Origin of the sequence: Shewanella sp. 5S214 (assembly GCF_041439795.1) — a bacterium.
GTDB lineage: Bacteria > Pseudomonadota > Gammaproteobacteria > Enterobacterales > Shewanellaceae > Shewanella > Shewanella vesiculosa.
In genome coordinates, this window is record NZ_JBGOOV010000017.1 from 57,672 (window position 1) to 106,812 (window position 49,141).

Below are 49,141 nucleotides of genomic sequence, written 5' to 3' on the forward strand. Positions count from 1 at the left end.
GCTGCATATAGATATAATTTAAGGGAAAAGTTTCGGTTCTCATTCCCGCGGGATAAACACGTAAAATACGCCCTTCACGCTTAACTTCATAACCGTAAATATCTTCAACGACTTGAATAACCTCTGCCAAGGTGACTGCTTTTAATGATAATGAAATGTTGCCTTGCACATCCGGATGAACCGCCACACTTAATGGGGTGTCTTTGACTAAGCTGGGAAAAAATACTCTGGCATCAACTTCGTTTGCTGATACGTCAAAACGACGCTCAGCGGGAAGGGCTCTTGCCGCTTGGCCCAGTGTATTATCGCCATTAAGCTCACGCTGAACATCTTCAGGCATTGCCGCTGGGGGTGGCATAATAGTTTGACCCGCTTCAGCTTGTTGTCTTGACTCATTCAAGGCTGCTTTTGCGGTTTGTGGATCAGGTCTATCCGTCGTTTGACAAGCAACTAAGCACAGCGACATCAGAGGAGTAACGTATTTAATCACATTCATTTTTATTCTTATCCTATCGCTCTGTTATCGACTTAAATAGTTGAAGTTTTCGTCCATCTGACAAGGTGACGTAGTCTTTATTAATCTTTGATACTCGTAAGCCACTACCACTAACTGTGTCACCCACCGACAGAATGATGTTATTGATCACCGCATAGGTATTCTGACCGCTGACAATACTGTTTAACACTAAAGATTGATTATCGGTTTTGGTTATCGCAGCAACAACCCCCTGACCCGGTAGGGTCGGATCACGTAATGTTTGTGCATTCGCCGCTGACATTAATAGCATCATTAGGCAGGATGCATACGCCCTGGCATTAATCTTGTTTTGCAACACTGATAAAGTCCTTATTCACACTCAGTGTGTAAAGTTCTAATTCAACTAACGCATCTGGATGAGATTCAACACGATAATCTAAACGCTTCCAGTACAATTTATCCGGCATACTTTCAACGGCTTTAATAAAAGCTAAAATCGCGAAGTAGTCGCCTTGTAACGTCAGCTTAATACCATGGCTGTAAAGGTTAACTTTACTGCCATCGCCCACTTGTAATAAGGCTTTAGGCGCTATGGAAGCAAATGAAATCAGCGATACACCTTTAACATTACCCAGCAGGTTAGCTAATACTGTTGGCATGTAGTCCGCAGGAACCATATCAACCATTTGCTCAGTAAGATCAGCATCAATTAATTGCATTTGTTCAGTAATCAACTTTAGCCGTTGATGATAATCTTGATTAGGGTCAAGTTGTAAACGCTCTTCATAGAGAGCCACTTGTTGTAAGGAAATTGAATTTTCTTGTGCTAATCCTTTAAGCTGAGTTTGCAAGCTTTGCTGCTGCTTCCAAACCGACTCTAATGGCATAAACAACAGCATGCCGACCACAACAAATAAAGCGAACATAATCAATGTACGCTCACGTTGACTTAACTCATTAAATTTTGACGACCATACAAGCCATTGCTGCTTCATTGTGCGAGCTCCTTAGCAATGGGCTGGCTGATTAATTTAAACGCCAGTGGTTGTGCTTCGCCGCGATCCATTGTCATCGCTGAAAACGCATACCCCTTAAGCGTTGAAGTGGTTTTTAGTTTATCTATCCACAGTGGAATGCTCTGTGGATTACGCCCATAACCTTCAAACTCAATGCGCTGAACATCAGTATCTTGTTGTTCAATGGTAATATGGCTCAACCATACATTGGCATCCGCCACTGCTGCCAAGTCGGTTAACATTGGGGAGTAACCTTGACTAATCAGAGTATTGCGCTGACTTAGCTCATCTTTTAATAGTTTTTTAAGATCTAAGCGCTGTTGTTCAAGCTCGACCTTTGCAACTAAGTTCGCATCAGGCTGACGAGCAGCGATTTGCAGTTCTAGCTGAGTCTTTTGATCATTTAAACGATTTCTCTCTCTGCTTACCTGCTCACTTAAGGTTTGCAAATCATGGCTATGCCACAGACCAATTGCATAAAGTAGTGCACAGCATCCTGAGAATAAGCCCAAAGCCAACATCATTCTTGCAAAGGTTAGCTTTTGTTTTTTAGGCAGTAGATCTGTGCTATATAAATTAACTGCGGTTTTTATCACACTTCACCTCGCGTTAATTCCTGTAACGCTAACTGAGCGAGTAAGTTCGATACGCCGTCGTGGGCAACGGCAAGCACTTTTTGATTAAAGTTAGCACCAACGAGATTAGCTAATGATGAATTGTCACCATCTGCCAATATGCTAATGGATCCCACAGGTGCCTGACGTAATTGGCTTTCAAAATAATCCATAGACCGTTGGATCTCCAAACTGAGATTATCGGCTAAGCCATGTTTCAACTCTTCTAAGGTTGCTTTATTCAGATGATTAAAGCCTCTGACGCGACGTTGCATCAATACTTCGCCAGCTTTAACAATTAATAACAACAATTCTTGCTCAGGCAAATGAGCCACCAGCATGTGGGCCATATTGTCGTTAACTAAAACATGGCTTAATGCCAACTCTTCAATGCTAATACCGGCAATGTCTAATCCATTGGCATCACAAGCACTTGCCAATTGAGCTAGAAACTGTCGACTGCTGACCACGACATTCACTTTTGAACTGACAGTAAAACTAGACTCAAAATAATCTAAATGGATATTGGCCACAGGTTCTGACACCATATCTTTCACAGACCAGATCAACGCTTGAGTCACTTCATCTGGCTCAACATTCGGTTTTTCAGCTTGTAACAATTGATAATACTGATGTGACAGCACTAATTGCACTCGAACTCGACCAAACTGGCTTTTTAGTGCTTCAAAGGCTTGAGACCAATTATTTTTTGGTACTAAAAACTGGCTAATAACAGGTGCTAATTGGCCTTGTTGGAGTTTACAAGCCCATAATGAATTATCGGCGATAAATACACCTACACTACCCATCAACTGTGATGTTTGCCAAAAGGCGAGTTTACTCAAAAAACCATTGTTCATTGCGTTGCCCATATTCGCTAACATATTAAGTGTGTAACATCACTCATTCATAGAATTGGTATTAGAGACATGTCATCAAAAAACGACACGATGACTCTACTATTTAAGCATCTAACGTTAAGGCAATCTGCTTAGCCTTGATTGCCAGTGTCACTAGTCACATCGATAAAAAATCAAGCTATAATAACGCAAAAACAACAAATAATTAACAACCAAGCCATATATTAACAAAGTGTATATGTGTTTAAGATAGAGAGTAATCTTTTGATAAACAAGGTATAAGGCCAATCAATTACAGCAAACATAGCATTTTAACACCTAAACTTCAGATCTTTGCTCTAAAAACTCGCCTTGTGCAGCACTTACACCGAGAATTTTTAACGTTTGCCATTCTTCGAAACATTCAACGCCTTCAGCAATCACTTTCACTTCGGCTCGATAAAGGCCGCCAATTAGGCTGCGGATGAATAATTGATTCTCGGAACGTTGATGGACTCGGCGTACAATAGAGCGATGTAATTTCACTAAATCAAAATGGTACTCCTGAATATAGTGAGTCCCGACAACAGATTGACCAACATTATCTACAGCCAATTTAGCGCCCATTTTCCTCAGCATATCCAGAGTCTTAACCAGTGAGATATTTTCCTGATTTTTAACAATAATGTCTTCAGACACCTCAAAAATCAGTCGCGCGGCTAAGGGTCGATGCTCTAATAAAGTCGATTGTAACCAGCGAACAAATGCTCTACTGGTCAAACTATCAAGACTCAAGTTGATACTGTAGCTTGATGTATTGTCAGACATTAGCCTAAAAAGTACTTGTTCCAATACTTGTCGCTCAATCTGCGGCATCAATCCACATTTATTAGCCATTGGAATAAACAGAGTGGCGCGCACATCATTACCCTGTAAATCTCGGGCACGACTAAAAATCTCATAGTGCATAATTTGATTATCACTATCTACAATGGCTTGTTGTAAGGTGAAAAATCGTTTTGATACCAATGCATTTTCAATAAAACTGCGCCATCGAACAGAGCCTTTGGCGATTTGCTCATCGAGTGCACCTTTATCGTACATGAACCAGTTATTAACTCGTTGAAGTTGTGCCGCTCGGAGGGCCATCTCAGCTTCTTCAACAAGCTGTAACTGTAGATCGCCAGCTTTAAAAAAAGCACACCCTAAATGAAAGAAATTATCAGGATTACCAATGCCATAAAAAGGCAATGCGATGCAGGTTTTGAGTATTCGCTGCGCTAACTGATCGGCTTCAAGCAAAGATAACTGTGGTACAACAATGGCTAATTGTGAGTAGCTACGCCGCGCAAAAATACTGTCTTCATATTGCATTAATACCGCTGTAATGGCTTCTGTAGTCAATGAAAGCATGGCCTTAACGCCACCTTCACCGAATTGGTCTTCCACTAAATCAACATCATCAAACTCAATGAGCATCAATACACCATGGGCAACCATTTTTTGGTGGTGACTTAATCCATCAAGACGGTTTTGAAAAAATATAGGATTACCAATTTGGGTTTGTTTGTCTAAAAAAGTATCTTTACGGATAAATTGATCTAAACGGCCGCGTTCTTTATGAGCATCATCGAGTTCAGCAAGTAATTTACTGATGGCACGATTAATCATTCGAGGCTTACCGTTAGTAGGTACATCGGCAGCTTGTTTTAAATGACCATCGAGAATGAGCTTACTGCGCTGGGCGAGTTGCTCTATCCCATCGAGCTCTCTGGAATACCAACCGTAACCAAAGCGGACAAAAAAACCGATGCTAGTAAAACCAATAAGCAGAATAACGAGCTCATGCCAGCCAAAATTACGTAACGAAAATGGTGGCGGTAAAGTCATCGTCATGAGTAACTGCCCTTTACTTAGCGAGCTTTTATAAAGAGTTAAACTGCTTTTAGATGCAGAGGGTTGCTCATGATGAAATTGATAAATTAATTGACTGTTATGCGACAAGGAAAAATCAACCGCCTTGTAAGCAGTCAGTAAAGGGGGTAACCAAGTAGAAAATTGTTTATTGCCATGTTGTTGATAGTCAGCAACTAACATGGTCTCTAATTCAGCCACCTTCTGCTGCTGAAAAGTATAGGTTAACTGAGTAAAACCCATTACCGCGCACAGTAAAAACACAAAGGCCACCGCAGCCAATGAAAGCAGCCAAAAGCTAGTCAGTTTTTTGGTAAGGATCTTGGTAAGCTTCATTTATCCGCTATCCTGCTGGATTTACTTATTTTATTAACAAGTTAATTTTCATCCAGTATAACCATTGTGCCAACAAGTTCACTAATCGTTTTTACTTATACGGGTATGATAGCTAAAAAAAAGGGGCCAAGCCCCTTACGTTAATCATGCGATGAATTCATTCAGACTCAGAGCAGCATCAGATACCCAGTCCCGAGCAGCTTATACCTTATATTCTGTCGGTAATGTGGTGATTTTAGCCACACCAGAATCAATCGCAGCTTGCGATACTGCTCGAGCAACCAGCGGCAATAATCTTGGGTCCATTGGTTTTGGCAGCACATATTGAGCACCAAAGCTCAATGATGACACATTGGGATAAGCAGCCAATACCTCTGCTGGAACCGGCTCTTTCGCGAGGTTTGCGATAGCATAAACAGCCGCTAACTTCATCTCATCGTTAATGACCGCAGCGCGCACATCAAGTGCACCTCTAAAGATAAACGGGAAGCACAATACATTATTGACTTGATTTGGATAGTCACTTCGACCCGTGCCCATAATGAGGTCTTTACGAATGTTATGAGCTAATTCAGGTTTAATTTCAGGATCAGGATTTGAACAGGCAAAAATCACCGGATTAGGTGCCATTAACGCAATATCATCCGCGGTTAATAAATCCGCCCCCGATAACCCCAAAAATACATCGGCATCTTTTATTACATCCTGCAGAGTGCGTTTATCGGTATTATTGGCAAATAAGGCTTTATATTCATTTAAATCTTCACGGCGGGTATGGATAACGCCTTGTCTGTCGAGCATATAAACATTTTCACGTAATGCACCACATTTAACGATCATTGTCATACATGCAATGGCAGCAGCACCGGCACCTAAACAAACAAAGATAGCATCGTCAATTTTTTTGCCCTGAATTTCAAGGGCATTCAACATACCTGCAGCCGTAACAATAGCGGTGCCATGTTGATCATCATGAAACACAGGAATATTACAGCGCTTAATCAGCTCTTGTTCAATTTCAAAACATTCAGGCGCCTTGATGTCTTCTAAATTAATGCCACCAAACGTATCGGCAATCGACTCAACAGTATTGATAAAGTCTTCAGTGGTGCGATGTTTCACTTCAATATCAACCGAATCAATATTCGCAAAACGTTTAAATAGTAATGATTTGCCTTCCATCACAGGTTTTGACGCCAATGGACCTAAATTCCCCAGCCCTAAAATAGCAGTGCCGTTGGTAATAACCGCAACGGTATTACCTTTATTGGTATATCGATAAGCATTTTCAGGATTAGAAGCGATCTCTCTAACAGGCTCTGCAACACCGGGACTGTATGCTAAAGCAAGATCGTGACTTGATTGAGCAGGTTTAGTTAGGCAAATAGCCGTTTTCCCTGGTACTGGAAATTCATGATAATCCAGAGCTTGTTGACGAATATCTGACATTGTATACATCCTGAAATACGCTATATATGAAGGAGAGGATGATGTAAGGAGCCCATCAATTAGCACCTTGCTAACCCTCTAAAATTTTAATAACAATACGCTAATACTGAAACGATATAAATCAAAAACTCAATGATAGGAGGTGTTGTGAGTAAGTATAGAGGCTAGGTTTTATTAATCTAACTAATTGAATATGAATATATATAAATCAATAAGTTAAAAGTGTAGGAAAATAACAAGATTTACGATAATAAACGGATAAAGACGACGATATTTGCAGTTTATTTTGTCTAAATAACAATAAAGCGCTGTTTATGCTTTTTTACATTGTTTACTACTAAAAAATTAGTTTCCGCCTCAGCACAACACTATTTTAGGATAACTCAGGTTAAGAAATGGAATTCTGTTAGTTGTAGAAAATAAAAAAGGCGCCGAAGGCGCCTTATTCAAGTCAATTGCAATGCAATTACTTTTTACCAAGCATACCGAAACGCTTGTTGAACTTGTCAATACGACCACCAGTATCAACAACTTTCTGAGTACCAGTGTAGAATGGGTGACATGCACCACATACGTCCAAGTGTAGGTTTTTACCTGCAGTTGAGTTCACTTTGATGATGTTACCACAAGTACAAGTTGCAGTAATTTCAGCGTAATTTGGGTGTATACCTGTTTTCATTTGGAGTACCTTAAATTGAAGGCCATGTCGCTCTCCCAACCCGAAGTTGAGCACCACATGCAGTTAATAACAATATGTTTTAGGCGCGGAATAATACAGGGTCTCAGGTACACAAACAAGTAGAATTTCTACACAGTACTAGGAAGACTTGTGCGACAACACTAGCTCATCATAAGTAGCTTGGGCATTAGATGAATTTTGATATTGCTGCACAATCTCCTCAGATGGGCACTTTAAACGGCTATCAGACATCAGTAAGTATATTTTCTGATTAGCAAACGCATTGGGGTTGGCATCATAAATCGCCAGCATCGCACCAAATACGCTGATTTGCCATTGTCGGTAATAACGATCAGCAACCCGCCATAAGGTATCTTGAGGCAATTTATCAAGTAAGCAGGACTTATTCAGTGCAGGACTTTGCCGATCGGTTTCGGCTAGTGTCATCTTGGTTTCGACATTAACCAGAATTGGCTGAGGCAGCGTTTGTGTTTCATGAATGGCAGCCAGCAGTTGCTTACTCTCTAATTCTTTACTGTCGGCATTAAGCGAATCATCGATCTGTGTTGCTTGCGGCATCTCCATGGATGCAGTAACAGGCAAATCTGAAGGTGATACTTGTTGAGACTTATCGCCTTGGCTGGCCACTACATTATCAAATGTTACTTTATCTGCAGCAACATTTTGATAGCGCGATAGCATCTCTACTGATGGGCAACGTAATGCGCTCCCGACTTTTAATTGGCTAATTTTATCTTGGTAGAATGCAGATGGATTGGTTTCATAAAGGGCAAGCATTGCGCCGTAGATATTTGAATTCCATTGCTTACGATAGCGCACCGCTATTTTCCATAAGGTATCACTCGCTAACTGATTAATCTGGCAATCACTCAGATTTTTTTGCGTTGTCGCGACTTGAGGTGTAACGCTGGTCTGGTGACTTATTGGCGTAGGTTTTAATGTCGATAATGTCGCAGACGACTTCATCGTTTTAATGGCTACCGGCTGGTGTTTACTCTGGGCAACAGTTTGAGAAAATAAAGCTACAGGGGAATATTGCAGCCATTTAGCATTACGAAATTCCGATACAATTAATGCCGCATCTTGATCGCGAACTTTTTCAGTGCCTGTTAATACAAAAACATCATTATCACGTCGCTCAACATCGAGCTTTTCTAGCACGATATTGTCTTTATAAATTTGGCGTAAGTAAAACGTCAGCCGCGATAAATCATGGTGATCGGTTATAACATTCACGGTTAATTTAGGTGTTTGGCCACTTTCAAATGGAATGGTATCAATACTGATATGACTGACTTCAGCGATCACAGTTGAAATACTGTTAAATGCAAGTAATGCTAATATTGTTAGCATCTTAACGCGTTTCATCAATACAATCCTTTCGATTATAAACCGCTTCCATACAGCATACAGTTACGCTGTAAAAACCATGATACTTTATGCATTTATACACTGATTGTTAATGTGTAAATGCTACGTTTATCACGCTGTAATTTATTATTATTGTTTACTTTTTTAATTTTTAAAATGCCTAACATCACAAATATTAACATGTGCAACTATATAAACTAACATAATCTGCTGCAACTAATTACTGACAGAAAGAGCAAATACTCGACTACATAAGCGTTTTTATCACAGATGATCAGCATCAAACTTATTGATTGGCATGTTTTGCCTCAATCGCCTCGAATACTTTTTTGTCGACCGCTTTATTATCATATTGCGCCAAAATCATTGTTGATGGGCAATTCAATGGTACATCTTTAAGTAACAAGTGGATTTTTTGCTTAGAGAATGCCAATAAATTCGCCTCAAATATAGCTAACATCGCACCGTAAACGCTCGTATTCCACTGTTGTTTATAACGATTAGCTATTCGCCATAAGGTGTCACTATTATCACGTTCAAGCAAACAGTTAACTTGTTGAGTAGGTACAATAGTTGATGATGGCACCGATGGCACTTGAGCCACGCGATGATCAACTTGCTGATGTTTGGAAGCACTCATTACTGGCAGATTAGTGTCAGGTATTGGCCGATGTTCACTGTTGACTGCTATCTTTGCACCACTGAGCGAATATGGCGCATCAAAAATAGCCACAACAGCCAAGGTGACCGCTCCTGTCAAAGTGGCTTCGGTAATAATTAACTGCGCATTTGAGTCACTGATGATCTCGCTACCATTAAGTTGGAGTAAAAAGCGATTAATGGCTTGCACCGTTAACTTTTGCTGCCCAACCTTGTTATTCTCTAACTGGCGGATATAAAATCCTAATCGCGACACATCATCATTTTGTGCCACCACATTAACTTTTAATTGCGGTAAATGATTTACTTCAAATTGGCGACTATTAATACTGACATGATTAACTTGAGCCATTGCTGTAGCAATATAGCTCAATAATCCAAACCCTAGGATAATAGCCTCAATAAGTCCTTTACGCATATATGTTGCCCTATCTCTTTGATGACACTTAGAGGTAAACTGATCCGCAATCCACTACAGAATTGAAAATGATGAAACCTTATGCCCGTGTTTGTTGAAGTTGCCTTACCCGTCCCATTACGCAGAAACTTTAGTTACCGCGTAAAAGACCAGCAGCAAGCGGGATTACAAATAGGACTTAGGGTTAAAGTACCGTTTGGATCTCAACAACTCATTGGCTTAATAACCGCAATTACTGACAGCTGTGACTTGGCACCCCATCAAATAAAATCTGTTACAGCTGTGTTAGATGATGCCCCATTGCTACCTGATTCGCTATATAAATTAACCCTGTGGGCCGCCCGATATTACTTTACCACTCAAGGACAAATGCTCAGCCAAGCGCTGCCAGTGGCATTGAGAAAAGGCTTAGAAGCAACGCCACAAGCCGTGGTTGAATATCATTTAAGCCCGCAAGGACGCAATGCTGATCCTAGCGTATTAACACGCGCTCCGGCACAGAAAAAACTGCACGAGTTATTGCTGGCAAATCCCATCAGCCATGATGAGTTCACCACTCAACAATTAAGCAAGGCGGCATTAAAAGCATTAGAACAAAAACACTGGATTGAACGGCAAGAAAAAGTGCTCTGCCATGATTTAAGTTGGCGTCAACAACTGATCATGAATGAATCACCCCACAAGCTTAACAAACAGCAAGCTGTCGCAGTATCGGTACTCACTCAACAGCAAGGTTTTCATTGCACTTTATTAGAAGGGATTACTGGCTCAGGCAAAACTGAAGTTTACTTAGCCTTGCTTGAGACTATTTTACAACAAGGTAAACAAGCGCTCATTCTTGTGCCTGAAATAGGCTTAACCCCGCAAACCATTAATCGCTTCAAACGCCGTTTCGAAGTCAATGTCGCCGTGATCCATTCGGGCCTAACCGATAATCAACGCCTAGAAGCTTGGCGTCAGGCTCGTGTCGGTGAAGCGGCAATTATTATTGGCACTCGCTCAGCACTCTTTACTCCCATGGCTTTTCCTGGGTTAATTATTCTTGATGAAGAGCATGACAGTAGCTTTAAACAACAAGAAGGTGTGCGCTACCACGCCCGAGATTTAGCCGTAATGCGGGGACACCTTGAAGATATTCAGGTGGTTTTAGGTTCAGCAACGCCATCATTAGAAACCTTACAAAATGCCTTATCCGGACGTTATCATCACCTTGAATTAAGTGAGCGCGCTGGCGCAGCGCAAAAAGTGAAACAAGGTATTATTGATATTACTTCGCAACCCCTAAAAGCGGGGATGTCAGCATCATTAATTAACGAAATGCGCATGCACCTTGATGCGGGTAATCAGGTGCTGCTATTTTTAAACCGCCGTGGTTTTGCGCCCGCGTTACTGTGTCATGAATGTGGCCATTTACATGAATGTGATCGCTGTGATGCCTTTTTTACCGTCCATCAGGGCTTAAACGAAATATGTTGTCATCATTGCGGTAATCAATACGCTATTCCGCGCCAATGCCACCAATGCGGCAGCACTATGCTAATGGGCCATGGTTTAGGTACCGAGCAACTGGAACAAGAAATCGTAAAACTGTTTCCCAAATATCCTGTAGTGCGAATAGACCGCGACACCACGCGGCGTAAAGGTTCACTTGAGCAGCAGTTGCAAGGCATACACATGGGTAAATATAAAATCCTCGTTGGCACGCAAATGCTGGCAAAAGGTCATCACTTTCCTGATGTCACCTTAGTGGGTTTACTTGATGTTGATGGCGCCCTGTTTAGTGCAGACTTTCGCGCACCAGAACGATTTGGCCAGCTATACACCCAAGTATCGGGTCGTGCTGGCCGCGCTGATAAACCCGGTAAAGTACTCCTGCAAACCCATCAAAGTGATAACCCAATTTTGCGTGACCTGTTGAAACGCGGTTATGGTGAGTTTGCTCGTAGTCAGCTAAAAGAACGTCAACAAGCATTATTACCACCAGCATGGCACATGGTATTAATTCGCGCTGAAGCGCATTTAGCAGAAGATGCTGATGCTTTTTTAACACGCACTAGCAAACTACTCCCCCAAGATAAAGACTTTGAAATTATTGGTCCAATTCCGGCACCGCTTGATCGTAAAGCAGGCAAATACCGCCGCCAATTAATACTGCAAGCCAAAAGTCGGCAGCGTTTACAAACCGAATTTGAACGGGTTTTAGCGCTTATTGAACAAATACCAGAAAGTAAACGTTGTCGCTGGAGTATCGATCGTGACCCACAGGATTTGATGTAATCGCCTGCTGTACGGGAAGTAAACCGACCTTATACCGGTGATAAACTTCACTTAGGTTCATAATCAACATAAAAAAACCAATATTTCCGTTAAAGCAGATAGCAATCACCCCCTATAAACGGCTAAAATATGCGGTTCCGTCATGTCATTCATTTAACGAATTAGTGCAAGCAAAAGCCCATGAAATCACATATTGAATCTTTACTAGAACAAACCATCGAATCCTTCAAACAGCAAGGGATTGTGCCGGCTGATTTTCAAGCCCGCATTCAGGTCGATCGCACTAAAGATAAAAGTCATGGTGACTTAGCGACTAACCTGGCAATGATGCTAACCAAAGTAGCTAAAAAGAACCCTCGTGAGTTAGCGCAGCTGATCATTGATACTTTGCCTGCATCATCTTATGTGGCCAAAGTAGAAATTGCTGGTCCAGGGTTTATTAATTTCTTTATTGATGACAATGCATTAGCTAATCAGCTACAACAAGCGCTAAACAGTGACCACCTAGGCGTGATATTACCGCCTAAGCAAACGATCGTGGTTGATTATTCTTCGCCAAACTTAGCCAAAGAAATGCACGTCGGTCACTTACGTTCAACCATTATTGGTGACAGCGTAGTGCGCGCGCTTGAGTTTTTAGGCCATAAGGTGATCCGTCAAAACCACGTAGGCGATTGGGGAACTCAGTTTGGTATGCTACTGGCGTTAATGGAAGAGTTACGCGCAGCCAATGGCGAACAAGCCAAAATGGAATTGTCTGACTTAGAAAGTTTTTATCGCGCAGCTAAAGTCCGTTTTGATGAGTCGACTGAATTTGCCACTCGTGCTCGTCAACTTGTGGTCGCTTTACAATCTGGTGACGAATACTGTAATAAATTATGGCGCGAGTTTAACGATATTTCATTAAGCCACTGCCATGATGTTTATAAACGTTTAGGGGTTAGCTTAACCCGCGCCGATGTGCACGGCGAAAGCGCCTATAATGCCGACCTAGCTCAAGTGGTTAGCGATCTTGATACCCAAGGTTTGTTAGACGAAAGTAATGGCGCTAAAGTGGTGTTCCAAGAAGCATTTCGTACCAAAGAGGGCGAACCTCTTCCTGTTATCATCCAAAAAGCTGATGGTGGCTATTTATATGCAACTTCAGATCTTGCTGCCATGCGTTATCGCTCAAACGTACTAAAAGCCGATCGCGCGTTGTACTTTGTTGACTTACGCCAAGCACTGCATTTTCAACAAGTGTTTAGTCTCGCCAAATTAGCTAAATTTGTTCGCCCAGAAATGTCACTAGAGCACACAGGCTTTGGCACCATGAACGGTGCAGATGGACGCCCTTTTAAAACTCGCTCTGGTGGTGTAGTTAAATTAGTTGATTTACTTGATGAAGCCGATGTGCGAGCACTTGAACTTGTTCGTAGCAAAAACCCAGATATGGATGAAGCGACCCTTACTGAAATTGCTCGCGTGGTTGGGATCAGCTCGGTTAAGTATGCAGACCTATCTAAAAACAGAACCAGCGATTATATTTTCAGCTTTGAGCAAATGCTCAGTTTTGAAGGCAATACTGCACCTTATCTATTATATGCCTACACACGTGTTGCCGGCATTTTCAAGCGTGCGGCAGATATTGACCTTAGCCAAGCTAAGATTGTGCTCGAACATGAAAAAGAAAAAGACTTAGGCACTAAATTAGCCCAGTTTGGTGAAGTATTAACTCGCATGACAGACAAAGGCTTACCACATGTACTATGTGGATATCTTTATGAGCTTGCTAGCGAATTTTCGAGTTTTTATGAAGCTTGTCCAGTATTGGCTGCCGAAACTGAAGCCGAAAAACAAAGCCGTTTATTGTTGTCGCAATTAACCGCAAAGACCTTAAAAACGGGCTTGTCACTACTTGGCATTGAAACCCTAGAGCGGATGTAATCATGAGTCGTGACTACGCAAATCGCAAACCTCGGGCGGGCGCAAAAGCCCGCGCGCCACAACGAAAAAAAGCACCTAAACGCTCTTTTCCTTATTTTGCTGTGTTTGTGATACTCACATTATTGAGCGGCTTTGGTTACTTTTTATGGTCGATTAATGGTAGCTCTGACTCACCAGTAACAAGTGAGCCGGTTCAGCAACCGAAAAAGAAAACGGTATCCACTGCGACCGTAGAAACGCCAAAAAAAGTGGTTAAGAAAGATCCAAATGCATTACCACCTAAGCCACAAGAAGAATGGACTTATCTGGAGGAGCTTGAAAACAAGCAAGTTGAAATTGACTTGCCTCAGTCTGGAGTGGTTTCAAGTGGTATCTATCAAATGCAATGCGGATCGTTTAGACAAGAATCGCAAGCAAATGAAATGAAAGCCAGAATCGCCTTCCAAGGTGCTGAAGCGCAAGTTCGTCGTAGTGAAGGCACCAACGGAATATGGTATCGAGTAGTGTTAGGGCCTTATCCAAACAAACGCGAGGCAGAACATAACCGGCATAAGATGCAAAGCGCAGGTTTAAATGGCTGCATTATTTGGTTATGGGAATAACACCACAAGCCTGCTGATAACATTTATCTCATATTAGCCCTGTTCATTCGAACAGGGCTTTTTGTTAACCATCGCTTGATATTTAGCATTTTGGCCCCATATCCATTTTAACAATCAACAATTGCATTCACCCTAATGAGCCGTTGATGTATTAGGAAGAGGATTTACCGTGACTACTATCGTATCCGTTCGCCGCAATAATCAAGTCGTCATCGCTGGTGATGGCCAAGTGTCTCTAGGCAATACCGTGATGAAAGGCAATGCCCGTAAAGTGCGCCGCCTATACCACAATAAAGTACTAGCTGGTTTTGCTGGCGGTACTGCCGATGCATTTACTCTTTTTGAGCGCTTTGAAGCTAAGCTCGAAATGCATCAAGGCCATTTATTAAAGTCTGCTGTCGAATTAGCCAAAGATTGGCGCACCGACAAAATGCTACGTAAACTCGAAGCTATGCTAGTGGTAGCCGATGCTCAAGAATCACTCATTATTACCGGTAACGGTGATGTGGTACAACCTGAGTACGATCTTATTGCTATCGGTTCTGGTGGCAACTATGCCCATGCATCGGCCTTAGCACTACTGCAAAATACCGAGTTAAGTGCAGAAGATATAGCAGAGAAATCACTAACAATTGCAGGTGACATTTGTGTATTCACCAACCAATTCAAAACTATCGAAAAGTTAGACTACTAATTCGAGCGTTAATAAAGGAACAGTTATGTCTGAAATGACTCCACGTGAAATTGTTCACGAACTAGATGCACACATTATTGGCCAACAAAATGCCAAACGCTCGGTAGCCGTTGCACTGCGAAATCGCTGGCGCCGGATGCAGCTTGAGCCTGCATTGCGCCATGAAGTCACGCCAAAGAATATTTTAATGATCGGCCCAACCGGTGTGGGTAAAACAGAAATTGCCCGTCGTTTAGCCAAATTGGCTAACGCGCCGTTCATCAAAGTTGAAGCAACAAAATTTACTGAAGTCGGTTATGTCGGTAAAGAAGTGGAACAAATCATCCGTGATTTGACCGATTCTGCCGTTAAAATGACTCGCGAACAGCAAATGAAAAAATGCCGTTATCGTGCCGAAGAGCTTGCCGAAGAACGCATTTTAGATGCGTTATTGCCTAAGCCGAAAGATGACTGGGATACCGACAAAAAAGATGACTCGAGCACTCGTCAGGTTTTCCGTAAAAAGCTGCGTGAAGGCTTATTAGACGACAAAGAAATTGAAATCGACATAGCGGCACCTCAAGTAGGTGTTGAGATCATGGCGCCTCCAGGCATGGAAGAAATGACCAACCAGTTGCAGGGGTTATTTCAAAATCTTGGTCAAAGCACCTCTAAGCGCAAAAAGCTTAAAATTAAAGATGCTTACAAGCAGCTCGTTGAAGATGAAGCCGCTAAGCTGGTCAATCAAGAAGACTTGAAAGAGCAAGCGATAGAACTCGTTGAGCAAAATGGCATTGTGTTTTTAGACGAAATCGACAAAATTTGTAAACGCGGCGAAAGCTCAGGCCCTGATGTGTCTCGCGAAGGTGTGCAACGTGACTTACTGCCATTAGTTGAAGGTTGTACTGTGTCGACTAAGCACGGCATGGTCAAAACCGACCATATTTTGTTTATCGCCTCTGGTGCATTCCAGATGTCTAAACCCTCTGATCTCATTCCAGAGCTTCAGGGCCGTTTACCGATTCGAGTTGAGTTAGATGCCCTAACTGCCGCCGATTTTAAACGTATTTTAACCGAGCCATTTGCGTCACTTACTGAGCAAAGTATTGCCCTCATGAACACTGAAGGTGTCACTATAGAGTTTACTGAGTCAGGTATTGAACGTATTGCTGAAGCCGCATGGCAAGTGAACGAGCGTACTGAAAATATTGGTGCTCGCCGTTTACATACTGTGATGGAAAAGCTGATGGAAGATATCTCCTATGATGCTTCTGAAAAATCAGGTTCCACCTTTGTGATTGACGCTGACTATGTCAATGACCACCTTGATACCTTGGTACAAGATGAAGACTTAAGTCGCTTCATTTTATAATCATTATTTGAATCAAGCGTCCTCCCATTTGATTATGACAGATGGGAGGCTCGTGACCTTTTCTATATGAATAAACATCACGAATGCACGTTTCAACAATAGGATTAACAGCAAAGTCGCGTATGATGATAATCTGCGATTTAGCGTTAATCCTTTTTTTATAGGTATTCCCATGACTCAATCAACGCCAACTGTCACTGGCATTAAACTTAAGCGCCAATCTAAGTTACTCGAAGTGACGTTCGATAACGGCCAAACCTACAATATCAGCTGTGAAATGTTACGGGTATTCTCGCCGTCTGCAGAAGTGCAGCGTCATGGTAATCCAATATTGGTTACCCATAAGAAAGCCGTTAATATCAAAGCGCTCGAACCGGTTGGTCATTATGCGGTTAAAATCATCTTTGATGATGGCCACGATACCGGCTTATATTCTTGGCAGGTACTGCATAACTTATGCAGTAATCAAACTGAGCTATGGCAGCAATATCTTGCCAGATTACGGGCAGAGAATGGCTCACGTGAACCTCTGATTTCGATGAATATTAAGTATTCATAGACTTTGTTTTACAATGTCCTACGGCCACACCAGCTTTTTCAAACTTCGTTTGAATTAACATCGCAAGGTTCCACCCTGCGCGGGCCAAAAACTTTTTAAGATATGACCTGCGGCCACTAACGTCGTGGCGCTTCACCCATACCAGAGCAACATCACAAGGTTTCACATTGGGTGATAACACATCCCAAATTATCGATGTGTGCGAGTGACGTTTAGCGCAAACACTTCTGCAACACGTTGCAATGTACATCCTTGATAATGTTTACCCGAAAACAAACGAACCCTTACCTTTTTTGGTATTGGAAAGTTTGTTTTAATTAAACCATTACGGTTACCAATTGCCTGCCGCAGGCCTTAGTGCAAGCACTTCTGTGGCACGCCGCGCTTTTTATATACAAAAAATCCCTGTAAACTCGGCCATGACGTCCATGTCATGGACGGTCACAGCCGCGCTTATACCCGACATTCCATCTCTTCGATTTAACCTCATTTGTAATAAAGTCCGCTTCATTTAGGTGAATTGAATCACCACACTCAAATCGTCACAACCGAGATATGTTATCGGAGATCCAGCGTTAGCTTTGGCTCTTAAATGTCGTTTCCCACAATTCCAAACCGAAGAAATAAAAACTACAGGTGCAGATAAGTCAGCGACGAATATCCATTTATCTTTCGTATTGGAAAACTTGCTGTAGTGCATACCATGACTGTTATCAATTGCCTGCCGCAGGCCTTAGTGCAAGCACTTCTGTGACACGTTACAAGTACATCCCTGTAAACTCGGCCATGACGTCCATGTCATGGACGGTCACAGCCGCGCTTACACCCGATATTCTATCTCTTCGATTTAACCTTATTTGTAATAAAATCCGCTTTATTTAGGTGAATTGAATCACCACACTCAAATCGTCATCTCCGAGATCTTTTATCGGGGATCCAGCTTTTGCTTTTTAGCCATCGTCACAAATAGAGCTAAATCGAAGAGAGCATAATTACAGGTGTAGATAAGTCAGCAACGAATATCCATTTATCTTTCGTATTGGAAAACTTGCTGTAGTGCATACCATGACTGTTATCAATTGCCTGCCGCAGGCCTTAGTGTAAGCACTTCTGTGACACGTCGCACTTTTTATATACAAAAAATCCCTGTAAACTCGGCCATGACGTCCATGTCATGGACGGTCACAGCCGCGCTTACACCCGATATTCCATCTCTTCGATTTAACCTCATAGGGATAAAAATCATCTCGTCCGAGTTAATAATTAAACCTTCAAACCGTCATCCCCGAGATCTTTTATCGGGGATCCAGCTTTTTGCTTTTGCTTTTGCTTTTGCTTTTGCTTTTGCTTTTGCTTTTGCTTTTGCTTTTTAGCCATCGTCACAAATAGAGGTAAATCGAAGAGATAAAAATTACAGGTGTAGATGAGTCAGCGAGTATCCAAAACATGGATGTTTTGGTTAAGCCCACATGGAAGTGCTTGCGGCGTCTCGCTGGATTATCTGCACGATAGCCTGCGGCAAGCAATTAGTTAGATTGAAGTTTTGCACTGCAATTTTAGAATCAACTCAAGAAATGGGTATGAAACCATAGATCCCATGATTACTATATGCTTTATCCTTTAAGCACAACCATATTGTGGTAAATTGACGTTAACCGTTAAACATATAAATAATTTATAAATCGATTTATTTAACTAATATATAGCTTTAAGGGCTTCATCGATTAGAAAAATTTTTTATTATAGCTATAATAACTACCATCACATTGAAAAAGGAATATCAATGAATTCATTACCGTACAACCTCCCTAAAAATACCAAATCACAATTAGAAAAACTCGCTAGTATTACCTCTATTCCTAGAAACTTGTTAGTCGGTGCTGGCGAAACAGAAGTTCAAGCTATTGCAGCCATGATTCTCTATAGACATATGGATAGACTGCAGAGAATAGAGGCTTTGGCACTAATCAGAAGTATTAGTAACAAAGCACTTTTAGGGGCTGTTCTAGAAAAAGCTTTAGATACCACATTCGTAAACTCACAGTGGGGAATTTGGTCACTTTCAAATGAAGAGTTGTTGAGTGATATTAGTTTTCATGAGTCTATAGACTCTTTTGTCGGTTATGTTGGTATCGGCGCTTCTATTGTGAGCGGAAAAGACATAATTAAGGATATATGGTCACTCAAAAAAGTGGGTAAAAAGCATTGGACTTTGATAGTTATTTGGGGATGTATTGTTTTTAATAAAACTGAACTACAAAAAGCAAAATCAGAGTTAAATAACAGACAAACCCTTAATCAGTCAGGCCTATATTAATGTTAAAAATCATCCTACCTAAAATAATTTTCTATACTTTCTTATTCGTATGCGTTGCTTGGTATTGGGAAAATACTGAAGATGCAAAGAGAAGCGGATTATTTTATTTTGTTTTTTTATTAGCATTTTTTCAGAATGCTTATTATTCATATAAACTCTCAAAATATGAATCGAAACTAAAATAGCTTTAATTACAGAGTCTACCCAGAAAAATAGATCGATACAACCTTATATCTTGTTGTTTAATTTGGTATATCTTTGCTTGTCGAAAGTACAAAACCTTTTTAGGTTTTACTTTGAGTATTATAACAATCAGGATCTTATCGGAGAAAGTAAGATTCAAATACCAAATAAAAATGCCAGCATTTCTGCTGGCATTTTTGATCAATTGTTAACTAGTATAAGCTTAAACTGCGGCTTGGAAAATCACGCTGTCGGCTTTCTTAGTGTAAGAATCGATTTGATCAAAGTTCAAGTAACGGTAAGTATCAGCTGCTGTTGCATCTAATTCTTTGGCGTATTCTTGATACTCTTCAACTGAAGGTAAACGACCCAACAATGCTGCTACTGCGGCTAACTCAGCTGATGCTAAGTAAACGTTTGCGCCAGTACCTAAACGGTTAGGGAAGTTACGTGTAGACGTTGATACTACAGTCGCACCTTCTGCAACACGTGCTTGGTTACCCATACATAGAGAACAACCAGGGATCTCGATGCGAGCACCAACACGACCGAAGATTGAGTAGTAACCTTCTTCCGTTAATTGATCTCGGTCCATCTTAGTCGGTGGTGCAATCCATAAACGAGTTGGTAGCGTGGTAGCAAACTTTTCTAACATCTTACCGGTAGCACGGAAGTGACCGATGTTAGTCATACAAGAACCCACAAACACTTCGTCAATCTTAGTTTGTGCAACGCTTGATAATAATACTGCATCATCAGGATCGTTTGGTGCACAAAGGATTGGCTCTTTGATGTCGTTTAGGTTGATTTCGATAATTTCAGCATATTCTGCATCTTTATCTGCTTCCATCAACTGTGGGTTAGCAATCCATTCTTGCATCGCAGTAATACGACGTTCAATCGTACGACGATCGCCATAACCTTCTGCAATCATCCACTTTAACATTACGATGTTAGAGGTTAGATATTCAATGATTGGTTCTTTATCTAGCTTAATGCTACAACCTGCTGCTGAACGCTCAGCAGATGCATCAGATAATTCGAATGCTTGTTCAACTTTAAGTTTTTCAAGACCTTCAATTTCTAATACGCGGCCAGAGAAAGCGTTAATTTTGCCTTTCTTCTCGACCGTTAGCAGACCCATTTCAATTGCTTTTAGTGGGATAGCATGGACTAAGTCACGTAAGGTAATACCAGGTTGCATTTCGCCTTTAAAGCGAACTAGCACTGATTCAGGCATATCAAGAGGCATAACACCTGTTGCTGCAGCAAATGCTACTAGACCAGAACCTGCTGGGAACGAAATACCAATCGGGAAACGAGTATGTGAATCACCACCAGTACCTACGGTATCGGGTAACAACATACGGTTTAACCAAGAGTGAATAACCCCGTCACCTGGACGTAAAGCAACACCACCACGGTTCATAATGAAATCTGGTAGTGTGTGGTGAGTGGTAACATCAACTGGCTTTGGATAAGCGGCAGTGTGACAGAATGACTGCATGGTTAAATCAGCACTAAAGCCTAAACATGCTAAGTCTTTTAACTCATCACGTGTCATAGGGCCGGTAGTGTCTTGTGAACCGACAGAGGTCATCTTAGGTTCGCAGTATTGGCCAGGACGAACGCCTGATACGCCACATGCTTTACCAACCATTTTCTGAGCTAAAGTATAGCCATTGTTAGAAGCGGCGATGTCTTGTGGACGAACAAACACTTTTGATGCTTCAAGTCCTAAGGTTTCACGCGCACGGTCAGTAAGGCCGCGACCAATGATCAACGGAATACGACCACCAGCACGAACTTCATCTAACAATACTTCGGTTTTAAGCTCAAATGTAGAGATAACTTCATCAGTGCCGTGACGCTTAACTACACCTTCATAAGGGTAGATATCGATCACATCACCAGTATCCATTTGATCAACGTTTAGTTCGATCGGTAATGCACCCGCATCTTCCATGGTGTTGAAGAAAATTGGCGCAATTTTGTTACCTAAACAGAAGCCACCAGCACGCTTGTTAGGCACATAAGGAATATCATCACCCATAAACCATAACACTGAGTTAGTGGCAGATTTACGTGAAGAACCCGTACCAACCACATCACCAACGTAAACTAAAGGATGACCTTTACCTTTTAACGCTTCGATTTCTTTGATTGGACCCACAACACCTGATTGATCAGGCACAATACCGTCACGGGCATTTTTTAGCATTGCTAATGCGTGTAGTGGAATATCTGGACGAGACCATGCATCTGGCGCAGGAGACAAATCATCAGTGTTGGTTTCACCAGACACTTTAAACACTGTTAAGGTGACTTTGTCAGCCATTTTTGGACGGTTTAAGAACCAATCTGCATTAGCCCAAGCCTCAACAACCTGCTTAGCAAAATCATTACCCGCTTGCATTTTTTCAACAACATCGTGGTATGAATCAAACATCAACAATGTATTTGAAAGTGCGGTAACCGATAGAGGTGCTAATGCTGCATTATCTAGTTGGTCAATTAACGGCTCAATGTTGTAACCGCCTTGCATGGTGCCAAGCAGTTTAACAGCGTGTTCTGCGCTTAAAATAGGAGATGACACAGTGCCTTTAGCGACTGCATCAAGGAAAGCGGCTTTAACATAAGCGGCTTCATCTACTCCTGGTGGAATACGATTTTCGAGCAAGTCGAGGACGAATGCCTCTTCACCTGCTGGAGGTGTTTCAATTAACTTAACCAGTTCAGCCACTTGTTGTGCATCTAATGGCTTAGGGACTACACCCTCTGCAGCACGTTCTGCGACGTGTTTACGATATGCTTCTAGCACGGCAACATTCCTCTTTGTTTGACGCCTAACGGCGAAACTCAGCGTCATTATGATTACGCTGATAATTCCACTGGTTCGGGCTTGAAATCCGACCACCAGTATACTACAGCTTTATAAAAGTATGAATCAGCTCACACTACCAGAGGTATGAAATCAATGCGATTTATCAACCTAAAGATCAATTTAAACCCAAGTTCAATAAATTAAAATTAGACAATAGTTTGAAACAGCTAAAAAAATATTTAAATACATTAGCTTATGCGGTACCCGCTGATTAAACTATATACAAAAAGATATCTTGTTTTTTAAATGAAATATTTTTTAAAAAGTCTATTTTGATTGCGCCATAACAGCATCAAAGCAATAATTAGCGCTTAAGGTTATGCTGTTTATGGAGTCTGAATTGTGTCTACCCAAATAAAAGCCGTTATTTTTGATATGGATGGAATTTTAATTGATTCCGAACCCGCTTGGCAGTTAGCTGAGCAAACTGTGCTGAATAGTTTTGGGCTTAACCTCAGCCTTGAAGACGTGGAGCAAACCACAGGCTTGCGCATTGATCATGTTGTTAGCTATTGGCACCAACGTTTTCCATGGCCAAATTACGACAATACAGCGACGGCGAATACCATAGTTAATGAAGTAGTAAGCCAAATAAACGCACATGGTCAACCCATGTTAGGTGTGATTGAGTCGCTAGAGGCGTGCAAACGTTTAGGGCTTAAAATAGGTTTAGCCACCTCTTCATCGTCATTAATTATCGAAGCAGTGCTGCATAAACTCGCCATAAGTCATTATTTTGATGCTATAGAGTCTGCTGAAAATTTAGACTATGGTAAGCCTCATCCCGAGGTATATTTGAATTGTGCTAAAGGCTTGGACATAGCACCAAGCCAATGTATTGCGATTGAAGATTCATTTAATGGCTTAATTGCTGCCCGTGCTGCCAGCATGCAAACGGTGGCAATTCCTGCGCCTCACACTGCGACGCAAACCAAATGGGTTATTGCGCATCATCAATTGGCGCACGCAGGATTATTACCCGCATTGCTTAACAAGGTCGCTGCGCTGCTAGAGCGGACTACGTCCTGCTAGGTTATAGGTCGCTGCGCTACTAGGGACACTGCTAAGATTTAATAGCATCTGCAGTGTCCTAGCTTCTAGGCTTTTTAGCTCATCTAGCATCTAGCAGCGAAGCGCTCTAGCCACTAGGCTTTATGGCTCGTATAGCCTCTAGCCTCTATGTTTTTGGCTTAGATTGAATAATAACTGCCTAAAAGTTTTTGCCGACAAATAAATAAAATGCAGACTGGCCACTGTCATTAAAACCGAAACCTAATGCCGCGGGTCCCCAATCGGTATCGGTACCTAAATACAAACTACTACCGAAAATCAAATCACCTAAATCGACATCATCACGATTAAACCATGCATTACCAGCTTCAAGGCTAGTGCCTAAGTACAAAGGCAAATCGGTGATCAGCACATCGCGGCCAAGATCGTACTGGTAAATCACAGCACCAAAGACTTTATGGGCGCCGACCAAGGTATCTTTGCGGAAACCAGATAAGTTTAAGAAACCTCCTAAATCGGCAACATGCAAAGTAAAGTCGCCATCATTCTGGGTGGTTGCCAATTCCATTTTACCCACAATGGCATGATTACCGAGCTTTAATGCGCCTTTCCAATCGGCCTCAAATTGCCAGGCTAAATCATCGCTGTCAGTATTACTGACATTGCTTAAGCCTTTATATGACTCATCTCTTAAATAGCTGGTAAAAGTCAGTCTATTGCCTTCTGTTGGGAAACTAATGCTGTTGAGATTATCGTAGGCAACCTTAAAATAGCCGCCGGTTGAATGGAAATTAATTGAATCAACCAAGCCAAATTCACTGGTAACACGGCCATCTTCGGCGATAACACCAAATTCCATAATGCCATCAGAATTAAAGTTATAACCGATACCTAATACAATTTGTGCGACTTTATTCTCGAGTTGAAAATAACGGATATCTTGATCGTATAGATCCCAGTTTTTCATTTCATATTGAAATCTCGCTAAGCTGTAAAATGTTTGATCACGATCTAAGGGTTGATAAAACTCAGTCGCCACGCGCTTTTTAAAGCCAAGTTCTAATTCGTTACGCCACTCACCACCATTTTCAGTTAAGTCAGTCATGGTATACGCCAAACTTAAGGTAATCGCCGAATCTAAGGTGAAATCATCTTCCCAATTAAATCCCGCTTGAAAATAGTTTGGTCCCCATGATTTGGCCTTAGTGGTAATGGTCAGTATTCGCCCTTGATCAACATCTTCAAACTCAGCATCAACACGCTCAAATTTATTCAATGAGTACACCCGATTTAGAGCAGAATCGAGTTCCTCTTTACTCAGAATAATACCTTCAGTGATCCCTAAACGCTCACGCAGTAATTTCTCACTGACTTTTGATTGATTATCAAAAGCAATTTTATAAATAGGTTTTTTAAGCGGGTCGTTCCACAGTAAACTTTGTTGTAATTTACTTGCTTGATAGGCTAAGTAATCTTGTTCACTAATGCCAAGAGGTTGTAACTTTACTAATTCTAACTTAGCGGCATCTTCACCTAATTTAAGTGCCAATGGCATAATTGAAAAATCAGTGGTGCTTAAATTATCAATGGCAGGACGAATTAAGATATCGCTCGATGTCAGCAAGGTTTTTTGCCGCGCAGTGCTAGCTTGAGTCAACATAGTTGATAGCTGCTCTAATACAGCAATGGTGCTGTCTAAGTTTTCTTGCTTAGTTAATGGCGAACCGATATCAACAGCAATGATGATGTCTGCGCCCATGGCTTTGACCACATCAATCGGCATATTATTGGCAATGCCACCATCAACTAATAAGCGGCCATTAATCAATGCTGGTTGCAATGCACCTGGTACCGTTGCCGATGCTTGCATTGCTTGCACAACACTGCCGCTAGATAACACCACGGCTTCACTAGTGGCTAAATCCGTCGCCACTGCTCGATAGGGAATAGCAAGTTCATCAAAATCACCAAACTGCTCAACTAAACCCGTCGAGTGGCGCAATAATTGCGACATACTTTGGCCACGTAACAAACCACTAGGAGAAGTTAAACTGTTATTGTTATAGCCCACTGTGAGTGGAATATTAAACTGATCACGTTGCTGTTTATCACGGTAGCTTAATTTATCGCGCGGAATAGTGTCTGAGTAGCCTTTAGACCATTCTCCACTGAGCATAATTTTTTCAATTTGGTCGGCGTTATAGCCTAATGCATACATGCCAGCAACATAGGCACCAATACTGGTACCTGCAATGTAATCAACAGGAATATGATATTTTTCAAGTACTTTCAACACACCAATATGTGCAGCGCCCTTAGCTCCGCCACCACTGAGCACTAAGCCAATTGTGGGCCTTTCTTTAGGCGCTTTTTTTGCTGCATAGGCAGGTTGCACCGCCAGGCAAAGGCACATACTGCTAGCCAAAAACCATATGAATAAGTTAAGGCGTAAGGTTGATTGCATAAATCATTCCGAAAGTAAGTAAAAACAACGCATTCTAACAACATTTAACCAATAGCCATACAAATGGATAGCCGCTATAGAATGATATTGGTATCACAGAGAACCCATTAGTGTTCAATGCTCATTTGTCGCTTAATATCTTGTTCAAGATCAGCTTTGGGCATCGGCTTGGCAAAATAATATCCCTGAATAATATGGCAGCCTCGTTGGACAACTTGTGCAAGTTGCTCAGCGGTTTCAACACCTTCAGCAATGACTTCAAGCGAGAGATTTCGTGCTAATTCAATCACACTGCTTACAATAGCTTGGTCAGCTTGATGGGTGTCAATATGGATTAAAAATGAGCGATCAATTTTCAGAATATTGACTTGGAATGAACGCAAATACGCGAGCGAAGAATAACCGGTGCCAAAATCATCGATCGCAACATCAATGCCTAACTGCTTTAACGCGAGTAAATGTTGGCTGGCAATATCGACTTCTTTCATCAATACACCTTCAGTAATTTCTACCGACAAATATTTTGCAGGCATGCCAGTTTTATGTAATGTCGCAGTTAAAAAGTCGATAAAGTCTGGCTGCCTAAAATGCATTGCCGACACGTTAACCGACACTTTTATTTTACTTTGGTACTGCTGATGCCAGCTCGCGCCGTCGAGACAAGCTTGAGTGAGCACCCAGCGATCAATTTCCACGATGAGGCCACAAGATTCGGCTATCCCAATAAACACATCGGGCCGGATCATGCCATCTTTTGGGTGTTTCCAACGGATCAAGGCTTCAACGCCGACAATACTATTATGCTTATTCACATCAATCTGCGGCTGATAATACAGCTCAAACTCATTGCAAAGTATCGCTTGGTGTAAATCAGCTTCTAAGCGTAAATGGTATAAGGCTTCAGCATTTCGCTCAGCGGAATAATATTGAAAATTACCTCGCCCCTCTTCTTTAGCGTGATACATGGCTAAATCAGCATTTTTAATCAAGGTTTCGGGAGTTTGGTCATCATCAGACCACATACTGATGCCTATGCTAGTCGAAATGAAAAATTCCCGACCATATAATTTAAATGGCATTTCTATTTGTTGTAACAGTTGTTTGGCTATGTGGTTGATCGTATCGACGTCTTTGGCATCACGCAGCAAAATAACAAATTCATCGCCACCAAAACGACACAACAAATGTTCTTCAGACAAGCAAGACTGTAACCGACTTGCGGCTTCAACCAATAAGGCATCACCCATACTGTGGCCATAAGAGTCATTCACATGTTTAAATCTGTCCAAATCTAAAAATAACAGTGCTAAGTTTTCATGATGCTGCTTTGCTGTTTCTATGACTTGTCCAAGACGGCGAGAAAACATCGCCCGATTCGCTAAGCCAGTTAACATGTCATTGTTGGCTAAACGGCGCAGATGGAGTTCATTATGTTTGCGCTCAGTGATATCTGAAAATACCACCACATAATGTAATGCTGAGCCGCTCACGTTGAACATAGTCGAGATATTTATCCATACCGGACATCGGCTACCATCGTTACAATTAAACTCGCACTCTCCAGTCCAAAAGCCCTCCTTATCAAACACATCATCCATGTCGAAAGGTTCTAGCGTCTCAAACACTAATTTGGCAAACGGTTTTCCGACTAAGTCGCTCTTTTGAGCTGCAAGAATTAAATTGGCCGCAGCATTGCTAATTTTGATGTGCTTGTCGCTATCTAAGATCAGCATACCCTCTGAGGTATTTTCAAACGCTTGAGCTAATAAATTGACCTCACTTTCAAGCGCTCTTTGCTGGGTAATATCGGTATACATACCAGCAACATGTATTAACTTTCCACCACTGTGATCGACATCAGTGGCACGACCTTTAATTCGCAGCCAATGCCATTGCTGATCATATTGATTGTGATAGCGATACTCTATGTCAATCACGTCTGTTGCACATGTGATCAACTCATTCCAGGCTTTGGAAATCTGCTCAATATCATCTTGATGAATGGGAATGTCTTCTAGCTTTATGTCGATATGAGGCTCAGGTCCCAGTACACCACCGCGATTGTCTAATGAAAACATTCGAGTATGCTCATGCCATTGCCATAAATCTGAATCGCTACCTTTTAGAGCCTGGCGTAAGCGATCATCACTTTGCAGTAATGCAGTATTCATTTGTTTAAAGCGGCTAACCTGTCGCTGCCTAAAGATCAATATGGCCAATCCAGTTAGCAATATGATCAGTATTAATGCACCTTTAAATTGTTGTGATCGCCACCAAAACTGCTTTACCGTAAATCGATATTGAAATGGCTCATTCGTCCACACACCATTTTTTTTATACAAGAGTTCAAGCACATATTCCCCAGCACTTAAACCGGTAATATTAATTTGTGACTGCCCTTCCAGTAACACGTAATTTCCCGCATCGGAGCCATTCTCAACCAAACGATATTGGATGGTCATAGGTTTATCATCAAGGTAATCCAGTATGGCTATTTGGAAGCTAATTAGGCTCGCACCCGGTTCAACTTGCGATAACTGGCTTGGAATAAGATAAACCGCTGTTTTATCTTCATAAAATACAGATACAGATTCAAGTATCGCCTTATCATTGACCGTTCGCGGCGCTAACTTATCAAGATCGATGAGCATAGCGCCATCAGGGGTACCGACAAAAAAGCCTTTAGCAGGATCATAAAATTTTGCCGACTCATTAAATTCATCGGAAATAAAACCGTCTTTATGACTAAACGAACTGACTTTACCTGTCGCCTTATTTATCTTAATAATGGCACTGGCACAGCCAACAATATGATCGATTGCAGTATCCTGTAAAAAGTACACCACTTTACAATCTATTTTCCACTGTTGATCCAGTGAGATTATCTTATTAGTTTGCGTATTGTATTGATAAATACCTTGTTGGGATGAACCAAACCAGAGCACACTTGGCGCCACTTGCATAACACTGGTAATCGTTGGAAGAATAGTAAAATTGGCAAATAGATTTAATTTAGAAACATATTCACCCTCTGTGGTTAAATAGCCAAAATGTTTATTTCCAGCTAACCATAGATGATGTTCAGTATCTCTTAATAGGGCACTATAGCGAGCATTAGTCAGTGACTGCTGACCGTCATTGAGCTCTTGTAGCGTCAGCTCATCCTTACCATCTTGCCAATAATACAAGCCTTTCGTAGTCGCAAACCAAATGACATCACTAAACAATTTATCACGATAAATATTAATGATTACGCGATCAACCAGCGACGTTTTGCCACCACTCCAATCAGCAAAGCGAGAACTAATATTAGTTAATTTATTGACCACATATAAGCCGCTGGTCGTCGCTAAAACAAGGTGCTGCTCATCTAGGGAACTAATTTTATAAATACTGTCATTAAGTTCAAAACCCTTAGGGATCAGCATAATTGATGTTTGGTCATGGGTATTCACTACTGACAAACCACCATCAGTACCTAACCAGACGGTGTCACCCTCACTGTATATCGACCACACCATTTCATTATCAAGCTGATAAGGCGGCTTTTTAGAATAATCATCAATTAAAAAACTAGGCTTACCGGCAATGACCGCAAGCCCATCTCCAGAGCCACCAATCCATAACAAACCATCGGCATCGACTGCCATATCATGGATGTAATCTATATTTGCACGTTGCTTAAGTTCGTCACGGTATATAATTAACTTATTGTTTTCTTGACTCCAAAAAATCAATCCTGCTCGACTTGAAATCCATAAATCACCGTTAAGATCTTGCTCCATTTGCTCAACATAATAAGGGATCTCTGCTACAGCCTGTACTGTAAGCGATTCAATATTAAGCTTAAAGACTCCTTTTGATGTCAACATCCATACTCGTTGTTGTTTATCTTGAAACAACTTATTAATGGTGCCATTTTTATCAGACCATGGAAATTGCCCAATGAAAGTCCCATCGGCATGATGAAGCTGTACCTCATGATTAGTCGAAAACAAATAATTAGTATTATGTAACTCAAGCGCATTTCGCCAAGGCAAATTGCGATCTAATGTATGGCTTGGGGATAAGGAAAGTTGCTGAGTGATGTCATCAAAATAATAAACCTGCCCTGAAAAGGCCAATATGAGTAAGCGCCCATCAAGCTGACGCTGAGTGGCCGCAACGTGAATACTGTTATTGATATTGGTTGCATCATTATCTTCAGGTCTAAGGATCAAACTAAAGTGATTATCTAAAATACTGTATAAATATAACGAGGAATTGGTGCCAACCAGTAAATGATCTTGACCAGAGTTAACCACAGTAGAAATGAACTCGTCATCCAGAACTGAATCAAAACCGACTTTATCGATGCGTCTAACTTTACTGTTACTCACCCGGTAGAGACCTTGCTGAGTCGCCAGCCAAACAAATCCATAATGGTCAAAGCTAATATCTTGAATCGTGGCATTAGCTAAACCATCTTGCGCATTAAAGACTCGCTGAACAATATCTGCGGCATTCACAGGCGCAGCGGCTAACGAACACAGAATCAGACTAACAGCCCCAAAAATTACCGCTCTGATCATAAATTAAGCCTATACCTCAAAAAGATAATATTGATACTCATCGTTATAGCGTCCCCTAAACCGATACAAACTGATATTCTTGTTTAGTCACGCTGTAGATAAAAGAAACAGTATAACTTTCTACATTGAGAGGAAATAATGACATGTACATCTATGCATTATTTTTAACACATTTTGACAACGCTTTATAAACAATATTACTTTTTTATAATTATATGTTTAAAAAAAGTAATATGCTCCGCTAATGCTAGCTTAAAAAATCAAATTACAGGTAAAAAAAAGCACCCCTAAAGAGGAGTGCCTTATGCTGTTCAGTATCAGCTTAGATTACTTCTTTTTCTTAACCGCTTTAGGGTTAGGTAAGTCAGTAATTGAACCTTCATACATTTCAGCTGCTAAGCCTACAGACTCATGCAATGTTGGGTGAGCATGAATCGTTAATGCGATATCTTCAGCATCACAACCCATTTCAATTGCTAGGCCAATTTCACCTAATAATTCACCGCCGTTAGATCCAACAATAGCACCACCGATCACGCGATGAGTCTCTTTGTCGAAAATTAGCTTAGTCATACCTTCACTGCAATCTGAAGCGATTGCACGGCCACTTGCAGCCCAAGGGAAAGTCGCAGTTTCGTAAGCAATACCTTGCTCTTTCGCTTCTTTCTCAGTTAGACCGACCCATGCTACTTCAGGATTAGTATAAGCAATTGATGGGATCACTTTAGGGTCGAAGTAGTGCTTCATGCCCGAAATCACTTCCGCAGCAACATGACCTTCATGCACACCTTTATGAGCCAACATAGGTTGACCAACGATATCGCCGATAGCATAAATATGCGGTACGTTAGTACGTAACTGCTTATCAACGTTAATAAAGCCACGTTCATCAACATTCACACCTGCTTTTTCAGCAGCTAAAGACTTACCATTAGGTGAACGACCAATTGCGACTAAAACAGCATCATAACGTACAGGTTCTGTCGGCGCATTCTTGCCTTCCATTGTCACGTAGATACCATCATCTTTCGCGTCAACTGCGGTCACTTTAGTTTCAAGAATAAGGTTAAACTTCTTCTTAATTTGCTTAGTGAAAACGCGAACTACGTCTTTATCTGCAGCAGGAATAACTTGATCGAACATTTCAACCACGTCAATTTCGCTACCTAAAGATGAATACACAGTACCCATTTCTAGACCAATAATACCACCACCCATAACAAGCAACTTACCAGGCACTTCTTTCAGTTCGAGTGCGTCAGTTGAGTCCCAAATACGTGGGTCTTCATGTGGAATAAACGGTAATTTAATTGGACGTGAACCCGCTGCAATAATGGCTTGTTCAAACTGAACAACAGTCACAGTACCATCTTCAGCAGTCACTTCTAAGCTGTTAGGGCCGGTAAATTTACCAAAACCATTAACCACATCAACTTTACGCATTTTAGACATTCCGCCTAAACCGCCTGTTAATTGGCTAATGACTTTATTTTTAAAGCTACGTAATTTGTCTAAATCAATCTTTGGCTCACCAAAAACCACACCATGGTCAGCAACAATTTTGGCTTCTTCAATGACTTTTGCTACGTGCAATAGTGCTTTTGAAGGAATACAACCAACGTTTAGACACACACCACCAAGGGTACTGAAACGCTCAACAATTATGGTGTCTAAGCCTAAGTCAGCAGCACGAAACGCCGCAGAATAACCTGCTGGGCCTGCTCCTAGTACGACTACTTGAGTTTTGATTTCGTTACTCATGATTTCCTCTAATCTTGTTCATTCCGTGTGAAAGACGGATCGGCCCAAATGTCGATGTCGCCAGCTTGAAACTTACGTTTCACGTCCAATTTCCTTTCAATTGCGAACTAAAAAATTGGGATGGGCGCATTTTATACTCAAATCAATTTGTTTGAAACCGATCACAATAAAAAGGTCGCTCATATGAGCGACCTTTATGCTTATAAAATCAATGTACGAATGTCTGAAAGTATCGCAGACAAGGTGACACTAAAGCGTGCAGCCATAGCACCATCAATAACACGATGGTCGTATGAAAGCGATAAAGGCAACATTAATTTAGGTTCAAACTCTTTTCCATTCCACTTTGGCTTAATTTCAGATTTTGATACACCTAAAATGGCCACGTCTGGATAGTTAACAATCGGCGTAAATGCCGTACCGCCAATGCCACCTAAACTTGAAATGGTAAAACAGCTACCTTGCATATCAGCAGACTTCAACTTGCCGTCACGCGCACGGATAGAAATGTCGGTTAATTCGCGCGACAATTCAACAATGCCTTTCTTATCAACATCACGAACCACAGGAACCATTAAGCCGTTCGGAGTATCAACGGCAACACCAATGTGGAAGTATTTCTTCTGAATAAGTGACTCACCATCACTGCTTAAGCTTGAGTTAAACACTGGGAACTCTGCTAATGCTTTGGCAACCGCTTTCATCATGAACACTAATGGCGTGATCTTGTAATCAGCTTTTTTCTTCGCAGCAAGGTCATTCTGTTGCTTACGGAATGCTTCCATCTCTGTGATATCAGCTTCATCAAACTGAGTAACATGTGGAATCGTAACCCAATTGCGATGTAAGTTAGGACCAGAGATTTTCTGGATACGGCTTAGTGGTATTTCTTCCACTTCACCAAACTTACTGAAATCAACCTTAGGCGCAGCAATCACGTTTAAGCCACCAGCACCACCCGAAACAGATGTTGATGCTGTAGCTTTAGGGCGTGACAACTCGTATTTCACAAACGCTTGCACGTCTTCTTTCAAAATACGCGCTTTACGACCAGTACCAGACACCTTAGTTAAATCTACACCAAACTCACGCGCTAAGCGACGTACCGCAGGTGAAGCATGCACAACACCCGTTGATGCTGTCACGCTTGCACTCGGATGATGTGGCACAGGTGGAGTTGATGGGCGGCTTGCAGCCATGGGTGCTGGTGCTGATGCGGCAGGTGCAGACTCAGCAGGAGCTGGAGCTGCTTGTGCTGCTGGCGCTGAGCTAGTCGTTTCAATAGTGGCAATTAAGCTACCTTGAGATACTTTATCGCCCACTTTAACGGTTAACGACACTAATTTACCGGCAAAAGGTGCAGGCACTTCCATGGTCGCTTTATCTGTTTCAAGGGTAATTAAGCCTTGATCAGCAGTGATGTCATCACCCACAGACACTAGCACTTCAATAATATCCACATCACTAGCATCGCCAATGTCAGGGACATGAATCTCTTGTACCTGAGTTGTCGTAGCAGAAGTTGCCGCTTGTACTGGAGCTGCTTGTGCTGGAGCCGCTTGCTCAACGGGTGCAGCAGCTTGTGGTGCCGGTGCTGAAGGTGCTGCTGCAGAAGCAGAGCCAGCAACTTCTAACATAATCACCAATGAACCTTCAGATACCTTGTCGCCAACGGCCACTTTAATCTCTTTAACTACACCCGCTTTTGGCGAAGGTACGTCCATGGTGGCTTTATCAGTTTCTAAGGTAATCAACCCAGTATCAACATCAATGCTATCGCCAACAGCAACTAATACTTCGATAACAGACACATCTGTGTCGCCACCAATATCAGGTACGTTAACTTCAATCACTTCTGCACTGCCAGCACTTGACGCAGCAACTGGCGTCACTGGTGCAGGTGCTGCAGCTTGAGCCACCGGCGCTTCAGCTTTTGGCGCTGGCGCAGCGGCTTCTTCTTTAGCAGGCGCAGCATCGGCTGCGCTCATCATCGCGATTAACGTGCCTTCAGACACGGTATCACCGACAGCAATTTTTAACTCTGCCAAGGTACCAGCAAAAGGTGCTGGAATGTCCATGGTTGCCTTATCGCTTTCAACTGTAATGATTGATGCTTCTTTTTCAAGAAAATCACCCACTGCGGCACAAATTTCAATAACCTGCACTGCATCAGTATCGATATTAGGAACCAAAACTTCCTTTAAATCAGCCATTTTGTATCCCCTTACGCGAACTGTGGATTGATCTTGTCAGCATCAATGCCATATTCAGCGATGGCTTTAGTCAGCACATCAACAGGCATTTCATTACGCTCAACAAGTGACTTCAGCGCCGCAATAACGATGAACTTAGCATCAACTTCAAAGTGATGACGTAAGTTTGCACGGCTGTCGCTGCGACCAAAACCATCAGTACCTAGTACTTTATAATCAGTTGGTACAAAAGCACGTAATTGCTCGCCGTAAATCTTCATGTAATCGGTAGCAGCAATGGCTGGTGCATCTGCAGATAATATTTGGCTGATATACGCTTGCTTAGGTTTTGCTGTTGGGTGAAGCATATTCCAACGTTCAACCGTTTGGCCGTCGCGCGTTAGCTCGTTAAAGCTCGTCACACTGAACACATCAGCACTAACACCAAAGTCTTTCGCAAGGGCTTTAGCCGCTTTACGAACTTCTTCTAAAATGGTGCCACAACCCATTAGCTGTACTTTACCTTTACCACTACCGGCAACAGACTCCAGCTTATAAATACCTTTAACAATACCTTCTTCGGCACCGGCTGGCATTTCTGGCTGAACATAGTTTTCGTTCATTGTGGTTAGGTAATAGAAGATATCTTCTTGATTTTCGCCATACATACGACGAATACCATCTTGTACTACCACGGCAATTTCATAACCGTAAGTTGGATCGTAAGAAATACAGTTTGGAATAGTGTTCGCCAATACATGGCTGTGACCATCTTGGTGCTGTAAACCTTCACCATTCAAGGTTGTACGGCCAGAAGTACCACCAACTAAGAAACCACGGGCGCGCATGTCGCCAGCAGCCCATGCCATGTCACCAATACGTTGGAAACCAAACATAGAGTAGTAGATGTAGAACGGAATCGTTGGCATGTCGTTTACTGAGTAGCTGGTTGCAGCTGATACCCAAGATGACATGGCGCCTAATTCGTTAATCCCTTCTTGCAATACTTGACCGGTTTTATCTTCACGATAGTAAGCAACTTGGTCAGAATCTTGTGGAATGTATTTTTGGCCTTCGTGAGCATAAATACCCACTTGACGGAACAAACCTTCCATACCGAAAGTACGAGCTTCATCAGGAATAATTGGCACAATACGTTTGCCAATGCCTTTGTCTTTTAACAAGGCGGTTAATACCCGAACAAATGCCATTGTTGACGAGATTTCACGGCCGTTTGAGCCTTTTAAAATCGAATCAAAAATTTTCAGTGAAGGGACTTCTAACTCTTCAGTGAATTTTTCACGACGTTGCGGTAAATAACCTAACAATGCTTCACGACGACTCTTCAAGTATTTTACTTCTTCAGAGTCTGGACCTGGATGATAGAAAGGCAGATCTTCTAACTGGTCATCTGGGATCGGAATATTGAAACGATCACGGAAATAACGGATAGATTCAGCGCCCATCTTCTTCACGTTGTGAGCGATGTTTTTACCTTCACCAGCATCACCTAAACCATAACCTTTAACGGTTTTAGCTAAGATAACCGTTGGACGGCCTTTGGTTTTCTGTGCATGTTCAAGCGCAGCGTAAACTTTAACCGGATCATGACCACCACGGTTTAAGCGCCAAATGTCATCATCTGACATGTTAGCAACCATTTCGGCAGTTTCAGGGTACTTACCAAAGAAATGCTCACGGGTGTACGCGCCACCTTTGGCTTTACAGTTCTGGTATTCACCGTCTACGGTTTCTTCCATTAACTGTAATAACTTACCACTGGTATCACGGGCCAATAATGGATCCCAATAACGACCCCAAATCACTTTAACTACTTCCCAGCCTGCGCCGCGGAATTCGCCTTCAAGTTCTTGGATTATTTTACCGTTACCACGAACAGGACCATCAAGACGCTGTAAGTTACAGTTAACGATGAAGACTAAGTTATCTAATTCTTCACGGGCAGCTAAACCGATAGCACCTAATGCTTCTGGCTCATCACATTCACCGTCACCTAAGAAACAGTAAACAGTTTGCTTAGAACAATCTTTTAAACCACGGTCAGTCAAGTACTTCAAATAACGCGCTTGGTAAATCGCTTGAATAGGACCTAGACCCATAGATACCGTCGGGAACTGCCAGTAAGTCGGCATTAACTTAGGATGCGGGTACGAAGAAAGGCCTTTGCCATCGACTTCTTGACGGAAGTTAGCCATTTGCTCTTCAGTAATACGGCCTTCAAGGAAAGAACGCGCATAAATACCAGGTGCGATATGACCTTGGAAATACACCAAGTCACCACCATCTTGCTCATTAGGAGCACGGAAAAAATGGTTAAAACACACATCGTAAATTGTCGCGCTAGACGCGAAACTTGAAATATGGCCACCAAGCTCTAAATCTTTTTTAGAACCACGTAACACCATTGCCAAGGCATTCCAACGGATAATCGCCCGAATACGGCGTTCCATTTCTTGGTTACCTGGCATGTTTGGCTCTTGGCCTGCAGGAATAGTGTTTAAGTAAGCAGTGGTCGCATTGTAAGGTAAGTGAGTACCGTTACGACGCGCTTTGTCGATTAATTTTTCAAGTAAAAAGTGTGCACGTTCAGGCCCTTCTTGCTCTAACACAGCTTGCAGAGCATCAACCCACTCTTGGGTTTCTGATGGGTCTAAATCTTGAAGCATATCTTCAGACATCTCGCAGTCCTTCTCTATATACGGATTATATTTCGGCTTTAGTTGCTGCTTGTTGACACAACAACTCAGTTAAACGCCGCTCTTTAAACGGCGCAAACTACGTTGCAACCGACTGTCTTCTTTTCTTACTGACAACATGACTTCTTCGATATAGCTTAAGTGCTCATTCGAAGCTTCACGTGCAGCGTCTGGGTCCCGGCGTACAATCGCAGCCAGTAACGCGCGTCTGTGATCATTTGCCATGGTGGAAGCTTCTTCGCGTCGGCTTAAAAGTTCCAGATTTTGTGCAACATTTTTATGCAGCACAGGGGTTAAACTTAATACTAAATGCAGCATAGCAACATTGTGCGATGCCTCAGCGACCGCACGATAAAAACGCACAATGGCATCGGCCTGCGCTTCTACTTCCGTTGCGGTTTCAACTTCATTAATACGGTTTTTAATGTTTTGCATATCCGCATCTGTGCCACGCAAGGCAGCAAAATACGCCATCATGCCTTCAGTAGCGTGACGGAATTCGAGTAAGTCATACTGACTTTCAGAATCGTTATGCATTAACTCAACGATAGGATCGGCAAGACTTTGCCACAGTTGTTCTTTAACATAGGTGCCACCGCCTTGACGACGCATGAGCAACCCTTTAGCTTCTAATTTTTGAATCGCTTCACGTAGAGAAGGACGAGACACTTCAAATTGCACCGCGAGTTCGCGTTCAGGAGGTAGCTTCTGACCCGGCTGTATACTGCCTTCTAGGATCATCCGCTCTAATTGCTCCATGATCACATCAGAAATTTTTGGCTGGTTAATCTTAATATAAGCCATCTGGCGCCCTGCTCCCTAAACAAGCAATTGTCAATTGGTCTTACCAATTAATATGAGAGAGCGCACTTTATCAAATCATACAAGCCATGTCTAGTTATCAGCATATCGACAAAGAACACAGGTTTGTTTAAAACGCTCAAGCCCAGAGGATACCGTAAATTTATCCTCAAGGGGTCAGACCATGTATCCGAAAGTCCCAGAAACTAGAGCGCTACGCTGCTAGAGGCTATAAAACATTAGCAGCGAAGCTGTCCTAGCATGACGTAGTCCGCCCTAGCAGCGTAGCGCTCTAGACTCTAGACAAGCTAACTAACCAACCCAAAAATGGTTAGTACCGAAACCATGGTTAATAACAATACAAAATTACGCTTACTTAATGCCAGCAATGCCAATGTAGATTGCACACTCAAGGGTGCATTGCCCGCTTCAGGTAAAGACTCCGCGGCCACAGCCGTATACGTGACAATGGTTTTAGCATCCGTTTTGACACTTAAGCCATATTGTCGCCAAGCACTTAACCCAGCACTGAACTGGCCACTTAATACATAACCAAAACTAAATACCCGACTTGGTAACCAATCAAATAACATCTGCAAATGATCAATCAAGGGCATTTCAAGCTTATTTTTACTGTTGTACTCACTATAAAAACGTACGCTACAATATAATATTGCACCAACTGGGCCTAAAAATATCAAGTACAGGGCAACAGCGCCGTAATAACGGTAATTAATCCACGCCACCGTTTGGCCCACTTTACGGCCTAAATCCTGTTCATCTACCACATCCAAGCACTCGGTAGAGTCCAACTCGCTAGCGTAACGGTAACAAGCTTGAACATCACCGCGACATGCCGCTTGAATATACTTTTTAAATACAATACGTAATGTTTGGTGACTAAAACAAATAATCGATATTAGCATCCAAAATAATAAGCTCAATAAATCAAATAAAATGCCATCAAGGAGAACACTTATCAGAAAGACTGATACAGCCGGCAACACCAGCGCCACCGCTACGCCAAATTCCGATTTAAGCGATTGGCTGTCCCAAAACTGTTTTTGGTAACGCATCATCACAGTATCGAACTGCCAACTGCTTGGCAAAAGCTTCAAACGCTCTACAAGAATTGCCACTAATAATGAAAATAATGCCATGAATATCCTTTTAATTTATTGCGTTATTGCTGTCATCATTAGAAGCGCTGCTTTAGTAGGGAAGGAGATAACGGTTCCCCAACAACGACTCTCTCATAAACGAGTCTACAAGCTTAGGCCTCAATTACCTGCGATGGCCTGCTTATATCGAGGCCAATCAAAACTGAAACCCGGATCGGTTTTGCGTCCAGGAGCAATATCGCAATGGCCAACAATATTATTTACGTTAAGCATAGGATACTGCGCCATTAACTCCAATGTTAACAGTATTAATTGCTGGTATTGTTGGTCGGTATAGCCACTACAGTCTGTACCTTCTAGTTCAATACCCAAGGCAAAATCGTTACACCCCTTGCGGCCATTATGCTCAGACACGCCAGCATGCCATGCTCTGTCATCACAACTCACATACTGCACCACCTCACCATCGCGGCGAATTAAAAAATGCGCCGACACTTGCAAGCCAGCCAATTCTGTAAAGCTTTCATCAGCATTAATATCTAGGCAACCTTGAAATAGCCCATCAATATGTCCTAAACCAAAACAGCCCGCTGGTAAGCTAATATTGTGGATCACCAATAAGCTCACCTCATTATCAGGCCGAGCATTAAAATGCGGCGAAATACATTTTCTCGCGCTAGCTAACCAACCTTGTTCTAATAAGCCTTTTGGCATATCACCCCTTAAACATAAAGATATCAGCAGTCCCAATGTAAATTTAACCGTATAAAACAGCAATACCAAGGCTGAAAATTGCCAGCTTGATAGTGTCAGTATATAGCCAAGTTATGGTAATCTTTAACAAATGCTTTCTGTAACAAACACTCCGCCCAATGCGGATACTGTTTAGCCTTATCACGATCTTTAGCAAGGACTTTGCTTATGTTAGAAAACGATATCCGTCATGCGGTGCAAACCGCACTTGATGAAGACTTAGGTCACACAGCCCACAATACCGTTCATGACATGCTTAATGCAGATATTACCGCACAACTTATTCCGGCAGATAAACACGTTTCCGGCGCGTTAATCACCCGCGAAGATGGTGTCTTTTGCGGCAAAGCATGGGCAGAACAAGTATTCAATCAACTGGGCAGTGAAGTGGTACTGCATTGGCATGTTGATGACGGTGATTTGATTGTCGCTAATCAATTACTATGTGAACTCTCAGGCCCTGCACGCGCTATTTTAACTGGCGAACGTACGGCAATGAACTTCATTCAAACCTTGTCAGGTGTCGCTAGCTTAACTAAGTTGTACGTGAATAAGCTTGTGGGTACCCACACTCAATTACTCGATACCCGAAAAACCATTCCTGGCCTGCGCACAGCCCAAAAATACGCAGTCACCTGCGGCGGTGGCAAAAACCATCGTATTGGTTTGTTCGATGCATTCTTAATTAAAGAAAACCACATTATGGCTTGCGGTGGCATCTCACAAGCGATTACCGCAGCACGTGCGTTAGACGGCACTAAACCGGTAGAAGTGGAAGTTGAGTCACTTGAGGAGCTCATCCAAGCGCTTGATGGCGGAGCTGATATCATTATGCTCGATAATTTTGACGTCACCATGATGGTCGACGCTGTCAGCATGAATAATCGCTATAAAGACCAAGGCAATGGCGCTAAATTAGAAGTCTCTGGCAATGTCACCTTAGACACCCTAGCCACTTTCGCCCAAACCGGAGTCGATTATATTTCGGTCGGCGCACTGACTAAACATGTAAAAGCGTTAGATTTGTCTTTGCGATTAAAGGCTTAAATCTTCTAGGTTCTAGAGCGGACTACGTCCTGCTAGGTCGCTGCGCTCCTAGTGACAGCTTTGCTGCTAAGATTTTATAGCATCTAACAGCGCAGCGTTCTAGAACCTAGGCTTTTAGCTTAGCGATAAATCTGTCACATCCGCCATCAAAAAACGTCAACAAAACGACATTGTTGCATTTTTGTCAAAAAAAATACTGTTCGACTTTGTATGTCAAAAATAAATTATCGTATTATGTACGGGAAATGTGAAATCAGAGCATTTTTAGACATTTATTTTTTATTAATACGCTAATACTATTCCATTTTGTAACGGTTTATACTAACGTTCATTGTAGGCGAGTTGGCCTTTCGGCCATGCACGATAATCATTAGATTGCAAAACACGTTACATTATTAGTAAGTTGTTAACATTTGTATTTATAACGAGTTGTATAGAGATTTGTATAACCATTGCTATATAGCTCAGCAAATGCCCCTGTAACTTATTAACATTTACGTATTTGCTCTGTGTCTATCGCTCAGCCGAAATGCCATTAAGTAAACAATCTGCTAACATTATTTGCAGTTAACAAGGTTATTATCTATACATAGTGTTTTGTGCCATTGGCCATTACACAGTATAAATAGAGTTAATTCTTGGTAACGCAAGCAATATTGGCTCTATAAAAATCGTGGTCAACTAGTATCTGATATCTAGCACCACACAATTGTGCTTTACGGTTTAGGCAAATGGACTGCCAACTACTTCACTTAGCTTCTGTATTTAAGCATTTAACTTAAAGACCAGCTAAGTAGCAGTTATCGAGGACTGATACTACCCTAGCCTATTTTACGGAGAGAAAATGAAAAGTATCAATCAAATCAAAAACGCTAAGGGTTTTACCCTTATCGAATTAATGATCGTAGTAGCGATCATCGGTATCCTTGCAGCAATCGCATTGCCTGCATATCAAGATTATACAGTGAAATCACAAGCTGGTTCTGCTTTGTCAGAAGTATCCTCATTAAAGACAGCTTTTGAAACTGCTGTTAACGAAGGGAAGGCTCCGACTTTAGATAATACAAATGTTGATATAACTAAAGCATATATTGGTCAAACGGCATCAGGTGGTACATATTGTGCTTTAGCAATTACTGGTACGACTAAAATTGAATGTACTACCAAAGGTGGTAACGTAGATAAATTCAATACAAAGAAAATTAATATGAATAGATCGGCTGAAGGCGTTTGGTCTTGTACAAGTGACCTTGATGTTAAATTTTTACCTGGAAACTGTACAAAAGTATAAACTTTAAGGATTATACTATTTGAAGGCGGCGTATTACGCTGCCTTTTTTATTTCTTTAAAATAGTTATAATTGATATCTCTTTTGTTATTTGGATAAATAAGCATGTCGACAGCAGGACTAAATCTTGGCCTTTCAACTTTATTTATCAAAAAAGGTCTGCTAACGGAAGAGCAAGTCGCAACTTCAATCTCACAATCTCGTAAATCCAAAGTGTCGCTAGTCACTACTGTAATCCATTCAAAATTTTTATCGGCTCGAGAAATAGCTGAGCTTTGTTATGAAGAATACGGTACCCCCTTACTCGATTTAAATGAATTTGACCTAACAACAATTGCTGAAGAGTTATTAAACAAAAAACTCATTGCTAAACACAAATGCTTACCCCTCTTTAAGCGCGGTAACCGCCTGTATATTGCGACCTCAGACCCAACCAATATTGCAGCCCTTGAAGACTTTCAGTTCAGCCTTGGTCTTCATGCCGAAGCTATTTTAGTGGAAGACGATAAACTCCTTAAAGCCCTAGAAAAAATACTAGAAGAGGATATTAGTGGCCTGGGACTAGAAGGAATAGATGAGGAAGCTTTAGCTGGAATCGAAGTCGCTGATACTAGCCGTGATGATGAACCAAGCGGTGATAGCAGTGATGATGCACCGATTGTTATTTATATCAATAAAATCCTTACTGATGCTATCCGTAAAGGTGCTTCTGATTTACATTTTGAGCCTTATGAAAAACGTTACCGAATTCGCTTTCGTATCGACGGTATTTTGCATGAAGTATCTGAGCCACCAGTCAATCTATCCAACCGAATTTCCGCTCGCTTAAAAGTCATGTCTAAACTAGATATTGCTGAACGAAGAGTTCCGCAAGACGGCCGCATTAAAATGAAGCTGTCACGCACTAAATCCATCGATTTTCGTGTCAGTACTCTGCCCACTATTTGGGGCGAGAAAATTGTAATGCGTATCTTAGACTCATCGTCCGCTCAGCTAGGTATAGAAAAACTCGGTTATGAAGATGATCAACGCCTATTATACGAAGAAATGCTTGCTAAACCTCAAGGGATGATTCTCGTCACAGGCCCGACTGGTTCGGGTAAAACAGTATCCTTGTATACAGGTCTTAATATTCTCAATACCGAAGAGCGCAATATTTCCACCGCAGAAGATCCGGTTGAAATTAACCTCGAAGGCGTTAATCAGGTTCACATTAATTTAAAAGCCGGTTTAACCTTCGCTTCAGCACTGCGCTCTTTTTTACGTCAAGACCCTGATGTGGTGATGGTCGGTGAAATACGTGATTTAGAAACCGCTGAAATAGCGATTAAAGCCGCGCAAACCGGCCACTTGGTGTTATCAACATTACATACTAACTCGGCAGCAGAAACCTTAACCCGTTTAATCAATATGGGCGTACCAGGCTATAACATTGCCAGCTCTGTTAATTTAATTATTGCCCAACGCCTTGCTCGGCGACTATGCCCTGCATGTAAGCACGAAGAAACGATTCCGGTTGCTGAAATGCAACGCTTAGGTTTTTCTGAAGCCAATATAGCCAAAGGCTTTAGCGTATTCAAACCAGTCGGTTGTGAGTTATGCTCCGGTGGTTACAAAGGTCGAGTCGGTATTTACGAAGTAATGAAAATGAGCGATGAAATTGCTCGAGTCATTATGGAGGGCGGTAACTCACTGCAAATTGCCACCTTAGCCAAGCAACAAGGCATGCGTGATTTACGCCAATCAGGACTACTTAAAGTGATTCATGGCGTCACCAGTATTGCCGAAATTAATCGTGTCACCAGCTTTTAATTAAGCTATAGTCAAATATGTTACTGTAAATCAATCATCTAATTGATTAATCTCTATAAACAATAATGCTTTAACGTGGTGCAGCGGAAAATAAAAAGGATCGGCTATATGGCCACAGCAACAGCAAAAAAAAAGCCAAAGACAAAGGTAAAAAAAACCACTAAACACCAACCTAAGGTGTTCACCTATCAATGGAAAGGTGTCAATCGTGATGGTGCACGCACCTCTGGTGAGCTAAAAGGCTCTACTATAGCTGAAATTCGCAGTGTATTGAAAGCCCAAGGGGTCACCCCCAAAGGTGTACGAAAAAAATCTCCGCCATTATTCAAATCTGAAAAAAGTATCACCGCGATGGACATTGCGATGATCACCCGCCAAATAGCCACTATGCTAGCTGCCGGGGTTCCTTTAGTTACAACTATCGAGTTGCTTGGACGCGGTCATGAAAAAGCCAAAGTGAGAGAACTGCTCGGTACTATTTTGTCTGATGTTCAATCAGGTATCCCCCTCTCTGATGCATTAAGACCACACAGACAATATTTCGATGATTTATACGTTGACCTAGTCGCAGCTGGCGAACATTCAGGTTCACTCGATGCGGTATTTGATCGCGTCGCAACATATCGCGAAAAGGCCGAGCAATTAAAGTCTAAAATTAAAAAAGCTATGTTTTATCCGGCAGCGGTAGTTGTAGTCGCTTTTGCGGTCACAACACTATTATTATTATTTGTAGTGCCGCAATTCGAGGATATTTTTAAAGGATTCGGAGCTGAGTTACCAGCTTTTACTCAAATGATTATTAATATGTCTCGTTGGTTGCAGGGGTCATGGTATTACTTTGCTATTGCAATTATTACTGGTATTTGGCTTTTTAAACGAACCCATCGCACTTCACAAAGTTTTCGTGATCGTATTGATCAAATAATATTAAAGATTCCTGCTATTGGTGACATTCTCCATAAGGCAGCAATGTCACGCTTTGCTCGTACGCTATCAACCACCTTTGCTGCCGGTGTGCCATTAATTGATGGCTTAGAATCAGCCGCGGGGGCATCAGGTAATTATGTTTATCGCAAAGCATTACTCAAAGTTCGCCAAGAAGTGATGGCTGGGATGCAGATGAATGTAGCTATGCGCACTACTGGCCTATTCCCAGATATGCTCATCCAAATGGTGATGATTGGTGAGGAGTCCGGCGGCTTAGACGAAATGCTCAATAAAGTGGCCAACATTTATGAGATGCAGGTTGATGATGCCGTAGATGGGCTATCTAGCTTAATTGAGCCAGTTATGATGGTGGTGATAGGAACTGTTGTCGGCGGTTTAATCATCGGTATGTATCTACCTATTTTCGAAATGGGAAATATTGTCGGTTAGTATTAATCAACCTTCAAAAAAGAATAACAATGACTGAATTTATCTCAACTTTTGTTGCCACAATGAGCCAATACCCTTGGGTCTTTGTTGCGATTAGCTTTATTTTTGCTGCTACCATTGGCAGTTTTCTCAACGTCGTTATCCACCGTTTACCGGTAATGATGAAACGCGAATGGCAAAGCGAATGTAACTTTTACCTTAATGAATATCATCCTGATATTGTCGAACAAGTCGGTAATGACCGGTTAAACAAACCCATTGATGCTTTTCCTGCAAAATACAACCTTGTGGTACCTGGTTCTGCATGCCCAACATGCAAAAGAAATATAAAGCCTTGGCATAATCTGCCAGTATTGGGCTGGCTAATGCTTGGTGGAAAGTGTGCCGATTGCAAAACTCATATTTCAAGCCGCTATCCTATTATTGAGCTCTTAACCGGTTTATTAGTTGCCGCGTTAGCATGGCACTTTGGCCCAACATGGCAATTTGTTTATGCCAGCATTTTAACGTTTGTGTTAGTGGCATTAACTGGCATCGATTTAGATGAAATGCTATTACCGGACCAACTCACCTTACCGATACTGTGGTTAGGATTAATCATTAACCTTAAAGGGATTTATACTAGCCCAGAAGATGCCATTATCGGTGCTGCGGCAGGCTATTTAAGCTTGTGGTCAGTATTTTGGTTATTTAAACTGGTAACAGGCAAAGAGGGCATGGGTTATGGCGACTTTAAACTATTAGCCGTATTCGGTGCTTGGTTAGGCTGGCAAATGCTGCCACTGATTATTTTATTGTCCTCACTTGTGGGTGCTGTAGTAGGTATTAGTATGATTATCACTAAGCAAATCAACAAAGGCAATCCAATCCCCTTTGGCCCTTATATTGCTGCTGCCGGCTGGATAGCGTTAGTATGGGGACATGACATTCTCAATTGGTATCTTAGTACGTTATGATGGCAAAAAAGTATGTTGTCGGCTTAACAGGCGGCATTGCCAGCGGTAAAACAACTGTGGCCAATCTATTTGCACAATATGATATAGACTTAGTTGATGCTGATGTTATCGCTAGAGAGGTTGTCTCAATCGGTTCGGATGGGCTAAATGCAATAAAGCAGCACTTTGGCCAGGGAATATTATTAGCGGATAACAGCTTAGATAGAGCGGCTCTACGAGCACAAGTGTTTAATAACCCTGAGCAACGTTTGTGGCTTAACAATTTACTTCATCCAATGATCCGCCAAAGGATGCTCGACCAAGTACAAGCATCGACTTCGGCATATGTAATAATGGTAGTACCCTTGCTATTTGAGAATCATTTAGATAGTTTAGTTGATACTACTTTGGTCGTAGATATTGCACCGGAGTTACAGGTTTCAAGGACGATGCAACGTGATGGTGTCAGTAAAGAACAAGTTGAGCATATTCTCGCCAGTCAAATGACCCGGGAACAGCGACTCGCTCTGGCTGATAATATTATTGATAATCAAGGAGAACATGAGCAGTTGCGCAGTCAAGTATTTCGTCTGCATCAACAATACCTACAACAGGCAACCGATTTAGAAACTAACGTCAATGACTGATTTAATTTATGAACAACCATTAAATGAAAAAATACGCAGTTATTTACGTATAGAAAACCTTGCCTTACAGTTACAGCAGCATGCTGAACACGATCATCAATATCAGTGTTTTAATCCTTTATTTTCGCTTGCTGAGCTAACTGAACGTTGCGATTATCGTACCGACATCTTAAAAGATATTGAAAAACAAATTCAATTAATTTCACAATGGCGTACTCATTCGAGTGTTGATAACGATCAAGTAGATAAACTCACCGACAGGCTTATCGCGTTAAAGTCACCTTTGCAAACACAAGAAAGAATTGGTTGTGGCCTCAAACGAGATAAATTTCTTACTTCTTTGCGTCAGCGTTTTAATATGACTGGAGCATACTGTAATTTTGATTTCCCTCAACTACACTTTTGGCTAGGTAAAGACTGGCAATATCGACAACGAGACATAAACAACTGGCTTGCAGAATACCAACCCTTACTAGCGCCTATCATGTTGCTTTTAGAACTGATTAGAGCCACTGAAGATTTTAGATTATCTCAAGCTCCGGTAGGGTTTTATCAAGGTAATTCATCACAGCCGTTATCCTTAATCCGCGTAAAGATAAACTCAGACCAAAATTGCTATCCTACCGTCAGTGGTAATCGAAATCGTTATGCTATTCATTTTGTCGATTTTGATTTACACCGCCATACCTGTGAAACTATTGATTTCTCACTAGCAACCTGCAGTTAAACCCTTTAACATTCCATGTAAGACTAACAACCAAGAATCATTATGCCGTTAACAGTAGTAAACTGCCCAATTTGCAAAACCAAAGTTGAATGGAAAGACGAATCGCTATTTAAGCCTTTTTGTAGTGAACGTTGTAAACTTATCGATCTTGGTGATTGGGCAAGTGAAAAACATGCCATCCCGATCAAGAACAGTATCGACCCAGATATGCTTGATGACATTGGTTTTGATGAAGGTGACTTCTTTAAACAATAAGTTCAAATAATAAGGAGTCGAAACATGCAAAAGAGAATTCATGTTGCTGTTGGTGTCATCATTAATCAAGATAGGCAGATTTTACTTGCTAAAAGGCTTGGACACCTTCACCAAGGCGGAAAATGGGAATTCCCAGGCGGTAAGGTAGAAACAAATGAAACGGTTACTGAAGCGTTAATTAGGGAACTAAAAGAGGAAGTTAATCTTGATGTCTCTCATTCAACTCCCTTCATGGACATCATTCATGATTATCCAGATAAACATGTCAGACTCGATATCCATTTAATTACTGAATTCTCAAACCAAGCTAAAGGTATGGAACAGCAGCAAATTGAATGGGTACCAATGCATAGCATTGCAGAATATGACTTCCCCGAAGCTAATAAGCCTATCGTAGAAAAAATATTAGCTGAACTCTGAAATCGATCCCGAACCTTCTATTTGAAAGCCTATTTCTAAAGAATAACACCCATTACTAATCAAGTAATGGGTTTAAAACTGTCTTACCAGCAACCAAAGTTCATACATATTTTATCTACTAATGATCATCGCACTGGTAACGCCTACGAACTACACCTAGCATCGATGTTCTGATTGCTTAGGTTTCAAGGCACAAAACAAAAAGGCCACCCGATTAAGGTGGCCTTGCTGTGTTCTTTGGCCCCCTAGAACTGACCGACTCTCGCATGGGCATATCAACCACACAGGCCAATGGCTTAGGCCCAAGAACGGCTTTCAGACTCAAATTACAGACGTAAAAAAGCCCGCTACATAATAGCGGACTGTTTCACGACTCTTTCAAGTCAATTAGGCACCTGGAAAAGACCCACTCTGGCATGGGCATACTGGCCACACTGACTAATTGCTTAGGTTTAAGACACCAAACAAAAAAGGCCACCCGATTAAGGTGGCCTTGCTGTGTTCTTTGGGCCCCTAGAACTGACCGACTCTCGCATGAGCATATCATCCACACGGGTCAATGGCTTAGGCCCAAGAACGGCTCTCAGGCACAAATTAAAGACGTAAAAAAGCCCGCTACATAATAGCGGGCTGTTTCACGACTCTTTCAAGTC

The 49,141-nt window shown here is 41.8% G+C and carries 36 protein-coding genes (1 of these 36 running past the window's edge); 17 read left to right on the top strand and 19 right to left on the bottom strand.

Going from position 1 to position 49,141, the window contains the following annotated elements; translation table 11 throughout:
- The 10 genes from mshL to ACED29_RS12645 all read right to left on the bottom strand — a co-directional run.
- Positions 1–496 carry the 5' portion of a pilus (MSHA type) biogenesis protein MshL gene (mshL, locus tag ACED29_RS12600; protein ID WP_124015326.1) on the bottom strand. It extends 1,187 nt beyond the left edge of the window, so 496 of the gene's 1,683 nt are visible here — the first part of the coding sequence; it begins with the start codon at positions 494–496; its stop codon lies beyond the left edge, outside the window.
- Positions 497–509: 13 nt separating this feature from the next.
- Positions 510–779, bottom strand: a complete 270-nt coding sequence (locus ACED29_RS12605; RefSeq protein WP_371697801.1) for an MSHA biogenesis protein MshK — start codon at positions 777–779, stop codon at positions 510–512.
- Between the two features lie 37 nt (positions 780–816).
- Entirely contained in the window at positions 817–1,473 is a 657-nt protein-coding gene (locus ACED29_RS12610) for an MSHA biogenesis protein MshJ (protein WP_371697802.1), read from the bottom strand.
- Positions 1,470–2,090: a fimbrial assembly protein gene (locus tag ACED29_RS12615; RefSeq protein WP_182723547.1), complete on the bottom strand. Its 621-nt coding sequence runs from the start codon at positions 2,088–2,090 to the stop codon at positions 1,470–1,472. Before ACED29_RS12615 ends, ACED29_RS12610 begins: the two co-directional genes overlap by 4 nt.
- Complete coding sequence (locus ACED29_RS12620; protein ID WP_371697803.1) at positions 2,087–2,968, bottom strand: biogenesis protein MshI; 882 nt, start codon at positions 2,966–2,968, stop codon at positions 2,087–2,089. The genes ACED29_RS12615 and ACED29_RS12620 overlap by 4 nt, the downstream gene beginning before the upstream one ends.
- Positions 2,969–3,286: 318 nt before the next feature.
- Positions 3,287–5,197 carry an RNase E specificity factor CsrD gene (gene csrD, locus ACED29_RS12625; RefSeq protein WP_182723549.1) on the bottom strand — a complete coding sequence of 637 codons (1,911 nt, stop codon included), beginning with the start codon at positions 5,195–5,197 and terminating at the stop codon, positions 3,287–3,289.
- Between the two features lie 201 nt (positions 5,198–5,398).
- A complete protein-coding gene (locus ACED29_RS12630; RefSeq protein ID WP_124015332.1) occupies positions 5,399–6,646 on the bottom strand; it encodes a malic enzyme-like NAD(P)-binding protein in 1,248 nt (415 codons plus the stop codon).
- A gap of 466 nt (positions 6,647–7,112) precedes the next feature.
- Positions 7,113–7,325, bottom strand: a complete 213-nt coding sequence (rpmE, locus tag ACED29_RS12635) for a 50S ribosomal protein L31 (protein ID WP_011639173.1) — start codon at positions 7,323–7,325, stop codon at positions 7,113–7,115.
- A 138-nt stretch (positions 7,326–7,463) separates the two neighbouring features.
- The gene (locus ACED29_RS12640; RefSeq protein ID WP_371697804.1) at positions 7,464–8,714 is read right to left on the bottom strand and encodes a FimV/HubP family polar landmark protein; all 1,251 of its coding nucleotides are present in this window, start codon (positions 8,712–8,714) and stop codon (positions 7,464–7,466) included.
- 289 nt (positions 8,715–9,003) lie between these two features.
- Entirely contained in the window at positions 9,004–9,795 is a 792-nt protein-coding gene (locus tag ACED29_RS12645) for a FimV/HubP family polar landmark protein (protein WP_371697805.1), read from the bottom strand.
- Between the two features lie 81 nt (positions 9,796–9,876).
- Here ACED29_RS12645 and priA point away from each other — a divergent pair, with 81 nt between their 5' ends.
- From priA to ACED29_RS12680, 7 genes are all read left to right on the top strand, one after another.
- Complete coding sequence (gene priA, locus ACED29_RS12650) at positions 9,877–12,072, top strand: primosomal protein N' (protein ID WP_371697806.1); 2,196 nt, start codon at positions 9,877–9,879, stop codon at positions 12,070–12,072.
- A 180-nt stretch (positions 12,073–12,252) separates the two neighbouring features.
- A complete protein-coding gene (argS, locus tag ACED29_RS12655; protein WP_371697807.1) occupies positions 12,253–13,998 on the top strand; it encodes an arginine--tRNA ligase in 1,746 nt (581 codons plus the stop codon).
- 2 nt (positions 13,999–14,000) lie between these two features.
- Positions 14,001–14,600, top strand: a complete 600-nt coding sequence (locus tag ACED29_RS12660) for an SPOR domain-containing protein (RefSeq protein WP_371697808.1) — start codon at positions 14,001–14,003, stop codon at positions 14,598–14,600.
- 169 nt (positions 14,601–14,769) lie between these two features.
- A complete protein-coding gene (gene hslV, locus ACED29_RS12665; RefSeq protein ID WP_124015338.1) occupies positions 14,770–15,294 on the top strand; it encodes an ATP-dependent protease subunit HslV in 525 nt (174 codons plus the stop codon).
- Positions 15,295–15,319: 25 nt separating this feature from the next.
- Positions 15,320–16,645, top strand: coding sequence for an HslU--HslV peptidase ATPase subunit (gene hslU, locus ACED29_RS12670; protein ID WP_124015339.1), 1,326 nt, complete (start codon positions 15,320–15,322; stop codon positions 16,643–16,645).
- A 172-nt stretch (positions 16,646–16,817) separates the two neighbouring features.
- Positions 16,818–17,204, top strand: coding sequence for a gamma-butyrobetaine hydroxylase-like domain-containing protein (locus tag ACED29_RS12675; protein WP_124015340.1), 387 nt, complete (start codon positions 16,818–16,820; stop codon positions 17,202–17,204).
- 1,783 nt (positions 17,205–18,987) lie between these two features.
- Positions 18,988–19,521 carry a hypothetical protein gene (locus ACED29_RS12680; RefSeq protein ID WP_371697809.1) on the top strand — a complete coding sequence of 178 codons (534 nt, stop codon included), beginning with the start codon at positions 18,988–18,990 and terminating at the stop codon, positions 19,519–19,521.
- A gap of 406 nt (positions 19,522–19,927) precedes the next feature.
- On the opposite strand, the gene acnB is transcribed toward ACED29_RS12680, so the two are convergent.
- Complete coding sequence (gene acnB, locus ACED29_RS12685; RefSeq protein WP_124015341.1) at positions 19,928–22,525, bottom strand: bifunctional aconitate hydratase 2/2-methylisocitrate dehydratase; 2,598 nt, start codon at positions 22,523–22,525, stop codon at positions 19,928–19,930.
- 402 nt (positions 22,526–22,927) lie between these two features.
- On the opposite strand from acnB, the gene hxpB reads away from it, so the two are divergent.
- Entirely contained in the window at positions 22,928–23,620 is a 693-nt protein-coding gene (gene hxpB / locus ACED29_RS12690; protein ID WP_310741655.1) for a hexitol phosphatase HxpB, read from the top strand.
- Positions 23,621–23,798: 178 nt separating this feature from the next.
- On the opposite strand, the gene ACED29_RS12695 is transcribed toward hxpB, so the two are convergent.
- The 8 genes from ACED29_RS12695 to ampD all read right to left on the bottom strand — a co-directional run bounded on the left by ACED29_RS12695 (position 23,799) and on the right by ampD (position 39,940).
- Positions 23,799–26,063: a patatin-like phospholipase family protein gene (locus ACED29_RS12695; RefSeq protein WP_371697810.1), complete on the bottom strand. Its 2,265-nt coding sequence runs from the start codon at positions 26,061–26,063 to the stop codon at positions 23,799–23,801.
- Between the two features lie 107 nt (positions 26,064–26,170).
- Positions 26,171–30,634 (bottom strand): EAL domain-containing protein, encoded by a 4,464-nt coding sequence (locus tag ACED29_RS12700; protein WP_371697811.1) that lies wholly within the window; start codon positions 30,632–30,634, stop codon positions 26,171–26,173.
- Between the two features lie 327 nt (positions 30,635–30,961).
- The gene (gene lpdA / locus ACED29_RS12705; RefSeq protein ID WP_124015345.1) at positions 30,962–32,395 is read right to left on the bottom strand and encodes a dihydrolipoyl dehydrogenase; all 1,434 of its coding nucleotides are present in this window, start codon (positions 32,393–32,395) and stop codon (positions 30,962–30,964) included.
- 200 nt (positions 32,396–32,595) lie between these two features.
- Positions 32,596–34,608 (bottom strand): pyruvate dehydrogenase complex dihydrolipoyllysine-residue acetyltransferase, encoded by a 2,013-nt coding sequence (gene aceF, locus ACED29_RS12710; RefSeq protein WP_124015346.1) that lies wholly within the window; start codon positions 34,606–34,608, stop codon positions 32,596–32,598.
- An 11-nt stretch (positions 34,609–34,619) separates the two neighbouring features.
- Positions 34,620–37,286 (bottom strand): pyruvate dehydrogenase (acetyl-transferring), homodimeric type, encoded by a 2,667-nt coding sequence (gene aceE, locus ACED29_RS12715; RefSeq protein ID WP_182723559.1) that lies wholly within the window; start codon positions 37,284–37,286, stop codon positions 34,620–34,622.
- Between the two features lie 69 nt (positions 37,287–37,355).
- Positions 37,356–38,108, bottom strand: a complete 753-nt coding sequence (pdhR, locus tag ACED29_RS12720; RefSeq protein WP_124015348.1) for a pyruvate dehydrogenase complex transcriptional repressor PdhR — start codon at positions 38,106–38,108, stop codon at positions 37,356–37,358.
- A 305-nt stretch (positions 38,109–38,413) separates the two neighbouring features.
- Entirely contained in the window at positions 38,414–39,265 is an 852-nt protein-coding gene (gene ampE, locus ACED29_RS12725; RefSeq protein WP_371697812.1) for a beta-lactamase regulator AmpE, read from the bottom strand.
- A 120-nt stretch (positions 39,266–39,385) separates the two neighbouring features.
- A complete protein-coding gene (gene ampD / locus ACED29_RS12730) occupies positions 39,386–39,940 on the bottom strand; it encodes a 1,6-anhydro-N-acetylmuramyl-L-alanine amidase AmpD (protein WP_371697813.1) in 555 nt (184 codons plus the stop codon).
- A 207-nt stretch (positions 39,941–40,147) separates the two neighbouring features.
- Here ampD and nadC point away from each other — a divergent pair, with 207 nt between their 5' ends.
- From nadC to mutT, 9 genes are all read left to right on the top strand, one after another.
- Entirely contained in the window at positions 40,148–41,026 is an 879-nt protein-coding gene (gene nadC / locus ACED29_RS12735) for a carboxylating nicotinate-nucleotide diphosphorylase (RefSeq protein ID WP_371697814.1), read from the top strand.
- An 844-nt stretch (positions 41,027–41,870) separates the two neighbouring features.
- The gene (locus tag ACED29_RS12740; protein WP_371697815.1) at positions 41,871–42,317 is read left to right on the top strand and encodes a pilin; all 447 of its coding nucleotides are present in this window, start codon (positions 41,871–41,873) and stop codon (positions 42,315–42,317) included.
- A gap of 103 nt (positions 42,318–42,420) precedes the next feature.
- On the top strand, positions 42,421–44,127 hold the full coding sequence (gene pilB / locus ACED29_RS12745; protein ID WP_371697816.1) for a type IV-A pilus assembly ATPase PilB: 1,707 nt from the start codon (positions 42,421–42,423) through the stop codon (positions 44,125–44,127).
- A 108-nt stretch (positions 44,128–44,235) separates the two neighbouring features.
- Entirely contained in the window at positions 44,236–45,504 is a 1,269-nt protein-coding gene (locus tag ACED29_RS12750; protein ID WP_371697817.1) for a type II secretion system F family protein, read from the top strand.
- A gap of 29 nt (positions 45,505–45,533) precedes the next feature.
- Positions 45,534–46,460 carry an A24 family peptidase gene (locus tag ACED29_RS12755; protein ID WP_371697818.1) on the top strand — a complete coding sequence of 309 codons (927 nt, stop codon included), beginning with the start codon at positions 45,534–45,536 and terminating at the stop codon, positions 46,458–46,460.
- The gene (gene coaE, locus ACED29_RS12760) at positions 46,457–47,086 is read left to right on the top strand and encodes a dephospho-CoA kinase (RefSeq protein ID WP_371697819.1); all 630 of its coding nucleotides are present in this window, start codon (positions 46,457–46,459) and stop codon (positions 47,084–47,086) included. The genes ACED29_RS12755 and coaE overlap by 4 nt, the downstream gene beginning before the upstream one ends.
- Entirely contained in the window at positions 47,079–47,813 is a 735-nt protein-coding gene (gene zapD, locus ACED29_RS12765) for a cell division protein ZapD (RefSeq protein WP_371697820.1), read from the top strand. Before coaE ends, zapD begins: the two co-directional genes overlap by 8 nt.
- A 42-nt stretch (positions 47,814–47,855) precedes the next feature.
- Complete coding sequence (gene yacG / locus ACED29_RS12770; RefSeq protein ID WP_124015357.1) at positions 47,856–48,068, top strand: DNA gyrase inhibitor YacG; 213 nt, start codon at positions 47,856–47,858, stop codon at positions 48,066–48,068.
- Between the two features lie 24 nt (positions 48,069–48,092).
- A complete protein-coding gene (mutT, locus tag ACED29_RS12775; protein ID WP_182723568.1) occupies positions 48,093–48,488 on the top strand; it encodes an 8-oxo-dGTP diphosphatase MutT in 396 nt (131 codons plus the stop codon).
- Positions 48,489–49,141 lie beyond the last annotated feature (653 nt).

Coding starts and splice junctions, on each gene's coding strand:
- ACED29_RS12605 (WP_371697801.1), bottom strand. CDS start 779: ATGTCAGCGGCGAATGCACAAACATTACGTGATCCGACCCTACCGGGT.
- ACED29_RS12610 (WP_371697802.1), bottom strand. CDS start 1,473: ATGAAGCAGCAATGGCTTGTATGGTCGTCAAAATTTAATGAGTTAAGT.
- ACED29_RS12620 (WP_371697803.1), bottom strand. CDS start 2,968: ATGAACAATGGTTTTTTGAGTAAACTCGCCTTTTGGCAAACATCACAG.
- csrD (WP_182723549.1), bottom strand. CDS start 5,197: ATGAAGCTTACCAAGATCCTTACCAAAAAACTGACTAGCTTTTGGCTG.
- ACED29_RS12630 (WP_124015332.1), bottom strand. CDS start 6,646: ATGTCAGATATTCGTCAACAAGCTCTGGATTATCATGAATTTCCAGTA.
- rpmE (WP_011639173.1), bottom strand. CDS start 7,325: ATGAAAACAGGTATACACCCAAATTACGCTGAAATTACTGCAACTTGT.
- ACED29_RS12640 (WP_371697804.1), bottom strand. CDS start 8,714: ATGAAACGCGTTAAGATGCTAACAATATTAGCATTACTTGCATTTAAC.
- ACED29_RS12645 (WP_371697805.1), bottom strand. CDS start 9,795: ATGCGTAAAGGACTTATTGAGGCTATTATCCTAGGGTTTGGATTATTG.
- priA (WP_371697806.1), top strand. CDS start 9,877: ATGCCCGTGTTTGTTGAAGTTGCCTTACCCGTCCCATTACGCAGAAAC.
- argS (WP_371697807.1), top strand. CDS start 12,253: ATGAAATCACATATTGAATCTTTACTAGAACAAACCATCGAATCCTTC.
- ACED29_RS12660 (WP_371697808.1), top strand. CDS start 14,001: ATGAGTCGTGACTACGCAAATCGCAAACCTCGGGCGGGCGCAAAAGCC.
- hslU (WP_124015339.1), top strand. CDS start 15,320: ATGTCTGAAATGACTCCACGTGAAATTGTTCACGAACTAGATGCACAC.
- ACED29_RS12675 (WP_124015340.1), top strand. CDS start 16,818: ATGACTCAATCAACGCCAACTGTCACTGGCATTAAACTTAAGCGCCAA.
- ACED29_RS12680 (WP_371697809.1), top strand. CDS start 18,988: ATGAATTCATTACCGTACAACCTCCCTAAAAATACCAAATCACAATTA.
- ACED29_RS12695 (WP_371697810.1), bottom strand. CDS start 26,063: ATGCAATCAACCTTACGCCTTAACTTATTCATATGGTTTTTGGCTAGC.
- ACED29_RS12700 (WP_371697811.1), bottom strand. CDS start 30,634: ATGATCAGAGCGGTAATTTTTGGGGCTGTTAGTCTGATTCTGTGTTCG.
- lpdA (WP_124015345.1), bottom strand. CDS start 32,395: ATGAGTAACGAAATCAAAACTCAAGTAGTCGTACTAGGAGCAGGCCCA.
- aceF (WP_124015346.1), bottom strand. CDS start 34,608: ATGGCTGATTTAAAGGAAGTTTTGGTTCCTAATATCGATACTGATGCA.
- aceE (WP_182723559.1), bottom strand. CDS start 37,286: ATGTCTGAAGATATGCTTCAAGATTTAGACCCATCAGAAACCCAAGAG.
- pdhR (WP_124015348.1), bottom strand. CDS start 38,108: ATGGCTTATATTAAGATTAACCAGCCAAAAATTTCTGATGTGATCATG.
- ampE (WP_371697812.1), bottom strand. CDS start 39,265: ATGGCATTATTTTCATTATTAGTGGCAATTCTTGTAGAGCGTTTGAAG.
- ampD (WP_371697813.1), bottom strand. CDS start 39,940: ATGCCAAAAGGCTTATTAGAACAAGGTTGGTTAGCTAGCGCGAGAAAA.
- nadC (WP_371697814.1), top strand. CDS start 40,148: ATGTTAGAAAACGATATCCGTCATGCGGTGCAAACCGCACTTGATGAA.
- ACED29_RS12740 (WP_371697815.1), top strand. CDS start 41,871: ATGAAAAGTATCAATCAAATCAAAAACGCTAAGGGTTTTACCCTTATC.
- pilB (WP_371697816.1), top strand. CDS start 42,421: ATGTCGACAGCAGGACTAAATCTTGGCCTTTCAACTTTATTTATCAAA.
- ACED29_RS12750 (WP_371697817.1), top strand. CDS start 44,236: ATGGCCACAGCAACAGCAAAAAAAAAGCCAAAGACAAAGGTAAAAAAA.
- ACED29_RS12755 (WP_371697818.1), top strand. CDS start 45,534: ATGACTGAATTTATCTCAACTTTTGTTGCCACAATGAGCCAATACCCT.
- coaE (WP_371697819.1), top strand. CDS start 46,457: ATGATGGCAAAAAAGTATGTTGTCGGCTTAACAGGCGGCATTGCCAGC.
- zapD (WP_371697820.1), top strand. CDS start 47,079: ATGACTGATTTAATTTATGAACAACCATTAAATGAAAAAATACGCAGT.
- yacG (WP_124015357.1), top strand. CDS start 47,856: ATGCCGTTAACAGTAGTAAACTGCCCAATTTGCAAAACCAAAGTTGAA.
- mutT (WP_182723568.1), top strand. CDS start 48,093: ATGCAAAAGAGAATTCATGTTGCTGTTGGTGTCATCATTAATCAAGAT.